Source organism: Akkermansia sp. JRP_AM1 (assembly GCF_049262625.1).
In the GTDB taxonomy this organism is placed as follows: domain Bacteria; phylum Verrucomicrobiota; class Verrucomicrobiia; order Verrucomicrobiales; family Akkermansiaceae; genus Akkermansia; species Akkermansia massiliensis.
The window spans coordinates 973,667-1,030,350 of record NZ_CP118234.1 but is presented as its reverse complement, the minus strand read 5'-3'; the positions used below and the strand labels follow the sequence as shown (position 1 = coordinate 1,030,350).

Here is a 56,684-nt window from a genome sequence, read left to right as displayed (position 1 = left end):
ACTGGTTTGAAATTCTAATTGAAAGATTCCCTAAATGAATAACGAAACGGAAAACACTGCTCCTGCTACGGAAGCCGCCGCTCCCGCTCAAGCGCAGCAACCCGCACAGGGCGGCCGCGACTTCCGCGGTCCCCGCGGACCCCGCCGTGACGGCCAGAATGGCCGCGGACCCCGTGGTCCCCGCCGTGACGGACGCCGTGGCCCCCAGGCTGAAGCTCCCGTGGAAGAAGGCCCCCAGCTCGCTGAAAAGGTTGTGTTCATCAACCGTTGCGCCAAGGTCGTCAAGGGCGGCCGCCGCTTCTCCTTCTCCGCCCTCGTCGTGAGCGGCGACATGGAAGGCCGCGTAGGCTTCGGCTTCGGCAAGGCCAATGAAGTGGCAGACGCCATCCGCAAGGCTACGGAAGCCGCCAAGCGCCAGCTTCGCCCGGTCTCCATCGCCAACGGCACGATTCCGCATGAAGTCTACTCCGAATTCGGCGGCGGCAAGGTGCTCCTGAAGCCCGCCTCCCCCGGTACCGGCCTCATTGCCGGCAACACCATCCGTGCCGTGCTGGAAGCAGCCGGCGTGCGTGACATCGTTGCCAAATCCCTCGGTTCCTCCAACCATGCCAACGTGGTGAAGGCTACCCTGCAGGCTCTCGCTTCCCTGCGCACGAGCGACCAGGTTCTTGCCGACCGCGGCAAGAAGAAGGAAAAGGCCATCTAATCTGACCAGGAGGCGGTCGCCCCGTGCCGCCGCCTCCACGAAATCCAACCATTGTAAATAACATGTTACAGCTTCATACGATTAAGCCCAATCCGGGAGCCAAGCACCGCAGGAAGCGCCTCGGCAACGGGGAAAGCTCCGGTCTCGGCAAGACCTGCGGCAAAGGCAACAAGGGCCAGAAGGCCCGTTCCGGCGGCTCCATCCGCCCGGGATTTGAAGGCGGCCAGATGCCCCTTCACCGCCGTCTGCCCAAGAAGGGGTTCAACAACACCCGCTTCCAGGACAAAATCCTCATCGTCAACCTCTCCCAGCTCGAACGCGTGTTTGAAGCCGGCGCTACGGTTGATGAAAACACCCTGCGTGCAGCCAAGCTCGTTCAAGGTCCCTGTGACGCCGTGAAACTTCTCGGCAACGGCACCCTGACCAAAAGCCTGAACGTAGTCGTGGACTTCGTGAGCGCCAGCGCCCGCGAAAAGGTGACTCAGGCCGGTGGCACCGTCACCGTGCTCAGCGAAGCCTAATCACATTTGGCGAACCGGGTCATGCAGCTTGACCCGGTTCGCATCATTGTGTTTACTGTTGCGGTCCCCATGGATGCCCCGGGTACAAGCCGCCGTGACATGCAAGCCAAGCTGCGCGACAACTTCTATATTACAGGACCATGATATCCGCATTTGCAAACTCCATGAAAGTACCGGAGCTCAGGCACCGGATTTTGTTCACACTGGCGATGATCGTCGTCGTCCGCCTGGGGGTACAGATACCCCTGCCGGGCATTGACGTCATGGAGCTGCAGAAAGTGATTGAAGCCTCCGCGAATGCCAGCGGCCCCGGCGCGGGCCTGGCTACCGTGCTGACCATCTTTTCCGGCGGCGGCCTGCAGCAGTGCGGCATTTTTGCGCTGGGCATCATGCCCTACATCTCCGCTTCCATCATGACCCAGCTCCTTTCCGCGGTGGTTCCCCAGTGGGCCAAGATGGTGCGGGAAGAGGGAGGCCGCCAGAAGATGACCAAATGGACGCGCGCCATTGCCATCGTCATCGCCATTGTGCAGGGCTGGTTCCTGGTCGGTACATTGGAACATCCGGACCGTTTGAAAGCCGTGGGCCTCAACATCCCTCCGGACTGCCAGCTCGTCATTGACCCAGGCATGCAGTTTGCCCTGATGACGGTGCTCATCATGGTGGCGGGCACCATGTTCCTGATGTGGATAGGCGACCAGATTACGGAGCGCGGCGTCGGCAACGGCGTCTCCCTCATTATTTCCGTCAACATTATCCATGCCCTTCCGGGCGCGGTGACCCTGGCCTGGAAAACGCTGGTGTACAAGGACGGCGCGGTTGTCCCGATGGGCGCCATGCTGCTCGTGGCCCTGATCGCCTTCCTGATTATCGTGGTGGCGCTCGTCGTCACGGTAACGCAGGCCCAGCGGCGCATACCCGTGCAATACGCCAAACGGGTCATGGGCAATAAAATGTTCAACGGCGCCACTCAGTACCTGCCGCTCAAGCTCAACTACTCCGGCGTGATGCCCGTCATCTTCGCCACGGCCATCCTGTCCCTTCCGCAGGTGCTCTTCTCCCAGATCGCCCACTACAACACCACGCTGCAGTGGATCGCCACCAAGATGAATGACTGGATGAACCCCGCTTCCTCCGGCTACTACATCATTTCCGGCCTCATGATCTTCTTCTTCTCCTACTTCTGGGTGGCTACCATGTTCCAGCCCTCCCAGATCGCGGAAGACCTGAAGCGCAACGGCGGCTACATCCCCGGCATCCGCCCCGGACCTCCCACCGCCCTTTTCCTGGACCAGACCATGCAGAGGCTGACCTTTGCCGGTTCCGCATTCCTGACCCTCATCTACTTCCTGCCTTCCCTGCTGAACATCGGGGGCAGCATCCCCTACCTGGTCACCCAATTCTTCGGGGGCACCAGCCTTCTGATTCTGGTCGGCGTGCTGCTTGACATGATGCGCCAGGTGGAAACCACTCTTCTCTCCCGCAACTACGATGGCTTCCTGAAAAAAGGCAAGCTCAAGGGCAAATACGGTCACATCCAGGGTACCGGAGCCGCCGCAGGCAGCCGCACGGTCACCGTCATGTGGGTCGTCATCGCCCTGCTGGTGCTGGCTGGTGCCATCGCCTACAATGCCATGCAGTAAGGAACGCCATTCCCTCTTCCGAAAGTAAAGACATGAAGGATCTCAAGCATTTCATCCTGGTTGGGCCTCCCGCATCCGGCAAAGGAACCCAGGGCCGGTTTCTGGCTGATACTTTCAACCTGAACTCCCTGAGCACCGGCTCCCTGCTGCGGCGGGAAGTGGAATCCTGCACGGAGCTGGGACGGAAAGCCCTGGGCTATATGGACAAGGCCATGCTGGTTCCGGACGAGATCGTCAACGACATGGTGCGCGGCTGGCTTTCGGAAATGGACAATGACGCATGGCTGCTGGACGGCTATCCCCGCACGGTTGCGCAGGCGGAAGCCCTGGACCATTTCCTGACCCAGCGCGGAACCTCCGTGGACGTGGTCGTCTGGATGGACGTAGCCCGGGAACTCATTGAACAGCGCATCATGCACCGCCGGGAATGCTCCACGTGCGGCCATGTGGTGCAGACATCGGAAGAGGAATGCTCCAAATGCGGAGGCAAAATGGTCTCCCGCAAGGATGACAACATGGAGGCCTTCGCCCGCCGCTGGAAAGACTTTGAAGCCATGACGCTGCCCGTAGCCAGGTACTACGAAGCCCGCGGCCTGGTGGTTAAAATGACGGTAACCGAGGAACGGGAACCTGCCGAGGTTTCCCGCGACCTGGCCCGCAAGCTGGAAGAATACCGGCAATAGAAAGACGAATTCCATGGCAGAACGAATCCACATCAAGTCTCCCGGCGAGGTTGCCAAAATGCAAAAGGCCGGAGCTGTAACGGCGGAAATCTTGATGGAGATCGGAGCCGAGGTCCAGGCGGGCCGCACCACGCGGGAAATAGACGACATCGCGCGTGAAATCTTCAAGAAGCACAAGGTAGGCAACTCCTTCTACCAGTACCGCGGGTTCCCCGGCCAGCTCTGCATTTCCATCAATGAGGAAGTGGTGCACGGCAGCGGCGGTCCGCGCCGCATCCAGAACGGGGACATCGTGAGCCTGGACGTGGGTGCCATTGTGGACGGCTGGCATGGAGACAACGCCATGACCGTGCCCGTGGGCATGGTGGACCCGGAAAAGCTGCGCCTGCTGGCCGTGACGGAGGAATCCCTGTTCCGTGCCATTGAACTGGTGAGGCCCGGCGCGCTGCTGGCGGACGTCTGCGCGGCTGTGGAGGGCTTTGTGCGTCCCCGCGGGTACACCGTGGTCAGGGACTTTGTAGGCCATGGCATAGGCCGCCATCTGCATGAAGAGCCCCAGGTTCCCAACTACCGCCCCCATTACAAGCTTCCGCGCCTGAAAAAGGGCATGGCGCTGGCTATCGAACCGATGGTGAACGCCGGCAGGCCTTCCGTCAAGATTCTGGATGACGGCTGGACGGTCGTCACGGCGGACGGCAAGCCATCCGCCCACTTTGAACACACGGTCATCGTGACGGACGGGGCTCCCCTGATTGTGACGGAGCGCCCCCGCATCGCGTTGCCGGAGCAGCTCGGCATCGCCCCTTTGTAACTCCAGCCCCGCAAGGGAATGACGCCGCCGGACGCCCAGATTCCCGCTCCCGTAATTCTGGAGAGGACGGCCACGCACCGGATGGTGTGGGTGGATGTGGCCCGTGTGATTGCCTGCATCCTGATTATTGCAAACCACATGGCCTTCTATTCGGCGGAGCTCTACCGGTGGATATGGGCGGAATTTCTGGCGGCGCGCACTCCCTTTTTCCTGCTGGCGGCGGGTTACTTTGTGGGGCGCGGTTCGTTCGGTCCGCTGGACGGGGGAGCTTTTTCCTGTGGAAGCGGAGCTGGTTTCTTCTCCGCCCGTACCTGGTGTGGGGGCTGGCGGCGGCCGTTCTGATCGGCTGGTCCCCCCTTCATGAATACTACGCCTCCTACCAGCCCATGTATGCATGGCTGAAGGGGGAGGCGGGCAGCGGCTTCTGGTCCGCCCTCGCGGCGTTCGGCCGCTGCCTGGGCATTGCCGGGCACCCGGTGGACGCCCCCATGTGGTTTCTGCGCGACATCATCATTTATACCGCTGTAGCGCCCCTCCTGTACCGCATGGGGAACTACATGCTCTGGGTGGGAATCATCATGCTCTCCCTGAACTACTTTGCGCTGGACCTGGCGGATCATGACTATCCTATCGCCAACAGCCTGGGCTTTTTCCTGGTGGGGATGTACGTATCCCGTTACTCCCTTCCGTTCCTGACGGAATCCGTGCGACGGTATGCGGTGCCGTTCCTGCTTGCCACGCTCGCGCTCACTTGGTGGCTGGTGGGCCACCGGGACCAGCACAACTCCATGCTTATTGCGCTGGGAATGCTGGGGCTGATGTCCCTGGCCATTCTGTTCACGGAATGGTTTCCGCGCGCGGCCAGATGGGTGGCGGGGCTGGCCCCGGCGTGCTTCTTCATCTTCGGCACGCACTACATCGTCATCATCCTGCTGCGTGAAAGCGGCTGGATTACGTGGAAGGGGGAGGCCTGGGACGTCCTGTGGCTCTGCCTGGTTCCGGTCATCTTCGCCGTGCTGGCGGGGCTCTTCTTCTGCATGAAAAGGTTTGCCCCGCGCCTGGTTCCCCTGCTGGGAGCCTACGGGAAATAGCCGCCCTGCAGGGCCGTTCCTCCGGACCGGAAAAGGAGCCGCGCTTATCTCTTGCCGTCAAAAGGCAAATTCCTTATTCTGCCCCTTGCTGGAACGGGCGGGGATGGCGCTTTTGTCACGCCGCCATTCTTGCTCCACGGCTGGGAAACAATACATGGTATGGCAATGATTCAAGGCGAGCAGGTTCAGGATTCGGAATTATCAACGCAGGCGGTGATCTACCTGGGGCCGAGCTCCATGAGCCTGATGGTGGCTGAGGTGGTTCAGGACAGGATTCGCCTGCTGGACTTCCTCCAGCAGCCCGTGCCCATGGCGCGGGACATCTTCCGTTTCCACCGCATTTCCCGGCATACCATGGACCGTTGCGTGCAAATCATCGGAGACTATCTGGAAATTCTCAAGGAATACGGAACCGGCAGCAGGCTTTCCGTCCGGCTCATGATCTCCAACATCATTTCCGAGGCGGACAATGTGGACGTGTTCGTCAACCGCATGCACGTGGCCCACGGCCTGCGGGGACGCCGGATTGACGACGGCAAGATGACGCGCCTCATTTACGTGAAGGTGCAGGAAACGCTGGCGCAATACCCGGGATTCAGCAAGAAAAAGGTGCTCGTGGTCCATACGGGGCCGGGCAATACCCGCGTGCTCCTGTTCCAAAAGGGGCGCATCGTGCGCTATTCCTGCTACCGGCTGGGGACGCACCGCACGGGCGAGGCCGTCGGAGAAATAGAATACGGGGACGATGTGGCGGAACTTTCCCTGCTACGGGAGCACATGCGCGGGCAGGTGGACCAGATTTGCCTGGATTACGGCGGCGTCAAGGGCCTCGCTGGGCTCATCGTCATCGGCCAGGAGATGCAGCAGCTCCGTGACCGCCTGGACCCCACGCCGGAAGGCAAGGTGGCGTGTTCCGCCTTGGTGGCGGAAGCGGAACGGATGTCCCGCACCACCCTGGAGCAGCGCATGAACGTTTACGGGGCGGACTTTGCCGGGGTGGATTCCCTTCTGCCCGCCGTGCTGATGACGGAGATGATTGCCCGCAGCCTGAACCTGAATGACGTGATCATCCCCGGAAGCGGCTATGACGAGGAATTCTCAAGCAGCCTGATCCGGGCGGAACAGCATCCGGGGGACCTGGAGGCGGAGGTGCTCCACTTCGCCGGGATTCTGGCGGACAGGTACAAGGCGGACAAGGGGCACCGCGAGCATGTGGCGCGCCTGTGCATGGAAATGTTTGACCAGCTCCAGGACCTGCACCGCCTTTCCGAGCACGACCGGCTGCTGCTGGAGGTGGCCTCCATCCTGCATGAGGTGGGGTCTTTCATCAGCCAGCAGGACCACCAGCTCCATTCCCAGTACATCATCCTGAACAGTGAAATCTTCGGCCTTTCCCGGGACGACGTGGAAACGATCGCCCTGTTGGCCCGCTACCATCGGCATGAGGTGCCCGCCAATTCCGACCCCATGTACGGGGAGCTGGAGCTGACGGACCGCATGCGCGTAGCCAAGATGGCTGCCATCCTGCGCGTGGCGGACGCCCTGGAACGCGGCCATGCCCAGCGCGTGAACGGCGTCCGGGCGCGCATCCGGGGCCGGATGCTGGAGCTGGAGCTCCAGGGCGTGCGTGAAACCGCCGTGGAAGACCTGGCGCTGCGGCTGAAGGGCGACCTGTTTGCGGACATCTTCGGTTATGACGTCGTGCTGGTGCCCCAGCGGTAGGCTGATTCAAGAAACTTCCATCCCTTATTTTCTCCATGTCTAACGAATACATCAACAGAGAGCTCTCCTGGCTGGAATTCAACCAGCGCGTGCTGGACCAGGCCGTGAGAACGGACCTTCCCCTGCTGGAACGCCTGAAGTTCCTGGCTATTACCGCCTCCAACCTGGACGAGTTCTTCATGGTGCGCGTGGGCGGCCTCCAGATGCTGCGGCATTCCGGCTCCCGCGTGAAGGACATTTCCGGGCTGACCCCAACCCGCCAGCTCAAGGACATCCGCACCCGCGTGGGCCGCATGATTGAGGACCAGTACCGCCTGTTTCATGAAGAAATCCTGCCGTGGATGGAAATCAACGGCATCAATCCGCTGGCCATGGAGGACCTCAGCACTTCCCAGAAGCTGACGCTGGAGCAATACTTCAACAACCAGATATTCCCGCTGCTGACGCCGCTGGACATGGATGCGCCGGAGGCTCCCGCGCTGCCGTCCCTCAAGCTGCTGATGGGCGTGGAACTGCGGGACAATGAAACCGGGGAGGTCCGCGCCAGCGTGGTGGCCCTGCCGGACGGCCTGCCGCGGCGCGTGCCCGTCCCTTCCGCGGAAACGGAACGCTACGTGATGCTGGAGGACCTGGTCCGGGAATGCATCGGCACCGTTTTCCCCGGTGAAACCGTTCTCTCCGCCGCGGTATTCCGCGTCACGCGCAATGGGGACATTGCCGTGCAGGAGGAGGACGCCCTGGACCTGGCGGATGAAATGGAGGAAGTGCTGGTGGCCCGCAAATTCTCCGAATGCGTGAGGCTGGAAATAGAATCCTCCGCTCCCGTCCCCCTGCATGACAGGATCATGCAGATCGTCGGCGCGGGGAAGGAGGAAACGTATGACCTCAAGGGCCCCCTGATGCTTTCCGACTTCATGGAAATGGCCTTTGCCCCCGGCAATGACCAATTGAAAGTGGAGCAATGGTCCCCGCAGCCGTCACCCTCCGTGGACCCTGCCGTCAGCATCTTTGAAAACATCGCCAACGGAGACATCCTGCTCAACCATCCCTATGAAAGCTTTGAACCCGTCCTGCGCCTGGTGGAGGAAGCCGCGGAAGACCCGGACGTCATCGCCATCAAGCAGGTCCTGTACCGGACCGCCAAAAACTCCCGCATCGTAGCCGCCTTGAAAAAGGCGGCGGAAAGCGGCAAGCAAGTGACGGCGCTGGTGGAACTGAAAGCCCGGTTTGACGAAGCCCGCAACCTGGAAAAGGCGGAGGAACTGCAGCGTTCCGGCGTGCAGGTGGTCTACGGCGTCAAGGGCCTGAAAACCCATGCCAAGATATGCCTGGTGGTGCGCCGGGAGCAGGGCATGCTGCGGCGTTACTGCCACTTCGGCACGGGGAACTACAATGAAACAACCGCCAAGATTTACACGGACATCTCCTACCTCACCTGTGACGACCAATTGGGGGCGGATGCCTCCCAGTTCTTCAACTCCGTAACGGGACGCACCAAGCTCATGCGCTTCCGCAAGCTGTACCCCTCGCCGGTGCTGATGAAGGCTCGCCTCATTGAACTCATTGAAGGGGAGGCGGAGCGCGCACGGCAGGGGGAACCGGCCCGCATCTCCGCCAAGATGAACAGCCTTCAGGATGTGGAAATCATTGACGCCCTGTACAGGGCCGCGGACGCCGGGGTGGACATTGAACTGAACGTGCGCGGCATCTGCTGCCTGAAAACGGGCCCCCGGCCCAACGGCAAGGTGATCCGCGTGGTCAGCATTGTGGACCGCTATCTGGAGCACGCGCGCATCTTCTTCTTCCACCACGGCGGCAACCACCAGCTCTTCATTGCCAGCGCGGACTGGATGACCCGCAATCTGGACAAGAGGGTGGAGCTCATGGTGCCCGTCACCAACGGGAAGCTGGCGCGCCGCCTCAAATCCATCCTGGACGCCTGTTTCAGGGACAACGTGCAGGCCTGCAATATTTTGCCTGACGGCACTTCCGAGCACGTCGTTCGGAAAAAGGGCCAGAAAGCCTTCCGTTTGCAGCAGTACCTGACCAAGGAGGCCCGCCGCTTGGCCAAGGACAAGGAACGGGAACGCCAGCAGATGCTGGAGCCCCACACGCCGCATTAACCCGGTCCGGAGCATTGGGCCGCATGCGTGGCATCCTCCGGCATACCTTCAACACGTAGCGGTCCGGAACATGTCTTTTCATGAGACATGTTTGCCCGCGTATGCTGTTTTTCCTGATCGCGCTGGCTGGGGGGTACGGCTCTGTATGGGCGGAAGGTTCGGCATGGCAGGCGTCCGGGCCTGCGGGCCCCGGAGCCTCCGTAAGGGCTCCTTCCCATCCGGCGGAGGATGGCTTGTACTCCCGTCTGAAGAAGATGCCCTATCTCTATGACAACAAGGACGCGGAGTTCCTGAACCAGTTCAAGCTGCTGCTGACGGGGCAGTACCAGGGGGCTCAGGTCTCCCCTTCCGGAGCCAACCGGTTCCGCAAGGGCTCTCATGGCAGGGAAAACGAATGGCGGAGGCTCCAGATAGGGTTTGAAGCCGTTTTCTTCAAAAACCGCCTGACGCTGCACAGTTTGACCAACATGGGGGAGCTGGACGGCATGTACAAGGTGGAGGATGGCCGCTGGAGAAGAACGAAGACGGACTGGAGCATCTTTGAACTCTACCTGAAATACAAGGTCAATCCCTCCTTCTTTGCGCGCGTCGGGAAAATCACCTCCAAGATGACGGCGGAATTCCGGGAGACGGCCAGTGAACTCAAGACCCTGGAACGGTCCGACCTGGTCAACCAGCTCGGGACCATCTCCAGTTGGGGCGTTGTGCTGGAAAACCCGCGGCAGGACGTGCCCGTGGGGTGGGAGGCTTCCGTCTTCCTGAACGACACCAGCGACAGCCTGGCGCATGAAATCAGGTTTAATACGGCGGACAATGCCTTTGCCAAGGCCTCCGTCCATCTGGACGCCCGCGGCTTTCTGCCGGGGGAGAAAAGCCGCGTCTGGCTGACGTATGCCCACAACTTCACCCATTACGCGGGGCGCTCCCTGCCGGAGGATTCCTATTACTCCGGGCTTGGCGCCCGGGATGTGGCGGCGGTGGACTGGGTCATGTCCCGGGGAAATTTTCCATGGTGACGGAACTCATGTCCGGCTTCCGCGTGGTGGGGACCTCTCTGGGAGAGAATGTTTACGGCCTGGCGGTATTGCCTTCCTACAGGTTTTCCCCGCATCTGGAAGGCGTGTTCCGCTACCAGCTCTCCCATGGGCGGGACGCCGTGAAAATGTACGCCCGCTATGTTCCCGCGGTGACCACCTATCCCAAATGGGTCAGCACGATGAACTCCTTTTACTTCGGCCTGAATTATTATTTTTTCCCGGAAGACCCGGACATGCTGAAATTGATGGCAGGGGGGAATATACGACGACCAGCGGAGCGCCGGAAGGCGCCAGGTGCTTCAGCGGATGGACCTGGTTTGCCGCCGTCAGGTTCCACTTTTGAACGGGGAAGGGCAGATTCCTTTCCTCCCGGGGGATTGGCCCTTTTGCGGGCAATCATGCGGGAGCCGTTTACAACAAATAGTTTGCCCTGGACTGTGCCTTGTGGTAGGAAGGGAGGGAGATGGGAAAGCCCGCCTTTTTCCATCTCTCCCCACCCCCCCTAGAATGATGAAATTTACATATTCTCTCTGCCTGTGCATTCTTGCCTGCTGCGTTTCTCTGGCCCAGACGGCTTCCTTGCGTTCCGTTGTTCTCCCTCCTCCTTCCATGAAAGTGGAATGCCGCGCGGATGAGAGCCCCGTTTCCATTTCCCGGGCGGAAATCAAGTCTCGCGTGATGGATTTCCTGGCGGAAACGGAAGTGACGCTGGTTTTTCACAACCCCAACACGCGTGTGATGGAAGGGGAATTGGTGTACCCTCTCCCGGCTGGAGCCATCGTACAGGGGTATGCGCTGGACATCAACGGCCGCATGGTGGATGGCGTGCCGGTACCCAGGCAAAAGGCGCGCGTGGCGTTTGAAGAAGAGGTGCGCAAACAGGTTGATCCCGGACTGGTGGAATGGTCCGGCGGCAACATGTTCAAGACGCGCGTATATCCCATTCCTGCGGGAGGAACCCGCACTGTGCGGCTGCGCTATTCCACGGTTCTTCCCGTGGATGCCGCAGGAGCGCCGTCCCTGCAGCTTCCGATGAATTTCAAGGAGAAACTGGATTCCCTCAAGCTGAGGGTGGAAGTGTTCGCCGGCCGGAAGCCCGTTGTCGTTTCCTCCCCGCTGGACAACGTGGAATTCAAGGATTGGTGCAGCGCCTTCCTGGCGGAAAAGGAATGGAAGGGTCTGTCCCTGACGGAAGACCTGTTCATCTCCCTGCCGCGTGCGCAGGGAAAAGATGCGGGGAGAGCGAAGGTATTTGTGGAGTCCTTTGACGGCAGGGACTATGCCGCCGTGATTATTCCCCGGCCTGAGCGGACGGACGGAAAGAGCGGCGTGGAAGCCGCGCCCACGATAGAGCTGCTTTGGGACGCTTCCGGTTCCATGAAAGGAGCGGATGTCCGGAAATTCCTGGATTTTCTGAAACGATATCTTGCTTGCGGCAGAACGCAGGGGCGGCAAACCCGCATCAACCTGACTGTTTTCCGGGACCGGATCATGCCTTCAAAAACGTTCGAGGTCGCTCCGGACAATCTGGACGAGCTGGCCCGCGAACTGCTGGCTCTGGACTATGACGGGGCCACGTGTGACTGGAGCGCTGTTCGGGAAAAGCTGAGCGCTTGTTCCGGGGCGTCGGACTGCCTGGTTGTCAGTGATGGATTTATCAATTTCAGCCCCGTGCCGGAAAAGCGGGGGACTAGCTCCGCTAAAACCTTCGCCCTGATGGTGACACCGCGCAAGGATGCGAATACGTTCATCCGGATGGGCATTCCTGTGATCGACCTGGCCAGTCAAACGGCGGAGCAGGCGATGGAGCGCCTCGTCAGGGGGGAAATTTCCATCCGTTACATTATTGACAGGGGGAATATGCCCTGGAGGACGTTTTCAAGGTATGAAATTCCTGGAATGCCATCGGATTCCGTCCTTTTGCTGGCGGAACTGGAGCCGGGTTCCTACCGCGGGACGGTGGAGGTTGCCGGAGTGGAAATTCCCGTGGCGGCTGATGCCTCCGGGGGACGCCCGGAACCATGCTGAGGGCCTTGTATGCCCAGGCAAGGCTCCAGGAACTTCTCTGCCGTCCACCCTCTGCCGTTAGGGATGAAGCTGTGGGGAACCTGGGAATGGAATATGGAATCGTGACGCCCGGTACCTCTCTGCTGGTGCTGGACTCCCTGGAGCAATACCTGAAATATGGTGTGCGTCCTCCCGCTTCCGCTTCAGAATTGCGGGCGGAATATGACAAGAGGATGCTGAAACGCGAACGGAAGGAGGACATGGCTGAAGAGACCGCAAGATTAAACCGCTTGAAAGCGTGCCTTGCTTCCTGGAAAGAAATGCAGAAATGGTACGCAAAGGAATTTTTCAATCCGGAAGAGATGGAAAGCGTCTTGAAAGATGACCGGTTGAAACAGGCCTTGATTCATACGTGCCGGGGCAATGACCGGGAGGCGCTGGAAATCTACCGGAAAGTATTGAAGGATGAGCGTAATAACCGGACGGCCTTGAAGGGCGTCACGGTCATGGAAAGGCGCCTCCGGGAAAAAGAAGCACAGGCTGAAAAAGCCTCTGGGGAAAACGCTGCCCGTGACAGGGAGCTGGCTGAGGCAAGAGCAAACTTGAACAGAGAACTGGACAGGGAGCCTGCGGACATAGCGGGAAGCCTCCGCCTGGCCTACGGCTTTTATGACCTTGGGGATTACGATAAGGCCCTTTCCCTGTTTAACAGGATATTGGAAAAGGCTCCGGAAAATGTTTCGGCAAGAAGGGGTGCGGAGACTGTGGCCCGCAGAAAAACTGCCTATTACTCCGCCGCTTATGATGAAAGAAGGAGCGCCATGCTGGCGGAAGTGGATTCTCTCTGGGAGCGTCCGGCCGGATCCTCTCCGGAGGATGAAAATTGGGGGAATCCGCTCCGGCGCCTGTTATAGTTCAAGGTAACAATATATCCGGAGATTCCGGTGCTGTCATCAGGGCGTCCGGAAGTTTTAGTGCAGAAGCCGGGAGTTCTCCGGACTCCGCCTCCCCGGATCTGCTGGAGAACGAGAATTCCGCTCCGGAAAATCAAGAGGTGGTAGGGTCCCTGTTCCTGGGAGGGGGAGAAACATTAAATGGACTAAAGGCGCGGGAACAGGATGCCGGTTCTTCCCCCGTCATGAACGTGAAGGCGTGGGACTCCAAGGCTCCGTATCTGGCGGCTCTGGATGCGGCTGACCGCCCTTTTGCGGTCTATATGAAACTCAAGGAAAAGTATGGGGACAGCCCCGGTTTTTACATGGACTGCTCTGACTGGTTTGCCGGGAAGGGGGACAAGGCGCTGGCTGTCCAGATTCTGTCCAACCTGGCGGAGCTGGAACTGGAAAACCGTTCCCTGCTGCGCATGCTGGGCTACAAGCTGCGTTACATGGGAGAACTCCGGCAAGCCAGGTTCATTTTTGAAACCGTAAAAACGCTGTTTCCGGAAGAACCCCAGTCCTACCGGGATCTGGCGCTGGTGCTGGATGAACTGGGGGAATCCCAAAAGGCGTTCGACATGTACCGGGAGGTGCTGGAACGCCCGATGCCCCGCCGCTTCACCGGCGTGGAGCAGATTGTGCTGGTGGAACTGAACCGGCTTGTTTCCCGGAGCAGGGCGGCGGGAGTGAAGCTGGATACCGGGGGGCTGAACCCTGCCTTTCTCCAGCCGGTGGAGGCTGATTTGCGCGTGGTCATCAACTGGGACACAGATGCGTCTGACATGGACCTTTGGGTCACGGACATCACCGGAGAAAAATGCTATTACTCCCATCGGCTGACCACTCATGGCGGCCATTTGTCCCGTGACGTGACGCAGGGCTACGGGCCGGAAGAATACCTGGTGCGCAAGGCTCTTCCCGGTCCCTATCTGGTCCAGACGCATTATTACGGCACCCGGTCGCAGAAAATGCTGGCTCCCGTTACCCTGTACGCGGAAGTGTACACGGATTACGGCCGTCCGCAGGAAAAGCGGAAAACGCTGGTATTCCGCCTGAATGGCCGGGACCAGGTGGTGGATGTGGGAAAAGTGGCGTACGTACAGGCGTGCCCGGCAGAAGGAGCTCGGGATTACCAGGTGAAGGCCGGGGAAACCCGGGCGTCCATCGCTGAAAGCCGGTTGAAGGACGGAAAGCGCGCCGGGGAAATTATCCGCCTGAATCCGGTTCTGAAAGACCGGGAACCTAAAACGGGGGAAATCATCAAACTGCCGGAGTGATTGGAGACTGCGGCTCTTCTCGAACGCCTGTTGCCGCCGGCGGGGCTATACGCCTTCAAAGACGCGCAGCAGGCGTTTCAGCAGGTTGATTCTGGCCTTGCGTTTCCGGAAGCCGTTCCCGAAGGAGAACGGCAGGTGCCATTGATTGTGGCGCAATTGCCGTCGCGTCCATTGCGTGAATTCCTCCAGCAATTGGGACAGATGGGGCCGAAGGGAGGCCGTTTCCATGGCCGGCTTCCACCAGACGGCCGCAGACACGATGTATTCCTCTGATTTTTCCGGGAACAGCCAGGGCTTTTTGGAGCCGATCATGTGGAAAAGCTTCCAGGAGCAGGTGGCGTGGATGTTGGAAACCCCGGCGAATTCCGTGCCTGCGCAGGACTCTTCCAGTCCGTTTTTCCCCAGTTCAAATTGGAAATGGTAGTTCCATTCAACAGGCAGCGGAAAAATCTGCCGGTGGAAGACGATATTCAGCGCGTCCTGGTCCGGATGTTCCAGGAGCTCATTGTGTTCTTCAATGACGTGGAGCAGGCGGACTTCCGCATCCTCCTCCCTCATTCGGTCCAGGTCCAGGACCAGCACGCCGGAGTTGAAATAGTGGAAGGGATCGTGCAGGCCCAAAGGTTGAAGTTTCCGGAGCTGGCGCCGCGGATACCCCGCTACCAGGCTGCTCAGCACCGCCGTATCCCGTACGGCGCCCACGGCCGCCCCGCAGAGGTCCGTATCGTAAAGCTCCGCTACGTCCGCATACAGGACCGTATCCGCATCCAGATAGACAATCCGGGAATGCCGGGGGAACAGGCTGGGTGCCAGCAGGCGCGCGTAGGCCAGGGCGGAAAAGCGTTTCACGTCCCTCCGGCGCAGCATCTGTTCCAGCTTGCCGGGAATGGTCATGAACTGAAGGGCTGCGTTCGGATAACCGGAAACGGCCTTGTCCAGTTCCTGCATGTTTTCTTCTTCCAGCCCGTCATGGACCACCCACAGCCTGTAGTTCCGTTCCGGGTTGGAATGGCGTGCCAGGGAATGCAGGGTGACGGCCAGGCACACGGTCCAGGCGGAGGTGACGGCAAACATGACGTCTATGGCAGGAGGCGCAGCGGCAGCATGGAAGGCTGTGGGCGGTGCGGCGGAAAGGGAGGAGGGCATGATGTTAAAGGATGGGATGGAATCAGGGCCATGAGCCGTCAAACACGGCCAGTTGGCGTTGAAGGGTTTTGATTTTCTCCCGGCGTTTCCGGAAATTCCGGCCCGGAGAGACGGGGAGGCTCCATTGGTGGTGGCGCAGCCGGGAACGGAAGGCGCGCGTGAATTGCCGGTACAGGGCGCGCAGCTCCCTGCGGAAAGCCGGAGTTTGCCGGGCAAGGGGCCACCAGAGGGCGAGATACAGGCGGTGGTAGATTTTTTCCATATCCGGCGGCAGCCACGGCTTGTAATCACCCACCAGGTGGAAAAGCTTCCAGGAACGGCTTTCAAACAGGGCCGGAGCTTCTTCAAACTCGGTGCCGGAGATGAGGTCCGCCATTCCCGCATGGTGCAGCTCAAACTGGAAGTGGTAATTCCAGCGGAGGGGCAGCGGAGCAATGCGGCCGTGAAAGACAATGTTGATAATGTCCTGGTCCACGTACGGAAAGGAATCCGGATGGGCCTCAAGCAGCCTCAGCAGCCTGTCTTCCGTTTCCTGCTCCCTCATCTGGACCAGGTCCATGACCATGACCCCGGTATTGCAGTACAGGCGCGGATTCGTTACCCCCATGCCGCTGATGTATTCCAGATGGTCGGGAAGGCGGCCCGTACTGATGCTTTGCAGGACGGCGTAGTCCCGGACGGCGCCTATCGGCGCGCCGTGCAGGTCCGCATCGTAAAGTTCGGCCACGTCTCCATTCAGCAGCACGTCCACGTCCAGGTAAACCACCCTGTCGTGCCGGGGAACAGGGCGGCGGCCAGCAGGCGTCCATATGTGAGGGGGGAGAACCGTCCGCAATCCCTGTGCTGCAGAATGCGAAGCAGCCTCTCCGGAAGCCTGCAAAACCCCAGCGAGACGCGGGGATAGCTGGAAACGGCTTTTCCCAGTTCCTTCATCTGCTCTTCCTCCAATCCATGATGAACGATATGGAGTTCATAATTCCGCCGCGGATCGGAATGCACGCAAAGGGAGCGTATCGCCACGGCCAGCGGGATGAGCCAGGAGGAAGTGACGGCGAACATGACGGAAACGGGAGGTTCCGCCATGCCGGATAAGGGAGAGATAGTCGGCATAAAAGGAATTCAACAGGTCATGAAGAAGAATGGGAAAAGCTGAAAGCGTTTCCGGTGCCTGCCGGGAATTCCGGTATAAAGGTAGTTGGGAGAAAGGTCTTGTTTTTCATGGCGGAGATGAATACCGGAAGAGCTGTTGAAACAGGGAAAACGGGCATCCCTGTTCCGGCGTTCCGTTATTCTCTGCATGGGACATTCCCGGCGGTGAAAACGCTCATATTTTGTTTGGGCATCATACGAATTTCAAATCCGGGGTCAAGGGCCGATTTTCATACCAAGGAGCTTACGTTGCGTGGCCCTTCCTCGAGGGGAAACCGTTTTCCCCGGAAAAAGCCTTCCGGAATTACGCAACGGAAACCTGGACCGCGGCAAGCCTCTCAGCCGTTGAAATGCATGCATTCCGTCAGGACGCACTGGCTTTCAGGAAAGAGAGTTCGCTGCCTCCCGGTTTGGCTTCCGGAAGCCGCAAGCGTTTACGGCGCTCCAAACGGTACGGGAATCATTCCATATTAATCCATGACGGATTTGAAATCCGTTTACATAGGGTTTTCTTGGTATGAGCGCGGCTGTTTCCATCATCGTCCCCTGTTATAATGTAGCTCCTTATCTGGATAAATGCATGGAAAGCCTAACTCTCCAGACGCTGGGGGACCTTGAGATCATTAGCGTGAATGACGGTTCCGGGGACGATACCCCAGCCATCCTGCGCGCATGGGCTGAAAGGGATGGCCGCATCCGGGTGGTGGACCGGGAAAACGGCGGCCTTTCTGCGGCGCGCAATACCGGCATGGCCCTGGCTGGCGGGGAATATATCGGCTTTGTGGACCCGGATGATTACGTGGAACACTCCATGTATGGCCGCCTGCTGGAAAAAGCCCGCAGGAGTGATGCGGATGTGACGGCCTGCGGCTATACCGGTTTTTCCGACCGTGACGGTTCCATACTGGAAAAATGGAGCCTGTCACCGGAAGAAGGAGTGGAAGAGAATGTACAGGCATGCGTTTTTCAGGAAAATGCCGTATGGAGAAGGATGGCCGCCGTGGCATGGAACAAGCTTTACAAGAGGGAATTCCTGGAAAGGAACGGCCTCCGCTTTGAGCCCCGCTTCCGGCAGGGGGAGGACGATGCCTTCTGGCTGATGGTGCTGGCCCACGCTACCCGGCTGGCTGTGATTCCGGATCAATTATACTGGTACCGCCGCCAGAGGAAGGGCGCCATCTCCCTGGCATGGGAGGAGAAGGGGTGCCCGTTGCCCCTCGTTGCGGACCGTCTTCTCCATGCCACCGCTTACTGGAAAAAATGCGGCTGGCTGGAATCCGGCCTGGAGCGCGGCTGGGTTCTGCATGCCCTCTGGTACTACCTGCTTGTCCATCTGGTGCCTGCGCACAAGCCGCTCCCACGTCTGACTGCGGGGGAATGGGCGCAGCTGCACGGCCAGTTCCGGGAATGGTTCTCCCTGGTAGAAGGCACGGAGCGGTTGCAGGGTCTTGACAAATGGGAAACAGCTTTTTGCCGCCTGCTGGAACGACCTGCGGAACGTCCCGGCTTGCTGTCCCGCATCTTGTGGAAACGCCTTTCCCTCCGCAAAGGGCGCCGCGGTCGCTATTACGCTCTCCGTCTGCTTCTGGCTTCCTGCGGAGGTAAAACCCATAGCTGATGCACCATGTCCGTTTCCATTATTGTTCCGTGTTACAATGTGGCCCCGTATGTGGAGGCCTGCCTGGACAGCCTGGTGAACCAGAGCTTGCGGAATATTGAAATCATCTGCGTGAATGACGGTTCTACGGACGTGACCCCGGCTCTTTTGGACGCATGGGCGGAAAAGGAGGACCGCATCCGCGTCATTCACCGTGAAAACGGAGGGCAGGCGTTGGCGCGGAACCTCGGAATGGATATGGCCGGAGGTGAATACGTGGGTTTTGTGGATCCGGACGACTATGTGGAACCTTCCATGTTTGCCCGCCTGGTGGAGGAAGCCCGCAGGCATGGCGCTGATGTGACAGCCTGCGGCTACACCAGCTTTTCCGACGGAGACGGCTCCGTGCTGGAGGAACTGAGCTGGTCTCCGGCTCCGGGCGTGGACAAGGGGGTGCAGTCAGACGTGATGCGAACGAACTCCGTCTGGGAGCGGATGGACGTGGTGACATGCAACAAGCTGTACCGGAGAGATTTTCTGGACCGGCACGGTCTCCGTTTTGAAACTTCTTTCAGATCCATGGAGGACGACGTCCTCTGGCTGATGGTGCTGGCCCATGCCACGTGCCTGGCTGTGATACCGGACCGCTTGTATTGGTACCGCCGCCAGAGGCACGGCTCCGTCTCCCAGATGCTGGAAGCGCAGGAACGTCCCCTCCTGCTGGTGGCGGAACGGCTGCTGCATGCTACGGAGTATTGGAAAAAATGCGGCTGGCTGGAATCCGGCCTGGAGCGCGGCTGGGTACTCCGGGCTCTGAGGCATTATCTTCTGGTCCGGCTGCTGAATCCGGGGCAGCCCCTGCCGCAGTTGAGTGAGGAGGAATGGGGGCGCCTGCGCGGCAAATGCCGGGAATGGTTTGCCCTGGCGGGGGAAGCGGAAGCGTTCCGGACTCTCGGCAAATGGGACTTTGAGCTATGCCGGATGCTGGCTTCTCCGCCGGAACATCCCGGCTTCCTGTCCCGTGCGTGGTGGAAGCTTCTCTCCCGCTGCCGCGGACGGCGGGGACGTTACTACAGGCTTAAAGGGAAGCTTTCCTCTTGCGGCGGTGGGAAATAGCTTCCCGGCGGACTGGTTCTTAACATTCTGCGCATCGTTGGGGCTTGCGGGAACGCCTGTGTTGAAGTAAGGTAGCCGTTGCGGGAAAAGGCGCGGGCATCATGAATCATGGTTTCCGCTGGTTTTTCCCATGAAAAACTGAATGATACTCCCGATTTCTCTATGGATGGTACTGTTTCCATTATTTTACCCTGCTACAACGTTGCTCCTTATCTGGATGAATGCCTGGAAAGCCTGGTCCGGCAGACCTGGGAAGACCTGGAAATCATCTGTGTCAACGACGGCTCCACGGACGATACGCCGGCCGTACTGCGCGGATGGGCTGAAAAGGACGCCCGCATCCGGGTGATTCACCAGGAAAACGGGGGCGCCTTTTCCGCGCGCAATGCGGGGCTGGATGCGGCGGCGGGTGAATACATCGGCTTTGTGGATCCGGATGATTACGTGGATACCTCCATGTATGCCCGGCTGGTGGAAACCGCGCAGCGGCATGGTGCGGAGGTGGCGGCTTGCGGATATACCTCCTTTTCCGAAGAAGACGGCACGGTGATGGAAGACGCCGGGCACGCGCCGGAACCCGGATTTGAACCTGATGCCAAAAAATCCTGTTTCAGCGGTGAGTCCGTATGGCTCCGGATGGACGTGGTGGTATGGAACAAGGTGTACAGGCGTTCCTTTTTTGAAGAAAACGGCCTGCGCATGAAACCAGGGTTCCGCGGCGGGGAAGATGACATTTTCTGGCTGACGGCGCTTCCCCACGCGTCACGGCTCGCAGTCATTCCGGATCAACTGTACTTTTACCGCAGGAAAAGGGCCGGATCCCTTTCCGACGTCTGGGACCGGGACGGATGGTTTTACTCCATGAACATGGACCGTCTGGAATATGTGACGGCCTACTGGGAAAAAATCGGCTGGCTGGAATCTGCCGTCAGGCAGGGCTGGCTGGCCCATATCATGAAGCGTTATCTGCTGGCTCACGTCACCTCCGCAGAGGAAATCTTCCGGCGGCTGGATGAAGAGGAACGCAGGGGACTGGCGGCGCGTTACCGCAAATGGTTGAAAGGCGTGGAAATCGGTCCCGGCTTTGCAGGACTGAACAAGTGGGACCGCGCGTTCTGCCGCCTGCTGGGTGCGGAACCGGTAAAGCTCGGTCCCTGCGCGCGTCTTCACAGTACCCTGATGTCGGCATGCAGCGGAAGAAAAGGGCGGTACCACCGTCTTAAGCTCCTGTTATCCGGATTATCATGAAGACCGCCGTTTCCGTCATTGTCCCCTGTTACAACGTAGCGCCCTACGTGGACGAATGCATGTCCGGCCTGGCGGAGCAGACGCTGGGTCCCATGGAAATCATCTGCGTGGATGACGGCTCCACGGACGGGACGCTGGAGCTTCTGTACAGGTGGCGGGAAAAAGACAATCGCCTCCGGGTTATCAGCCAGTCCAACGCCGGAGTGTCCGCGGCCCGGAATGCCGGGCTGGATGCCGCGGAGGGAAAATACGTGGGCTTTGTGGACCCGGATGACCGGGTGGACCGGAGGATGTTCTCGCGCCTGCTTGGCGCCGCTGAAAAGAATGATGCGGACGTCGTGGTGTGCGGTTGCCGGGAATTCGTGGAAAAAGACGGTGTGGTCGTCCATGAGGGCGGCTGGTCCCCGGATGATGAATTTTATCCGGAGGAACGGGTGGAGCAATTCCGCCGCGGTTCCGCCTGGTGCCGGTGCGTGGGTCCCGTATACAACAAACTGGTCCGCAGAAGCCTGGTGGAAGAACATTCCCTCCGTTTTGTGGTGGGCTTGAAGGAAGGGGAGGACCTGGCCTTCCTGCTGATGCTGCTGCCCTTCGCACCCCGGCTCCGGACCCTGTCGGACCGTTTTTACCATTACCGCAGGGAACGTCCCGGCTCCGCCACGTATGGACGGGACTTGCTGCTGGGCGACTTCCGCATGGACCTGCTGGGCATGGACCGGGTGGCCCGTTTCTGGCAGCGGCACGGCCTGCTGGATTCCCCCGCCGTCTTCGGGCTGGTGGACTACTACATGGAATTCATCCGCAGGCACTTCATCATGAAAGAAGGGGCCTTCTTCAAGGCGTCGCCGGAAGACCGGGAAACCCTCCTGTCCGGGTGGAAAAAATGGCTGGAACTGGTGGGCGGGGAGAAAGCCCTCTCCCGGCTGGACCGGTGGGACCAGGCGTTCTGCCGCCTTCTGCTGGACTATCCCCTCCAGGGCAATTTCTTTTCTTCCCTGCGTGCCCGCCTGATGTCATCCCGCAAAGGACGCCGGGGGGCTTATTATACCCTGAAAAGGCACTTGGCGAGGTGAGAGGGAAAACCCTTCTTCCCTCGGTTTTTTGGTGTGGTATGAGACCGTGAAGGAGCCGGAATGCTTTCCGGAATCCTACAGGCCCGTGTAGCACATCTGCTCCTTGAGCTGGGCTACCTGGAGGTCTTCTCCCAGGTATTCCCCGATGCAGTAGCCGAAGAGCGTGGCGGCTCCGGGACCGTTGGCGGTGAGCATATTGCCGTCCAGCACCACGTTTTCATCCTTCACGATGTGGGCTCCCGCCTCATTGAGTTCCCGGTAGACGTCCTGGGCCGGGTAGGCCGTAACGTTCTTGTCCTTGACCAGACCGGCTTTCGCCAGAACGATAGGGGCGGCGCAGATGGCGGCCACCAGCTTGCCCGCGGCATGCATCTTCTTGACCAGGTGGATGACTTCCGGCGTGTCGCGGAGCACCCAGGCGCCTGCGCCGCCGGGCAGGATCAGGGCGTCCAGCTTGTCCGCATGGAGCTTGTCCAGCATGGTGTCCGTGGTGACGGTCACGTCATGGGTGCTGACCACCTTGTCAGACTGCACGCCGGCCAGCTGCACGTCAAAGTTCAGGCGGCGCAGGATGTCCAGCGGAGCCATGAGTTCGATTTCTTCAAATCCGGGGGCGGCGAGGATGGCGGCTTTTTTCATGGTTAATGAGACAAGGGGAGGGAATGGAACGTTCAAGGAAAAGGGGGCAGGATGCCGGCAGCCCTACAGGAGAAGCAGGACCGGATTTTCCAGCAGCGTCTTGAATTCGGCGGCAATTTTGGACGCCTTGCATTCCGGCAGGATGTTGGCGTTCACGTACAGGGTGACGGGCAGGATGAGCTTGGACACGGGGCGTCCCGCTTCTATGCCCGTTTTCGGCGTGGTGCCGCCGATGCTGATGATGCTGTGGGGCATTTCCGGGAGCACGGTGCGCTGGGCTTCCACGTTCACGCCGCTGTCGCAGAGCAGGATGTTGGGCGTGATGCTGCCCGCGGGGGCGGCCCTGCCGCGGGGGCGGCCAGCCGTTCCATGGCGATGTTGTAAATCGTCTTGCCGGAGGCGTTTTCAATAAAGACGTATTTTTCCCCCTTGTCCAGCACCATGAGCAGTTCTGCGGCGGAGTCTCCCGCCAGCCATTCCGGCTCGCTGATGCACGCTTTCACCGCGGCGCGCACCACGTAGTCAAAGAGGCTGTAGCGGCCGCCGATGAGTTTTTCGCACTGGACGGCGATGGGCGTGCTGATGGCGGCCAGGTAGGCCATGTTCGCCTCCAGGGAGTACAGGTAGAAATTATCCACGCGCGTGGCGTGGCGCGTGTCCCGGGGCGCCAGCGGGGTCTGCACCCGGCGGGCGGGGCCGTCTGCGGGGCGTATGGAGGCGCGCACGTCCGCGGCCATGATCTTGCCGCGTGGTCCGGTGCCGCGCAGGGTTCCGGCGTTCAGCCCGGCTTCCGCGGCCAGCCTGGCGGCCAGCGGGCTGCATTTGACGGGCGGGCACGGAGGGCAGTCGCAGGAGGCGGCGCCGAATTCCGACTGAAGCAGCGCAATGGGAGCGCCCACCGCGGCGGAACCGCCTTCCGGCACCAGGATTTCCATCAGGGTTCCGTCCTCGCATGCCTGGAGTTCCACGTGGGCCTTGTCCGTCTCGATGTCGGCCAGATGGTCGCCGACTTCTACGAAGTCTCCTATCTTTTTGACCCATCTCAGGACGATTCCTTCGTGCATGGAGTCGGACAGGCGGGGCATTTCAATGGTAATAGCCATGGAGGTGAATGTTGAACGTTGGAATACGGTAAGAGGGGGATGGCGCGCCGGAAGGGTTTCCGTCCCGTCCGGCGCGCGGGTGCGCGGTTACGCGCTGTATTTTTCCACGCCGTCGATGAACACCTTGCAGGTGTTGAAGTCATCGTCCAGCAGAACCATGTCTGCCGTGAAGCCGGGGGCGATTTTGCCCAGGCCTTCCAGGCCCAGGGACTGCGCCTGGTTCCAGGAGGTGGATTTCACCAGGTCGCTGAGGGGCTTGCCGGTCAGGCGGTGCACGTTTTTCAGGCCGTGGGCGTATTTGAGGGTGCTGCCGGCCAGCGCGCCGGATTCCTGCAGGCGCGCCACGCCGTCCTTCACGATGATGGGTAGGCCGCCCAGGTCTCCGGGGCCGTCCGGCATCCAGGAGCAGGCCAGGGAATCCGTAATCATCATCATCTGGTCCGTTTCCTTGTTCTTGAACACGGTCTTGAGCATGTCCGCGCAGAGGTGGATGGTGTCGCAGATGATTTCAATCTTGATTTCCCTGTCCAGCAGGCCGGAGCCCACCAGGCCGATTTCACGGTGGTGCAGGGGGGACATCTGGTTGCAGTAGTGGGTCAGGTGCACCAGGCCCGCGGATTTCGCCTTGTTGAAGTCCGCATGGGTGGCCGCGCTGTGCCCGGCGGAGCAACGGATGCCGCTGGCCGTGGCTTTTTCAATGAATTCCACGGCTCCGGGCATTTCCGGCGCCAGGGAGACCAGCAGAACCTTGGCGATGGAGTTCAGGTTGGCTACTTCATCATAGTCCGGCTGGCGGACAAAGGCGGGATTCTGCGCGCCGCAGCACTTGGGATTGATGAACGGCCCTTCCAGATGGATGCCGGGCGTCTTGGCGAATTCCTGGTTCTTCATGTATTCCGCCACAGAGGCGCACACGTCTTCCAGCACCTTGGGAGACAGGGTGAGGGTGGTCGGCAGCCAGGAGGTGACGCCTTCCTTCATCTTGCATTCCGCAATGGTGCGGAGGCTTTCCAGCTTGGCGTCGCAGGTGTCGCAGCCGCCGGCGCCGTGGCTGTGGATGTCAATGAAACCGGGAAGGAGCATGCGGCCTTCCGCATCCACCACCTTGTCTGCGGCGGGGAGTTCGCTCCCGGCGGGATAGACGGCGGTGATGGTCTTGCCTTCGATTTCCACGGCAGCCCCGGGCAGGTCAATGCCGGGGGAGATGATGCGTGCGTTTTTAATGAGTGTTTTCATAAAAATGAATGGTTGGTGGATGGATTTTTAGAGTCGCTTGATGATGAATACGGGGTTGTTTCATGCCGTTTTTCCGGAAATGACGAGCCACGACCATTTGCGGCAGCGGGGACAGCGGGCAAAGTTCCTTTTCCTGCCTGCCGATTTGTAAAGGATGCCGTATTTCCCGAAGGGTTCCTCCAGGCCGCAGCGGTTGCAGCGGATGGTCCATCCGGGCGCTTTTTTTCCCATTTGGCGACGTTCTCCGGCGTGGCCTCCACTTTCTGCGGAGTGAAGACCTGGTTGATGAACCGCCTGAGAATATTCATGCCGTTGATTGCTCCCGGTTTATTTGGCGGCGTCCAGCGCCTTGTTCCACTGGGCCACGCGGGCGGCTTCCGCCTTCAGCACGGCGGCCGCGGCGTTCTTGTCCAGAATGCGGATGTCCTTGATCTTGTCTCCCCGGACGATGGAGTTGACGATGGCCTGGCCTTTCAGCACCTTCCCGAAAACCGTATGGCGGCCGTCCAGATGAGGCGTGGCAACGTGGGTGATGAAGAATTGGGAGCCGTTGGTGCCGGGTCCCGCGTTCGCCATGGAAAGCACGCCGGGGCCATCATGCTTGAGGTCCGGGGAAAACTCGTCTTCAAAGCTGTAGCCGGGGCCTCCCATGCCCGTGCCGGTGGGGTCGCCGCCCTGGATCATGAAGTCCGGAATCACGCGGTGGAAGGAGATTCCCTTGTAGTAGCCCCTGTTGATGAGGTTCAGGAAATTGGCTACGGTGACGGGCGCCTTGGAGGGGTAAAGGGCCAGTTCAATGTCCCCCTTGGTGGTGGAGATGACGATATTGACGTCCTTGAGGCCAGCAGTGGATGCCGCAGAGGCGGTGAAGCCCGCCAGGGCGCACAGGGAACACAACAGAAGGGTAAGATACTTTTTCATAGCTTCTTGTTTTCCCCTATGTTGCCTGAATAAAAGCGGGTTTGCAAGTAAATCGCGCGCCCTGACGGGAGAATGGCGCAGGGTGCGCGGAAGGAGGGAAAGGTTTTTCTTTAAAAGGAGGATTTTTAAAGATTACTGCCTGATTGCCAGTACATTTTATCTTGCGCCCGGCGCCACGCGGGAAAAACGGAAGATCACCCACGCCATGCCGAGGCTCAGGATTCCCATGACGACGAATTGCCAGGAGGGGGGAATCACCAGCATCATGGCGTATTGGAATCCGACGGCCATCAGTCCCAGCACGCAGTCCACCAGGTTGCCGGCGGCAATCATGTCCCCGCGCTTGTCGTTGTCCGCCCGGTCCTGGAAGAAGGCGTTCAGCGGCACCAGGAACAGTGCGGCGGAGATGCCCGCCGCCATCAGCAGAGCATAAAAGACCGTGGAAGTCATGGAGACCGTAGAGAGGGCCACGCAGCTCAGCGCCATCAGCGCGCCTCCCGCCACGGAGACGTTCATCCGGATGTGGCGGCGGCAGATCAGGGAGGCCAGGATGCCCCCCAGCACGGTTCCTCCGCTCATCCAGGCCATCAGCACGGCTCCCACGGAGCTGAAATCGTCGCTGCCGCCGGAGATTTCCTTGGCCATCTGGATGGTCATCAGCATGATCGTGCCGCCGAAGAACCAGAAGTAGCCGATGCCCATCTCGCTGACGCGCAGGTTGCGGTTTTTCCACAGCTTGCCCAGTTGGTGGAAGTGTTCGTAAAACAGGGACCAGGAGAAGGGCCGGAAACCCTCCGGAGCGTACCGGGGCAGGTAGAAGCTGGAAATCGCCACGGGAACGGCCATCAGCAGGAACACCAGGCAGGGGAAGGAGGCGGCATACCAGCCGTCGTTGAGGCCGGAGGGTTTCAGCCAGGCGTCAAACCACTGGAAGAAGCCTTCCCCCAGCCAGTGGTGCCAGACGGTATCCGTGGAAGGCTCCAGCAGGTAGCGGAACCAGACGAAAACGCCGATCTGGCCGATGAGCAGGCTGAGGATGGAAGCCATTTCCACAATGCCGCTGGCGAACCCCATGCGGGAGGTGCCCACGATGTCCTTGACGATGCCCTTCTTGGACGGGCTGAAGATGGTGGCCTGCACGGCAAAGACGCAGAACCACAGGATGGCCCCGTCCAGGTTATGGGTACGCAGGCTCCAGTACATGCCCGCCAGCACGCAGATCTGGAGCAGCGCCATGGACTGGATGATGCGCGCCTTGCAGAAACGGTCCGAGAGCCAGCCGACGAACGGGGAAAACAGGATGAAGGGCAGCACGATGATGGCCCCAAGCGGGTATTCCAGGTCTCCCTGCGTGCCGTACAGCCAGACGCCCAGGGGAATGAGCAGGAATTGCGCCCCCTTTTCATTAAAGGAATTCTGCGCCTGGATCAGCACGAGTCGCCAGAAGGCTCCCCATGGAACCTTGCCGGCGTTTCCGGGCGTATGGGGGCTGGGGTTCATGAAATTACAGGTTGGGCTCCTCCGCTTTTTCCAGTCCGGAGCCGCGGAACAGGCACAGCACGCCGATGACGGCCACGAGCAGGACGCTGCAGACCAGGGAAGCTTCATAACTGAACCCGCACATTTCCGGGCTGGAGAACAGGTACTGGAGCACCACCAGGCTCAGGAAGGCGGCGGGAACGGCGGCCGTCCAGCAGCAGCGGTTTTTGCTGCGCAGGTAAATGGAGACGGCCCAGAGGGTGGCGGCGGCCAGGAGCTGGTTGGCCCAGCCGAAGTACTGCCAGATGATGGCGTAGTCCATGCTGCTTACGGCAATGGCTGCGGCAAAGAGGGGGATGGCGATCATCAGGCGGCGGCTCAGTTGCTCCTGGTTCAGCTTGAAGCAATCCGCAATCATCAGGCGCGTGACCCGCAGGGCGCCGTCCCCCGTGCTGATGGGGAGGATGACCACGCCGACCATGACCAGGATGGAGCCGACGTGGCCCATCCAGGATTCGGAAATCATCTGGATGGCCAGCGCCGGGGCCTTTCCGTTGGCGGTAGCCGCTCCCAGGGCTTCCGGGGTGCCGTAGAAGGTCAGCGCGGCGGCCGCCCATATGAAGGCGATGATTCCTTCCGTAATCATGGCTCCGCCGAAGACGGGCAGTCCTTCCTGCTCCGTTTTCAGGCAGCGCGCCATCAGCGGGGACTGCGTGGCGTGGAAGCCGCTCACCGCTCCGCAGGCGATGGTGATGAACATCACGGGGAAGAGCGGGAAATCCGCCGGGTGGCGGTTATGGAAGAAGTCCAGGTCCGGGAGCACTTCCATAGAAGGAATGTGCATCCAGTACGGCATGAATTCCGCAAAGGGAGCCAGGAGCATCACGCCCAGAATGCCCACGACCATGATGATCAGGGCGACGGAGAAAAGGGGATACACCTTTCCCATGATGGCTTGGATGGGAAGGATGGTCGCCAGAAAGTAGTAGCCGAAGATGATCCACACCCATGCAGAAACGCTCCAGCCAGTCATGGGGGCCAGGATGGCGGCGGGGCCCACGGCGAAGACGACGCCCACCAGCACGCTGAACACGATGCAGACGGCGCGGCTGATCCACTGGGCCTGGCTGCCCAGGTAGCGGCCCAGGATTTCCGGCAGGTTTTCCCCCTTGTGGCGCAGGGAAATCATGCCGGAAAAGTAATCGTGCACCATTCCGCCGAAGATGCAGCCGATGACGATCCACAGGAGCGCGGCCGGCCCGTACAGCACGCCCATGACGGCGCCGAAGATAGGGCCCAGCCCCGCAATGTTCAGCAACTGAATCAGGAACACGCGCCAGCGCGGCATCACCACGTAATCCACGCCGTCCGTGCAGGCCACGGCGGGAGTCTGCCGCGAGGCGTCCGGCCGGAAAATCTTTTCCAGCACCCGCCCGTAGGTGAAATAACCGGCCGCCAGGATCAATATCCCCAGAATGAAGTAGCAGTAACCGTTCATGTTGGAAAAAGGTCCAGCCATCTCATGGACAGGCTGTCCGTTCGGGGAACTTAACTGTTCTCCTCTCTTCTGGCAAGCCGTTAGTGAAAGAGAAAAAAATACGGAACGGATTGCCAATCCGAAAAAGAAATCCGATGTGCCATTTTTATGCATAAAAATCTGGCATTAGGAATTTTACAACGATTTAAAATTCCCAAAAAAGAAACTCTCATCAGAAAACGCCCCTGGGCGTTTATCTTCCTAAACATCTTGTTTTTATCATTTATTGTTGACTTCGGATTGGCAATCCGCTAAGGGATAAAGGTTGCTTTCATCCAACCTCTCCTAGTTATGAAGAAATCATTGATAATCATTGCCTCCCTGACTTTTGGAACAGCAGTTTCCCAGGCTGCGGTGTTGTGTTCCACTACTTTTAACCGGACCGGCACTTCCCTGGATACCGTCACGGTGAACACGACATCCGATGTAGGGCTCACTTCCTCCACCTCGATCAGTTCTGACGATTTCAGCAAGAGCACCTCGGGCAATGACCTCCTGGCCTCAGGTTCCATTCCGGCCTCCGTGTTTTCTCCCAATGCCAATGTGGGAGGCGCCGGAAACAATACATGGAGCGTTTCCTTCACATTCACCAATACCGGTTCCCACGACATGCTGATATCTTCCATTGACTTGTCCATGGTCGGGTTCACGGGTGCGGGGGCTGCCCAGAATGGCGGTGGCGGTATAGCCAATAATGGTTATGTGGGCGGATATGAAGGCAATTTCAACAAACCTGTCGATATGACTCTCTCCATTGACGGGCAGCCGGACCAGACGCTGACCTATAACGGTTCCACCGCCGCCAATGGTTCCACCGGCGCATGGACCGGCATTCATACGGGAAGCCACACGTACGATGATTTTCTGCTGAAAGCCGGGGAATCCCTGACCATCACCATCACGGCTTCCAATAACAGCGCTTATAACAAGGGCTGCTTTGCCGGGCTTTCGGGAATTCAGATTAACGGTGATTTGGTGGTTCCCGAACCTGCCACGGCCTCCCTGGGTCTTCTGGGGCTGGCTGCGCTGATGATGCGCCGCCGCAGACTTTAAGTCCATGCTCCTGAAACATTTGATCAAGCCGTCCGTTTTTTGAAATTGGCGGCTTTTTTATTTTCAGTTAGCAGAATCTAACACTTTTTAATATTTAATATCAGTAATCAACATGATTCCTCAGGCAGTTTGTTCTTTAGCCTGATGCCTCTTGAATCACTTTTCCGCCAGCTTGCCATGTTCCTGTACCGTTTCTTATCTGTTCTTGTTCCTTCTTTATTATTTCTCGCGCCAGCCAGGTGAATATGTCTGGAAAGGGGCGGCGTCTCCCTGGTCGAACTTGTCAAACTGGGCTCTGAACGGAAGCGCGCCGGCGGCTGCTCCCGGCGCGTCGGCCTCCGCCTACACGCATTGGATGGTCACGAACGGGACAGACTCGGCTGGCATGACCAATATAGGCGGGTTGGGGTCCGGAGGACGGTATTTGAAAGGAATCCGGGTGGCGGGAGTTAACAATCAGCCGGGAGGAAAGGTCCAGCTCTTCGTGTTGAATACTTCTTCCGGCGTATATCTGCGCGTGGAGACGGGCGGCATTACCGTGGAAAACACGAGCACGGGCGGTTATAATGCGGATTTCGGGATTGCGCAGCTGCGCGTAGCCGCCGACCAGGAGTGGAATGTGGCAGAAGGCCGCTGTTTTTATGTGGGGCAGGACGATGGAGCTCCCTCCGGAGGATTGTATTCCCTGACTTCTGAAAATGATGCTCCGCGGCGCGTGACGGTGACGGGAGGGGGAGCCGTGCGCATTGGAGAAGGAATGCTGCTGAATAATATTTCCGGCCTCATCGGTTTTGTAATGAATGCCGGGAAGGGAATGCCCACGCTGGACCTGGCGGACCGGGGCATGAGCAATACGATTACGGTGGAAGACGCCGGGCGGCTGGAGGGCATGTCCCTGTACCAGGGCTCCCTGGTGACGCAGGAGAAGGCCTCCGTGACTTTTTCCGGAACCTCTGCCAAGGCGTCCGGCCAATGGAACATCGGCGCGAACACGGAATTTGCGCTGGAAAATTCCACGCTGGACCTGGCGGAAACTGGAGTGGACGGGAATGTGACGCTTTCCGGCTCATCCGGCATTACCGGTGACAAGGGGACGCTGAAACAGACGATTCTGGATGACGCCCGGGTGACTTATACGGACCGGCACGTCAAGGCGGGGGAAATCCGGAACGTGGGCAGGAATGTAACGATTACGCTGAACAACTCCTCCATCCATTTTGACGGGGAGATTCCGGCGGTGGACCTGGTGGTGCAGGGGAGCTGCACGCTGGGCGGCAGCGGCACGTTTCCGGGGACGATCACTTATGCGCCCGGAGGCGCTCTTTCCGTGGAGGGGGACATTTCCCTGCCCAGCTCTTCCCTGACGCTGGGGCGCGTCCATGTATCCGTGCTGGACGGCGTGCCGCAAAAGTCAGCCGTACAGCCGGAGAGCCCCTCCCTGCAGGCGCGGGAATACGTTGTCCTGTTTGATTCCTCTTTTGAAGATCTCATTGCCGCGTGGCCGGGCAGGCATACGCTGGGCGTGCAGTTCAAGCCGGAAACGACCGCCTCCATCACCGTGAAGGAACTGCCGAAAGGGGCGGTTTCATGGAATTATGATGAGGCGGCCAAATTGCTGACGCTTCAGACGGATGTGGCGGAAAAGCCGGCCATGCCGGGGCATGTTTCCGGGGCCAGGCCCAATATCATCTTCGTGCTGGTGGATGACATGGGCTGGGGCGACCTGGAAGAAAACTGGAACCATCAGGACAAGAACGGAAGAACGGTGACGCGGCGCAACAGCTTCAAGACGCCGCAGCTGAATTCCATGGCGACGGAAGGGATGCAATTGCGGCGCCATTACAGCGCCGCGCCCGTTTGCGCTCCGGCCCGCGCCTCCCTGCTGCTGGGGGTGCACCAGGGCCATTCCCGCGTTATCCGCAACAACAGCTTTGATTATCCCATAGAAAACTCCCACACGCTGGCCACGGTGCTGAAAGGCGCCGGGTACCATACGGCGGCTGTCGGCAAATGGGGCATCGGCGGCTACGGGCAGGGGCCGTCCGGCTTGTATGCCCGCCCCAACGAACGCGGATTCGATTACTTTTACGGGATTATGGAGCACCTGACGGGGCACTACCACTACATCACGGAATCCAAGAACATTTACGAATACAATGACGGCGCCTCTTCCCCCGCCTTCGCCAATGTGACGAACAAGGTTCCGGATACGGCTTATGACACGGACCTGTTCGGCGCGCGCGCCAAGCAGTGGATCGTGGACCACCATGCCAAATCGGCCACCCAGCCCTTCTTCCTGTACCTGGCCTTCCCCGCTCCGCACGGTTCCCTGGCGGTGCCCGCGTGCGCCTATCCCCCCAAACCGGGCCTCAAGGGAGGCTTGCAGTGGGTGGCCGGGAATGAGGACGGGTATGAAGCCTCCAACACGGCTACGGCGCAGCGGGCGGCAGCGGCCGGGGTGGAAGGAACCTTCTCCAAGGATACCTACATCCATCCGGACAATGAGGGAATCAATGACGCCTCCCCCAACCAGACGGAGAAACGCCACGCCACCATGATCAGGCGCGTGGATGATGTGATGGGGGATTTGATTCAAACGCTCAAGGATTTGGGAATTGATGACAACACGATGATCGTCTTTACCTCCGACAACGGACCTCATAATGAAAGCGGTTCGGACGGGCAGCACCAGCGGGGGGCGCAGAATCCCGCCTTCTTCCAAAGCTACGGCATGATGGACGGCATCAAGCGCGACTGCTGGGAGGGCGGCATGCGCGTGCCCACCCTGGTGCGCTGGCCCGGCGTGATTCCTGCCAACGGCATCAGCCTGAATGCCTGCCAGTTCCATGACTGGATGGCTACCTTTGCGGATGCGGCGGGCGTGGCGGTTCCTGCGCGTTGCGACGGCGTTTCCCTGCTGCCGACGCTGGCCGGCGTTCCGGAACGCCAGAAGGAGAGCCTGATTTATTCCGAATATAACTATGGCGGCAATGGCGCCTCCTATCAGGACTTCCTGTCGCACCACAAAAGCTCTCCCCGCGGTTTGCAGCAGGTCGTGTTTGTGGATGGCCTTAAAGGCGTGCGTTTCAACATTTCCGGGACGGATCAGGACTTCCAGATTTATGATACTGAAAAAGACCCGCAGGAAGCTTCCAATCTCGCCTCCTCCCGTCCGGACTTGCAGGCGAAGATGAAGGCCCGGGCCTTGTCTGTGCGGCGCTCCCTGCCTTCCACGAATGGAACTCTGAATGCCGGTGACGTGCCCGCTGCAACGGCTCCGGCCAATCTCCGGCAAGGTCTGAAGATGCGCTACTGGAACCGTGGTTTTGACTGGGTGCCCGACTTCCGCCAGATGGAAGAGGCTCCCTCTGTCACAGGCGCTGTGTCTTCTCTCAGCGTGAATGCCGGTTCCGCCGCTCAAAAGGGGGTGGAACTCACGGGCTACCTTACCGTTCCCGTTACAGGGGAGTACAAATTCTACCTTCAGACGGATTCCAACGCGGGATCCAAAGCCTTCGTACACCTGCACGGCATGCAGCTCATTGATGCCGACTACGCCTATACGCCGGGCACGGAAGCCAACTCCAATGCCCGGCAGGGTTCGGAAGTCACGCCCAATGCGGTACAGGCCGTCCGGCTTGCGGCGGGGGTGCATCCCATCCGCATCGGTTATGTGGGCCACGCCTCCGGCTCTGCCCTCACCATGCAATGGGAGGGGCCGGGAATAAGCAAGCAGGAGATTCCCGCCAGCGCCTTCAGCTATGAATACGTAAACCCCGTCAATATTGACAAAACGGAGGAAACCGTAGGGTTTGCCGCTGCCTCCACCACGCTGACCGTGCAGACGCAGCTTCCATGGACGGCCTCCTGTGACCAGGCCTGCGTCACGATCCGGCCGGCTTCAGGCTCCGGAACTGCCACGCTGGACATTCAAATGGAAGCCAACGCCCAGCAAACGGAACGGGTGGCCGTGGTTACCGTCCAGTGCGGCGGCGAGGAAAGAACGTTCACGCTGACCCAGTCCGCGGCTCCGGCCCCGGCAGGGTACGATAAGTGGAAAAAGGACAACTTCGGGGACGGAACGCCGGAGGACCAGATGGCTCCGGATGCCTGTCCCGCCGGAGACGGGGTCACCAACCTGATGAAGTATGCAACGGGCCTGGACCCCAACAAACCGTGCGGAAGCGTGACGGGGCTGGCGATCCGGGAGGAAGGGGGCAAAAAATACCTCGTGCTTTCCTGGCCGGTAAATCCGGAAGCGGCGGATGTGGCGTTCAGTGTGGAAAGTTCGTCCGACTTGAAGGAATGGTCCGATGAAGGAATAGTCACTCCGGCCGGTGTCCGCGGGGAATTCCGTGATACGGCGGCTCTGGAGGAAAGCGCCCCGGCACGCCGGTTCCTGAGGTTGAAGGTGACGAGGTAAGGAAGAAATAAATTCCACCCCGTTTCCCGGTAACGGTTCCTCTGGGAACAAGGGCCTCCCGGCCCTTGTATCTGTTACAGAATTTCCCCTGAAGAAATCATCCTGCCAATTCCACTTCGCCGTTTTGCCTGTCCGTAAACACGGCACGGCGATTGCCTCCGTGCTTTTAGCCGGAAAAAGAAATCCTTGTCTTGCAAAAAGACAAGGAGGATTTTTTACTGTTCAGCAGGGTTTTATTCCTCGCCGTTTTCCGGATCGGCCGGAGGGGCTTTGGGAAGGTTTTTATCAATGTCTTCCAGGAGGTTGACCAGGTCAACGCCGCGCTGGGCGGAGTCGTCCAGCCGGAACGACAGGCGCGGCGTGTTGCGCAGCACCACGCGCTTGGCTACGGCGGACTGGATGAGGCCATGCCTGGAGTTCAGTTTTTCCAGCACCTGGGCGGGGGACATTTTTCCTACGACGCCTACCCATACTTTTCCTTCTTTCAAGTCGTCCGTCACTTCCACTTCAATAACGGTGACAATCGTTCCGGGGAATTCAAAGTCCCGCTGGATGGTGGTGCCTATTTCACGGCGGAGGAGTTCATTTACCTTGTCAGTGCGTCTGCTCATATGAAGGGATAGAGTGATGGATGGACCGATTGGTTCAATCGGAGAAGGAAGAATGGGGAGAAAGGACAGGGATGGAGCTTCTTTGAACGCCCGGAGAGGCGTGAAAGGGGCGTCCATCCCTGTTATATGGTTCCTGCTTGGGGTTACAGCGTTTGCTGGATTTTTTCCAGCGTGTAGCATTCGATGATGTCGCCTGCCTCGTATTCGTTGAAGTCGCCCAGGCGGATGCCGCATTCCAGGCCGGCCTTGACTTCTTCCACTTCATCCTGGAAGCGGCGCAGGGTGGACATTTTACCGTCAAAGACGGGAGTCTTGTCGCGGATAACGCGCGCTTCACAGCTGCGGAGGATTTTTCCGTCCTCCACCATGCAGCCCGCCGCGCGGCCCTTGTTGAGTTTGAAGACCTGGAGCACTTTGGCGTGGCCGATGATGGTTTCACGCGTTTCCGGTTCCAGAAGACCCAGCATGGCATCCCTCACCTGGTCGATGAGTTCGTAAACGATGGAGTAAAGCTTCACCTGCACGCCTTCCCGCTTGAGCAGTTTCACGGCGTTGGCTTCCACCTTGACGTTGAAGCCCAGGATGACGGCGTCCGAGGAGGAGGCCAGCAGCACGTCCGATTCCGAGATGGGGCCGGCGGAGGCGTTCAGGAAGACGCATTCCACCTTGTCCGACTGGATGTCCATAATGGCCTTCTTGATGGCTTCCACGGAGCCCTGCACGTCCCCCTTGAGAAGGATCTTGAGCTGGGCTTTCTGGGTGCCGTCGCCCATCATGGCGAGCAGTTCTTCCATGCGGGCCTTGCGGGGCTGGGCCAGGCGCTGCTTGCGCAGTTCCTCCTGGCGTTCTTCGCCCAGCTTCTTGGCGGCGCGTTCGTTTTCCATTTCCACCAGTTCGTCGCCCACGTTCGGGGTTTCGGAAAAGCCGGTAATTTCCACGGGCATGCCGGGCCCCACCTTTTTGACGCGTTCGCCGTGGTCGTTGACCAGGGCGCGCACCTTGCCGGCGTACGGGCCGCAGATGAAGGGCATGCCTACGCGGATGGTGCCGCTTTCCACGATGGCCGTGGCGGAGCTGCCCGTGCCGGGTTCCACGCGGGCCTCAATGATGGAGGCGCGGCAGTTGGCCTTGGGGTTGGCCTGGAGTTCGAGCACTTCCGATTGGAGGACGAGAAGGCCGAGAAGGTCGTCGATGCCGTCGCCGGTCAGGGCGGAGACTTCCACGCATTCCACGTCGCCGCCGAAGTCCGTGGGAACCAGTCCTTCCTCCATCAGGCCGCTCTTGGTCTTGACGGGGTCTGCGGCCGGAAGGTCGCATTTGTTGATGGCCACGATGATGGTTTTGCCGGCCGCCTTGGAGTGGGCGATGGCTTCCCTCGTCTGGGGCATGATGCCGTCATTGGCGGCCACTACCAGTACCACGATGTCCGTCACGTCCGCGCCGCGGGCGCGCATTTCCGTGAAGATGGCGTGTCCCGGGGTATCCAGGAAGGTGAGGGTGCTGCCGTTGTATTCCACCGTATAGGCGCCGATGTGCTGGGTGATGCCCCCGGCTTCCCCCTTGGCTACGCGCGCCTTGCGGATGTAGTCCAGCAGGGAGGTTTTGCCGTGGTCCACATGGCCCATGACGGTGATGATGGGCGTGCGCAGGATGAGGGTGGCCTTGGGTTCTTCCACCACCGGCACGGGTTCCGGTTCCTTGACCGGTTCCTGCTGGGCCTTGACGCCGCCGCCCTTTTCCCGTTTTTCACGGGCGAAGGTGTAGCCGTGCAGGTCGCAGATGGCGCTGACGGCGTCCGCGTCCAGCGGCGTATTCGGGTTGGCGAAGATGCCCATGCCCATCAGGTCCTTGATGATCTGGAAGGGCTTGGCTTGCAGCATGCCTGCCAGCTCGGAGACGGAGACGGGCGGCTTGAGGTTGATGATTTTATCGTCTGCGGAGTCCGTTTCCTGGGGGGCAGGCGCGGCAGATTCTGCGGCGGGTGCGGCCTGGGCAGGGGCGGTAGCCGGCTCGGAGGGAGCGGAGGCGGGCGCTTTTTCTTGGGGCCGGAAAGCAAGTCGAGAGCTTCTTCTTGACCGGGGCAGGACGGGATGGCGCCGGTGCGGGTTCCGGCTGGGGTGCGCGTTTCTTTTTGGGAGATCCGCCGATCAGATCCAACACTTCCTTTTTGGGTTCGTTCTCTTCTTGTTTATTAGGCATCTTAATTTAAGTTTGTTAGATATTGAGCGCCGCGCTCAACGGTTATTGGGAGATAAGGTCCCGGGCCTTGTCCAGAATCTGGGCGGCTTCCTCTGCGGGAATGCCCATGCTTTCCGCGATGTCGGAAGCTTCAAATCCGGTGAGGGCCACCAGGTCCGTCCCACCCATGGTCACTAGGCCCATGGCGGTTTCTTCTGGGATTTCCAGTTGTTCGCTGAGGGTCTTTGCGGCGGCCTGGCATTGGCGCATCACTTCCTCGGCCGCGGCCTGGTTCTGGCGTTTTTCCGCTTCCTGGACGTCAAAGACGCGCACCTGGACGTCCCAGCCCATCAGGCGGGAGGTGAGGCGGGCGTTCTGGCCCCTGCGGCCGATGGCCTTGGAGAGGTCCTTGTCGTCCTGGACGATGACGAAGATTTTTTTGGCTTCCTCGTCCACGGTGATTTCCCGCGGTTCCACGGGGCTGAGGGCCTCCCGGACGAAGATGACGGGGTCCTCCGTCCATTCCAGGATGTCCACTTTTTCGTTGTTGAGCTCCCGGACAATGTTTTTGACGCGGGCTCCGCGCATGCCTACGCATGCGCCCACCGGGTCCACCTTGTCGTCATGGCTGATGACGGCCACCTTGGTGCGGTAGCCCGCTTCACGGGCGATGCCGTGGATTTCTACGGTCTGGTCGCCTATTTCCACCACTTCCGATTCAAAGAGGCGGCGCACCAGATTCGGATGGCTGCGGGAGAGGATGACTTCCGGTCCGCGGGCTTCCGTGCGCACTTCCACCACGTAGAAGCGCATGCGGTCGCCGACGCTGTAGTCTTCATTCGGCACGCGTTCGCGGGAGGTCATGACGCCCTCGAATTTGCCGAGGTCCACAAAGATGTCCCCCTTTTCAAAGCGGCGGATGGTGCCCGTCACCAGATCGCCGGCGCGGTCCTTGAACTCGTCGTAAAGCATTTCCTTTTCCGCATCCAGCAGCTTCTGGAGCATGGTCTGGCGGGCAGTCTGTACCGCGATGCGGCCAAAGCCCTTCGGCGTGATGTTGGTGGGCAGCAGGTCGTGCAGGACGGCGTTCCGGTCCAGCTTGACGGCCAGGGAGAGGGGGATTTGGTTGAACTTGTCGGAGTATTCTTCATCCGGCACCACTTCCAGATCCGCAAAGATGCGCACCTTCCCCTTGTCCACGTTGATTTCAGCCCTCAGGTAGTTGATGCTGCCGGAGCCGGGAACCATCTTGCGGTAGGCGGAGAGAAAAGCGGATTCCAGAGCGAGCAGAATTTTTTCACGGGAGAGCCCTTTTTCCCTCTCGTAGTAGTCAATTAAAGCTTTGATATCGTTTGTCATGAGTGTGGAGGAGTGTGATGGATAGACAAAAAAGAGCGGGTCGACAGACCCACTCTCGAGTGTCTCTCGGGGTGTTTGCCTATCTAAGTAAGCATGAGGGGGCGGTCCTGGCAAGAAAAAACGCTTGTTCTATGCGGCATGCAAAAGACTGGGGATGATTCCGGAAGAAGGGTTTTCAGCGGTCCCCTGGAAGGGTGCGGGGCGGGGGTGTTTGAGGGCTTGACGGAGCCGGCAAAAACGGGAAGTATGCGTGCATGAAACTCGTCTCATGGAATGTGAACGGATTGCGGGCGATCCTCGGCAAGGGAATGGGGGACGCCGTGGAGGCGCTGGAGCCGGACGTCCTCTGCCTTCAGGAGATCAAGGCGCGTCCAGAACAGGTGAATGACCTGTGGATTTCCTCCTGGCCGCACCAGCTCTGGAATCCGGCGGAGAAGGCCGGTTATTCCGGCGTGCTGATCCTCAGCCGTGTGCAGCCCCTTTCCACGTCCACCGGAATCGGCTGGCCGGAGCATGACCGGGAGGGGCGCGTGTGCACGATGGAGTTTGAACAGTTTTACCTGGTCAACTGCTATACCCCCAATTCCCAGAACGAGCTGGTGCGCCTCCCGTACCGAGAACAGTGGGATGCTGCGTTCCGCAAGTATGTGGCGGCCTTGGCGGAAACCAAGCCGGTCGTCTTCTGCGGGGATTTGAATGTAGCCCATGAGGAGATCGACATCGCCCGCCCCAGGGAGAACCGTTTTTCCGCCGGGTTCAGCGACCAGGAGCGCGCCGGGTTCACGCTGCTGCTTGAGGCCGGGTTCACGGATACCTTCCGCGCCCTGCATCCGGAGGAACCGGGCTGGTACAGCTGGTGGTCCTACCGCGCAGGCGCCCGCGCCCGGAACGTCGGATGGCGCATTGACTACTTCTGCGTTTCCAATCCGCTGGCTCCCAGGGTGAAGGGCGCCGCCATCCATCCGGACGTGACGGGGTCCGACCATTGCCCCGTCAGCCTGGAAATTGACTGCTGAACGCGGTCTTCCATACGGTTTTCAACTGCAAAAATTCATGATGATGGAACAAGAATTGCCTCTGCTGGTGGTTGCCACGCGCAACGCCCACAAGACCGGGGAAATCCGCGCCATGCTGGCCGGAGAATGGGAAGTGAAGGACCTTTCCGACTACCCCCAGGCTCCGCCCGTGGATGAAACGGGAGTCACGTTTACGGAGAACGCCACGCTCAAGGCGCTTTCCGCCTCCAGGTGCATTCCCGGCGTCCTGCTGGCGGATGATTCCGGGCTGGAGGTGGATGTGCTGGGCGGCCGTCCCGGCGTCTGGTCCTCCTCCTTCGGCGGGGAGGAAGGGAACCACGCGCGGAACAACCTCCGCATGATGGAGGAACTGCGGCGCGCCGGAGTCAAGCCGGGGGACAAGCCCTCCGCACGGTTCCGCTGCGTGATGGTGCTTGCCAGGAATGGCAGCGTGCTGGCGGAGTTTTCCGGTTCCGTGGAAGGCCACATGCTGACGGAACCGGCCGGGGAAGGGGGGTTCGGCTATGATCCGCTGTTTGTCCCGGAAGGCCATGAACTGAGTTTTGCCCAGCTTCCCATGGAGGTGAAGAATTCCATGTCGCACCGCGCCCGGGCTCTGGCGCAGGTGGTGGAATGGATGAAGGAATGCCGGGACTGATGGTTTTTCCGGGCATTTGATGGTGAACTGGCCTTGTTCCCGTATTTTTACGGGGAAGGTCAGTCCAGCCTGAACGCGCAGATCTGGAAGGGGGCCGGAGTTCCGGTATTCAGGAGCTGGTATTTGCCGGTGCGCCAGGAATGGTGCGGCAGGCGGGAAAGGAAATCCTCCACGGCTTCCGCTTCCGCATCCCCGCCTTCGTGGCCGGGATAGCACATGACGCTGAGAAGGCCGTTCGGGGCGATGAGGGCGGCGGCCTGTTCCAGCGCCGCCAGGGTGCAGCCCGTTCTGGTGATCGTTTTTTTATCCCCGCCCGGCAGGTAGCCCAGGTTGAAGACGACGGCCTTCACGGGACCGGTGACCAGTTCCGCCAGGCGGTCATGGCTGGCCAGATGGAGGTGGACGGCGGAGGTGAGCAGCCCTTCTTTCTCCAGACGCTCCCTGGTGGCGCGAATGGCTTCCTCCTGCACGTCAAAGGCGTGCACCTGGCCGGAAGGGCCGGCCAGACGGGCCAGGAAAACCGTGTCGTGTCCGTTGCCTGCCGTAGCGTCCACGACCGTATCCCCGGGCAGGACGACGCGGCTGATCCAGTCATGCGTGCAGGTCATGGGACGGCTGAGCAGGGAACATTTCATGACCGGGTTTTATAGGAGCCGCCCCTGTATGACAATTCGTTTGTAAAAATTCCCGTGCAGGAATGATGACAGGTTGTTTTTCAGCAAGGCGTATGTTAGGAAGAGGCATAAAACCTTGTACATGCCTTTGCATGCGGGGATAAACCACTGACTTTGCAACGAAGATGACTGACAGACGCACTTTTCTAAAAGGGACTGCCGCCGTAGGGGCGCTGGCAGCCATATCGGACATGGATTCCCTGTTCGCCCAGGAGGCCGGAGCTTCGGCAGCTTCCGGCATTCCGGACTTGGTGGCCGTCCGCAACGGAACCCGTGCGGAAATGGTCAGGAAGGCCGTGGATACGCTGGGAGGCATGAAGGCATTCGTCAAGCCGGGCCAGACCGTCGTGATCAAGCCCAACATCGGCTGGAACAAGGCTCCGGAATTCGGCTCCAACACCCATCCTGAAACCGTCGCCACGCTGGTGGAGCTGTGCAAGCAGGCGGGGGCGAAGGAAGTCAGGGTATTCGACCACTGCTGCCACAACGGCGCCTATGAAGGCAGCGGCGTGAAAGAGGCCGTGGAAAAAGCCGGGGGCGTGATGGTGGACGGCGGCAATGAAGGGCAGTACGTGCAGACGGAAAACCCGAAGGCCAAAAAATTCACCTCCGCCAAGGTGCACAAGGCCGTGCTGGAAGCGGACGTTTATATCACCTGCCCCCCGCTCAAGCACCACAGCGGTTCCGAGATGACCGCCTGCATGAAGAACGTGATGGGCACCGTCTGGGACCGTGGAGCCATGCATAAGAACGACCTGCACCAGTGCATCGCGGACGCCGTGTATTTCCGCAAGCCGGACCTGTGCGTGCTGGACGCCTACATGCCCATGGTGCGCAACGGCCCCGTGGGGAAGGACACGAATGACCTGGTGGAGCGCAAAACCCTTCTGGCTTCCCGTGACATCGTAGCCATTGACGCCGCAGGCGCGGCCCTGCTGAACAAGGCCGGAAAAATCCGCCACGTGCAGCTTGGGGAAGAAATGGGGCTGGGCACCGCCGACCTTTCCAAGCTCAATATCCGCCGCATCAGCATGGCCTGACGCGGCGCCCCCTCCTGCGGATGACGCGAAGGGGGCCAACTTTCCGCCTCCGGCGGGTTTAAAATAAATATGTCAGTCATCAAAGCCTTTTTCGTCAGTCCGCTGAAGTGGCTCCGCGTGACGGTGGCCGTCATCTTCTTCCTCGGGATTGCGTACGCTTTCCTGCACCATATCCCCGCGTGGAACGTGCCGAACATGACGGGCGGCGGAGAGGGCATGGAAGACTCCTTTTTCCTGGCTCAGTGGCAATTCATTCCATCCGTGCTCGGGACTCTGGACGGGGTGGCCGTTTCCGCCGTGATTCTGGCGGTTCTGCTGCTGCTTACGCTGCTGTTCGGGAGGGTGTACTGCTCCTTCCTCTGTCCGCTGGGGATTCTCCAGGACATCGTTTTCAGAATCCGCCGCTGGATTGCGCCGAAGCGCTTCTTGAAGTTTGCGCGCCCCGTGCCGTGGGTGCGGTATGTGGTTCTGGTTTTGCTGGCCGCCTGCTGCGTGACGGGACTGGCCGGACTTTCCCTGAACTGGCTGGACCCGTACAGCATTTTCGGGCGCATCATGTATGTGCTGGCGTGGCCTGCCGCCATCTGGAGCAATAACCTGCTGGCGGCTGACAGTTCTTCCGCGGACCTGGTCCGGATGAATTATTTTCCCGTGGCTCTCCCGGCTCTGCTGGCTTCTGCCGGCATGCTCGGCCTGGTGGTCGCCATGAGCGCCTGGAAAGGGCGGTTGTACTGCAATACGGTATGCCCCGTCGGTACTCTGCTGGGGCTGCTTTCCCGCGTTTCCCTCTTCCGGCTGGGCTTTGATCCCGCCTCCTGCAAGAAATGCGGCAAATGCGTCAAATCATGCAAGGCCCAGTGCCTGAACCTCAAGGAATACAAAATAGACGCCTCCCGCTGCGTAGCATGCTATGACTGCGTGCGTTCGTGCAGCGAGGGGGGATACGCTACCGCTGGTTTGCCAAAACCCGCCGCCTGATTCCCGCCAGGAAGAAAAAACCGCTCCGGCGCCCGCTCCCGCTTCTTCTGCCGCGGTTCCCTTCATTGCCGGGAGCTCCCGCCGCCAGTTCCTGGGGGCTACGGCGGCCGGCCTGGCTACGGCGGCTCTTTCCGGATGCCGGGGCGACGCCGCCCAGAGGCTGGACCCCACCCAGTGCGTTCTTCCTCCCGGAGCCGGTTCCCTGGAACGTTTTCTGGATGTTTGCACCGGCTGCCAGATGTGCATTGCCAACTGCCCTACCCATGTGCTCCAGCCCGCCTATTTGCAGCTTGGGCTGAAAGGGTTCATGAAGCCCCGGATGGATTTTTCCACCAAGTATTGTCTGTACGACTGCCACCGCTGCGCGGAAGTCTGCCCCACAGGAGCCATTCGCAGGCTGCCCATTACTGCGGAGAGGGATACCGCGGAAATTACGAAGGATACCACGCGCATCGCCGTAGCCCGGTTTTACGTCTGCCGCTGCCTGGTTGCCCGGGAGGACATGGACTGCGGCGCCTGTACGGAGCATTGCCCCACCAAGGCCCTTTATACGGTGCCCTACATCGGGCGGGACGGCCAGGAACACCGCCTGCCCAGGCTGGACCCCTCCCTGTGCATCGGCTGCGGCGCGTGCGAACATGCCTGCCCCGTCACCACGGAACGGCCTGAGGAACGCGCGCGCCTGAATACCTGCAACCTGTGCGAGGAAAAGTGCGAGTTCAAAAAGCGCCGGGAAATGCCGCCCCGCGCGCTCGTCGTCCGCGCCGTGAATCCCCAGCAGAAAGCCGTGAAGAAGTTTGAGGAAAAGGCCGTGGACCCGGTGGGCGATGCGGACTTCCCGTTCTGAATAGGGTCCGTGAAGGCCGGGATGCCTGTTTTGTCCACGCAATGGGCGGCCCCATTCCCCTGTGTTGCCTGATGCTCGCGCTGCCGGGAACAAGGGCCTCCGGGCCCTTGAAAAACCCTTTCATCATGAAAAACTCCGACCATTCTTTTACTTGCATGTGCAGGTAAATCATTGATGGTCAAATTGCGGTAAAAAAGTTAAGTCTATGTGGGAATGGATGGAAAGTGAAATTCTTGAATTCGTGATGGACAGGCTGGCGGATGCCTTCAGCCTATCGCCCCTCTATCCGGAGGAATGGAGCCTGATGCGGTTCATCAATGCTTTTCTATTGGTGTGCGCCGTGGCGTTTCTGCTGGCTGCGGGGGCGCTGGGATGGTCTCCCTTCCTAATTGCGGCGGCTCTTCTGCTGATAGGCTCCATCACCCGGCTGGCTGTGTGGAAGCTGATGGAATGAGGGCTTCCGGCGCCCTCACGCCTTCTTTTCCAGAAACACCGTGGTCATCCCTCCGGCCTCTTTCCGGTACAGTTCCGTATAGCCCAGTTTGAGGTACAGATACAGGGTTTCAGGAGTATCTGCCGAAGTGAACAGAAGGTAGGCGGCTGCCTGTCCGCGGAAGTGTTCTTCCAGGGCAAGCATGAGTTGCTGGCCGATTCCCCTGTTCCGGCGGGCCGGGTCCACAACCAGCTTGCCGACATGGCAGACGTTTTTGCCGTCCAGACAGCCCCTGACGGAGCCGACGATGCGGCTGTTTTCCGTATACTTGAAGAAGACGCTGTTCCGCGCCTCTTCCCGCAAATGTTCCAGGGTTTGTTCCAGAGGCGGGATGCTGGCGAGTCCAAGCCGCTCCGCCACTTCTCCGAAGGCGAGTAATTGAAGCTTCAGGATTGCCGGAAAATCTTCCCGGGACGCTTGCCGGATCATGCCTCCATCATGGTTCCGTAGCAGGACGGAAGCCATGAAAAAAAGCGGAATGTCATTTTTCCGGAGGGTCCGGGACGATGCCTCCCAGCCCGATGCGCATGTTCAGGGGGTGGCGTATGACGGTTGGGCGGCCGATGTATTTTACACAGCAGCTTAAAGTAGCGGGAGAGTGCGGAAAGGAATAGGTGATGAGCTGCGCGGTTTCATCCTCCGGGTCCTTGTTGGACATGATCTGCATGCCCCCTTCCACATGGAAGCCGCTGAAATGCGGATTTCCATGGTGACCCTTCAACTTGAAGGTGGCCCGGAATTCCTTTGCTGAGGGCTTGATGCTGAGGAGGGTGGCCTGAACCTGGAAGGGAGGATAATCTCCGGATGCCCCCGGAACGTCGATTGCCCATTGTTTGCCCGGTTCTGCGGAAATCGTCCGGGCCGGAGTTGTCCGGACCTCTCCGGCCGGCACGCGGAGCTCCCCGGTCAGCAGCCATCCCTTGTCGCCGGGAGGCAGTGAACGGGGAAGAGGGAAAAAAAGCATATTGTAGGTGGAAGTGCCCCATGTGGGGGGATGAACCCGGCAGTGAACGGCTGTTTTTCCGCCGGGGGTGGAAAGGTTGATGTAACTGGCGCCCTGCTGTTCCATATCATTAAGCAGGGCGTGGTTTTTATCCGTATGAATGTAAATGCCGAGGAAGACGGGTTCATGGCCTTCTTTATGGAAAACCCAATTGTATAATTTTACCTGAAGAGCCGGTGACGGTTGTGCGGAGAGGCCGGATTCATGGTTGTTCACCGCTTCCCGGGGAGTGGAAGGCGGAGAGAGGGAAGGGTTCACGGCCAGGTCAATGGGAACATCCAGTGAATGTTTGCGGGGAAGGTAAACGACGCCGAGATTCAATTCACGGGGAAGGGAAGGGGATGGTTTTCCCGCTCCTTCTTCCATTTCATGCAGGCAGGAAATGCTGGTTTTACCATCTTTATGTTCTGTGATTTCCGGCGTATGGGCGCGCCGCAGGCCCGGTATGGGGAGTCCGGAGGAATCCAGAATGGCAAAGCCTTGAATGGAAGCGGAAGAGGGGAATTCCGCCTCGCAGGAGAGGGTGGTCCGCTCTTCGTTGGTTTTCAGCTGAATGGAAGCAGTGTTGCTGGCGGAATCGGCCCGGGCGATGTCGCTGTCCTCCCGGACGTTCGGTTCCGGAAGGTCCAGATAAAAAGTCTGGGGTTCTTCCGCCGGTTTGACCGTTTGCTTCAGCATCAGCCGCTGCGGTTCCGGGCAGAACTGGACGGTCCAGGTCCCGCGGATGCGCAGCCATTCCGATTGAGGGGCCGGAAGCTCCCTGAATCCGCAGGAGAATTGCAGGGTTTTGTAGGGTGAACCGGGAGAGGATGATGAGTGGGACCCGGTGACATGGGAAGGATTGAGCTTGCCGGGCGTTCCCCATGGCTGATAGGGATTGCAGGGTATTTCTTTTCCGGTGGAATCCTGCATGGCCAGGCGCGTGAGCTGCCCTTCCCTGGAAGAAGGAATGACGAAGGTTCCTTTGCCTTGCAGCATGATGGAGATTCCGAGATGGACATGGCCGGGTTCGTCCATATAGGAAATGCGCCAATCATCCAGGACGGCGGTAAAACGGGGTTGGTCCGCGGATGGAGGCCGGGCGGCGGCCGCCAGGGGGGCCAGCAAGGCGGCTAAAGCAAGAATGCGGGGGAAAACCATTTGATTTTAATTGGGGAAATGCCTTAAAGGGAAAGTTTTTGAATAACATATTCTTCGTTTACGGCAAGATAAAACACTGATGCCCGATTTTCCTTGATGATGCGGAAGTTGATACGCTAGAGTAAAAGAACCATGTTGCAGGCGGACGGCATTACATATGAAATAGAAACACCGGATGGTCCTTTGAAATTATTGGACAATGTTAGTTTTAATGTGCCTCGCGGGCATTTTATGGCTGTTGTTGGCCCTTCCGGTTGTGGAAAGACCACCTTGTTAAAGGCGATTGCGGGCATGATTGCGGAAACGGACGGACGTTTTTTCTGGAACGGCCATGATTTGGCGGAAGAGGACTTCGAGCCGTCGGAAATCGGGTTCGTTCCCCAGTTCAGCATTGCCTATGACCAGTTGAGCGTGGATGAGAACGTGGAGAGCGCCGCCAGGCTCCGCTGCCGGTTCGATTCCGTGGACGATTTGGACGACAGCATTGACAATGCCCTGGAGGTAACGGGGATGGAGGGGATTGCGGACCGGGATGTGAAGATTCTTTCCGGCGGCCAGAAGCGCCGCCTGGCGCTGGCCATGGAGCTGGTGTCCAATCCGCGCCTGCTGATTTGCGATGAGGTGACGTCCGGCCTGGACCCGAGGTCCGAGCACGATATTGTGGACCTCCTGCATGAAATCTCCCGTTCGGAAGGCCGCATCGTCATTTCCGTCACGCACAGCCTTTCCCACCTGGACATGTATGATTCCATCCTGGTCATGCACCAGGGCTGCGTGGCCTATCACGGTTCTCCGAAGACGATGCTGCATTACTTCGGCGTTTCCTCGCTGGAAGAGATTTATCCGAAGCTCCAGGACCGTGAAGGCCCCTCCTGGTGCCGTTCGTGGGGCAAGCACCGGGATTCCTATTATTCCCGCCTGGAACAGGAAAGGGAGAAGAAGATTCTTTCCGGAGAATTGCCGGACCCTGATGCCGTCCGCAGCAACGTGGAGGCGGAGAAGGCTCCCGAGGAACCCGGAACGGAAAAGGGGGACGCCGTGCGGAGCGATTCCGGGGAAACTGCGCCTGCGGAAGGGAACGGGAATTCCCCGGAGGCCGCGGCGGAAGCCATTCCGGAGGTTCCGGGATTCTTCACGCAGTTCTTCTGCCTGCTGGGACGGCGCTGGCGCATCTTTTTCCGCGACCGTTCCCAGTTGGTTCTTCAACTGGTGATGGTGCTGCTGTTCCCGGTGCTGGTAGCCATGTTCACGGACAAGGGGACCGGGCAGATCGTGGGCCTTTCCGCCACGCAGGACGTCCAGACCATCCAGAAGGACATGGAAGCCCAGCAGTTGAACATGAAGACGGGTTCCGCCGTCTCCGGCATCATCATGTTCGAGGTGATTCTGCTGGGCCTGATGGGTTCCAACAACGCCGCCCGGGAGGTGGCCGGAGAACGGGCCATCATGGAAAAGGAGAAATACGCGGGAATGAGGCCCTCCGCGTACCTGGGGAGCAAGCTGGCCTACTTGAGCGTTCTGGTGCTGGTGCAGTCCGTCTGGATGTTCGCCTTTGTGGACTTCTTCTGGGACCGCGGCGGGGGCCTGACGCACCTGCTGTTCCTGATTCTGGCGGATGCCGCCATGACCTTTGTATGCCTGGGCATTTCCTCCCTGGCCCGGAGTGCGGACCAGGCCTCCCTCCTGAGCATTTACCTGGTGGGCTTCCAGCTTCCCCTTTCCGGAGCGGTGCTGGCCCTTCCGGAACAGGTGGAGGGCTTCATACGGCCCTTCATTTCCGCATACTGGGCGTGGTCCGGCAGCATCTCCGCCCTGAAATCTGACGTGTACAACGCCGTCAAGAATGTGCTGGATACGGACCTGACGCCCGCGCTGACCTGTTACATTGTTCTGGGCGTGCATGTTGCATGCGGCATTGCGGCTTCCTACGCGGGAATCCGCCGCTCGCGCTGGGAGCTGTAATTTAATGCGTGCACTTGCACGGAGTTCGTTATATACTTTTTCCATCAAAAGTTATGGCGAGACGACGTGCAGCAAAAAAGAAGAGTTCCTCATCATCCACGCCGATGCTGATGGCCGGCGCGGCTGTTCTTGTGCTGGCCGTCATCGTGGGGTTTGTCGTGTTCCGTGCCAGGGAGAAGCCGCAGGCGGGGTCGGATATTCCGCTGGATATCCTGGCGGCGAACGCCTCCCAGCTTTCCAATAACAACTATGCGCTGGACGGAACGGTGATCGACCGTTTTCCGCGCGGCGAGTCCGAGCTGATTTCCTTTTTGTACAGGGACGCTTCCGGTCGTGAGTACATTATTCCCGTCTGTGTTTCTGCGGAAGCCAGGAACGGACTGAACATCAACCGGGACCAGCAATACAGAATAGAGTTCCGGGTGGAAGACGTCAATCCGAAGGTGCGCGGCGTATGCGTAGCCACATCCATTCAGCCTAAATGAACAACCTTCCCCGCCCCATGAAAAGCTGCTTTCTCCTGACCCTGGCCTGCGCGGTTCCCGCATTGGGGCAGATGATGTACAATCCCCCCGCTTCCGGCGGCGGTGCGCCTGCCGCGCCCCCTTCCTCCCCGCCTGCCGCGCAGCCGAATGCCTACCAGCCTTCCCGGCAGGGAGATGCCAAGTCCCTGTACGGCAATGAAATTCCTTTCCTGAATCCCCAGGACGGCACCGTGACCATCAACGGAACAACGCTGAACATGGGCAGTTTCCGGGAAATTGAGGCGCGCTTCAATAAGTACCTGAGCCAGCCGGAGGAAAGCACGGAGGATGCGAAGGAGTACCAGAAGATTTTTGAAAAGCTTCATGAGACGCTTTCCATGCGCAAGGAAAAGCTGATGGCGGACAACGTGGTGCGGCAGGTGGTGGACCTGCTGACCGCCGCTTCCAGCAATCCGCTGGACGGTGGCGTTTCCGATGCCCTCTGCCAGGCTATCTACACCGCATGGCAGGCCAAGAGCAATGGAAAGAACAAGGGGAAGATGCTTGAAGCGATGGAGAGGGAAATACGCAGCAATGCCCAGAAAATGAGCCTCATGGAGAGCGGCGTGACCACCAGCTCCGGCTCTCCCTCCAACCAGAAGGGCGGGAAAAAGGGCACTTCTGCCAATAATCCGGCCAAGAACAACCCACGCTACAAGTACCTGGAAAAGCGCATGGTGGAAATGGAGGCCCGCAAGCTGAAGCTGGAGAGTGAACAGGTGCTGACGGTGACGGAAGCGAAGATCGTTTTCCAGTCCACGCTGGTTCAGTTGTTCGCGCAGCGGCGCTTCGACCATGTTTCCATAGGCTGCGGCATTTACAGCCGCCTGTTCAATGACGGGGATACCAAGCTGCGGCTGGACAAGAATTTGGACGCCGCCAAGATGTTCAGCGGAACGCTGGGCACCCCGCCCACCGTCGCCATTCTGGACAACCTTTCCCGGGAGCTGGCCCGTGATTCCGACCGCCACATGAAGGCCGTGAACAACCTGGTTGATTCCCATCATTACGTGGATGCCCTGGAACGGTTGAATGAGGCGCTGCTGATCGGGGAGTTCATGCCCGCCGTGAACACGTTCCCGTATGAAAAGAAGCAGAAGCTGTACGCCTTCAAGCGGGACGTGGAAAAGCTGTTTGAGCTGATGAACGGCAAGGATTACGAGGAAGCCCTCACCCTGGTGGAAAACCTCAAGAAGACCTCCCGGGATTTCAGCACGGGCCGTGCGGAATCCGCCATCAGCGCTGCCGTGTTCGCCAGTGACGCCTATATCGCCCAGGGCCAGGAAGCCCTCGCCAGAGGTGACCGGGCCAAGCTGGAGGAATGCCTGAAGAGCGCCATTGAAATCTGGCCCAAGAACCCCCGCCTTCTTCCGCTGCGGAACGCCATGATGGCCGCCGGTCAGCAGTCCCACGCGCTGGAGGACTTCAAGCGCTTCCACAAGAATAAGAATTACCGCCGCATCTTTGACAACCAGCATGAATTCGCCGTTCTGGTGAAGGATGATCCGGAACTCCAGAAGCAGTTTGTGGAGGACCTTGGCAAGATGGCCGTTATTGAACGGGCTCTGGGCGCGGCGCGCCAGCGCGAAGCCATGCAGGACGTGTACGGCGCCTGGGAGGAACTCCAGCAGCTCCGTTCCAAGGACCAGGAGCTGTTCATCAATGACCAGGAATTGAACGCCCAGTATCTGGACCTGACGACGAAGGCGAGTACCCTGGTGAACCTGCTGAATGATGCGGAAAAGTGCAGGAACGCGGGAGAAGTGGGTTCCGCCCTGGGCAAGTACATGGAGGCCAAGAAGCTGTACCTGTATTCCCGCTTTGCCAAGGAAGGCATCGAATCCCTGTTGAACGAGGTTCTTCCGCTGAACTAGGGAAGTTTTCCGTTCAGCGGTGCGGCTGCGGAGACGGAGTATTTGCTTTTTTTCCGGAGCGGCGCCGTTATGCTACGGCCCATGAAGGCAGTATACCTGTGTTTGTGCATGCTGGCGGCGTTCTGTTTTTCGGCCGCGGCTCTTCCCGCGGATTGCAGCCAGGTGATTGTGGGTTCCGCGGACGGCTGGAACAGCTCCCATGTGCAATTGAGCCTTCTGGAGAAGGGGCCGCGCGGCTGGGTGATGGTGAAAGGTCCGTTTCCGGCGCGTCTGGGAAAGGCCGGTCTGGTGTGGGGCAGGGGCGTCAGCATGCCTCCCTCCGGCGGTCCGGTGAAGAAGGAGGGGGACTTGCGCTCTCCCGCCGGCATCTTTGAGCTGGGGGGCGTGTATGGCACCGTTCCCGTTCCGCAGAAGAAGCGTTCCATGCCGTACCGCCGCATCACGCCGCGGGACATGTGGGTGGATGATCCCGCTTCTCCGCTGTACAACCAGCACTTCGTGCTGAAGCATGACCCCGTCACGCCGTGGGAGTTCAAGCAGCAGATGAAGCTGAACGATTACGCCCACAGCCTGAAACTGTTCATCCGGCATAATGCCGCATCCGGACGGGAAAAACCCGTGCCGGGGGCCGGTTCCTCCATCTTCTTCCATATCTGGCGCAGGGATGGGGGAGCTCCCACGGCGGGGTGCACCGCCATGAGCGAGGAAAATTTGAGAGCCATGATCGCATGGCTGGACCCCTCCCGGCATCCCCTTTACATCCTGTTGCCCGCCAAGGAATACCTGCGCCTGCGCGGAGCCTGGGGATTGCCGTGACGGTCATGGTCCTTTTCTCATTCCGTCGCCGGGAAGGGGGACACGGGGCTTCAAGTTTTTCCAGTCCGTGGCGGCATAGGCGCAAGCGTGTGGGCTGCATGGTTTTGCACGTTTTTGACCGGGGCGAGGCCGAAGGTTTTCCGGAAAGAGAAGGCGGAGGGCGAAAGAGGATTTTGTGAAAGAGGGATAAAACGCGTCGTCCTGTAAACGCAAGAAGCCGGCCTTTTTCCAAAGGCCGGCTTCTGCATGATAAAACGGTTATTGTTCCTGGGCCTGGGGAGCGGAAGCTTCCGGCTGGAGCAGGGGAGTGGAGGTTTCCTTCACTTCCTCCATGGAAACTTGTTCTTCCTGGGGCTCGCGGGTTTCGCGGGGCTGCCGGGACTGTTCCTGGCGTTCATTGGCGCCGCTGACCAGCAGGTTCCTGCCCATGAAGGGCTGGTTGTGGAGGATGTCCACGGAACGGACGGCATCTTCCATCTTCTTCATTTCCACAAAGGCATAGCCCTTGGACTTGTGGGTGCGGGGGTTGTAAATGATTTCCACGGAGCTGACTTCCCCGATGCCCTTGAATACGTCTTCAAGGTCGCTTTCCGTCGCTTCATAGGAAAGGTTGCCCACGTAAAGCCTGCGGTTGGAGACGGGCTGCTTGGGAGCGGAAACGCGCTCCTGCCTGTTGCGGGCCACGCGGGTATTGGTTTTGGCGGCGGCTTTATCCCTGGCGGCGGGTTTGTTGTTCTTGGCCGGGCGGATGCCGAAGAGGCCCAGGAAACGCTGCCACAAGGAGAGTTTGGCAGGTGCTTCTTTTTTATACTTGGGACGGTAGCCGCTGGAATCCCGGCGGTCATTGCCATAGGAGCGTCCGCCCTTGTTATAGCGGCGACGGGCTCCCTGGCCCTGTCTTCCCTGTGTGTTGTGCTGTGACATACTTATATTCTAAGTTGATGATTATGTTGGTGTCATGCCGGATTTATCGCTGTACGCAGTAAGTTCCATCCGGAAAATCGCCGGGACGTTCCGCTACCATGAGAAAAGCCAGGAGTAAGGATGCCCCGTGCCCCAATCAACGGTCCATGCGTGGTCTGATAGGGGGGCGATCAGGCTAGGTGCGGTACCAGTCCGGTCGATTGACGCGTATACCAATGCACAGGGAGCCGGATTCTTGCAAGCCGGTATACCGTCATTTTGGGCTTTCCGCCCGTCCGGAGACAGGAAGACCGTCCGGAAGGGCGCATTATTCCGGGCGGAAAGCGGCAGGGTGAGCATGCAACTTGACAAAAAGACCGGGACAGCGCACTTTAAGTGCCGACTAACTTACACTCTCTCGATGCTGATTCAAAATGCAGACCGTACTACCTACGGGATCAATAAAATTGTCGTTTCCATCCTCGCATTCGTCATCTTCTTCGTTGTCGGGTTCGTTTCGTGGCAATGGATGGGGGTGGCTCCGGAACCGTGGCGGCTGCGCACGCTGGTGCTGACGCCGCTGACGATGTCCCTGCTGCTGTATGTCTGCTGTGACCAGCTGGGCGTTTACTACCGGTGCATGACGCTGGGCGGAAGCATCCGGCGGTTTGTCATGGCGTACGCCTGTTTTGTGGTGTTGAGCATAGTGACGTGGAAGTACTTTGTTCCCTTTTCCGCGAACATTATTGTCCAGACCCTGGCCTATCTGCTCACGTTCCTGGGCGCCCTCTGGCTGCGCATCAGCCGGTTCCGGGCGGAAAAGAGGCTGGTGGAGGAGGCCCCCACGCTGGTGGTGGGCATTCCGGACCATGTGAAGGAGTTCCGCAAGATGCTGGAAAGCGACCATGTGGACTTCAAGGATGAACTGCTGGTGATGGCTCCGGAAGAGGTGGACCGCGCGGAAGTCAGGAATTTGCTGATCAAGGGCTGCATCAGCAAGGTGGTGTTTCTTCCGGAGGAGGTGGACTCCGCCGTGGCGCGGTGCCTGGTGGAGCTGTGCGGCAAGATGGGAGTGGATTTTTACGCGAGCATGGTAGTGAGCATGCCCGACGTGCATAAAACCTATTTTGGCGTGCTGGGAGGAACCAGAATGCTGGTGTACAAGTCCACCCCCATTCCCTACACCACCTCCTGGCAGTTGAAAAAGATACTGGACTGGGTGGGCGCGCTCCTGCTTCTGGTGGGCACGTTCCCCCTGTGGGTGCTGGCGGCCGTAGGCATCAAGCTGTCTGACCGCGGTCCCGTCTTCTACCGCCAGAAGCGTTCCGGCCTGTATGGCCGGGAATTCGGCATGTGGAAATTCCGCACCATGTACCGGGATGCGGACAAGAGGCTGGATGAGGTGAAGGCCAGTTACGGCAACGACATGAACGGCCCCATCTTCAAGCTGGAGCATGACCCTCGCATCTTCCCCTTCGGCCGCTTCCTGCGCAAATTCAGCATAGACGAACTTCCCCAGCTCATCAACGTGCTGAAAGGGGAAATGAGCCTGGTGGGGCCGCGGCCGCTCCCTGTTTATGAGACGGAGGCCTTTACCAGTGACGCCCACCGCCGCAGGCTGAGCGTTTTGCCCGGGGTGACGGGGTACTGGCAGATAGCCGGGCGCAGCAACATCCGGGAATTTGAAAAACTGGTGGAGCTGGACATGGAGTACATTGACAACTGGTCCCTGTGGCTGGATGTCAAACTGCTCCTGAAAACTGTCCCGGCGGTACTGTTCGCCCGCGGGGCGAAGTGACGCTCCGCCTTTCCCCGCATCCCTGAAATGCAGGCCGGAGGCCGTCGTTTGCAACGGGATTTGGAGGGGCTGGCGCCTCGTGGCCGGCCGGTGCAGGCCCGTTTTTGAAAGGAATGCGGGCGGCTGGCAACGGGTGCTTGGAATATTTGGTTGAAAATGAAGAAAATTGTTGCGGGGCGGAGACTTTAACCTTGAGGTGCGGAAAGGGATGGGGCAGAATCAGCCCACTATGGATTTAGTTCAGCGAGAAATCTCTAAAGAAACGGTGACTCCGTATTTCATCGAGTATTTCGGTCAGGAGCCGACTCACGTGGCTGCGGCGCCGGGGCGTGTGAACCTCATCGGTGAGCACACGGATTATAATAATGGCTTTGTGATGCCCATGGCTCTTGATAACCACTGTGTTGTGGCTGTGGCTCCCTCCCCCGTGGGCAAGCACCGCTTCTGCGGCTCCCTGGGCGACCAGATCCATGAAATTGCGGTGGAGGACGCCCTGGTTCCCGGCGATCCGTTCTGGTCCAACTACGTCCGCGGCGTTCTGGCCAACCTGCACAGGCGCGGCGTAGAAATCGGTCCGGTGGACATGCTGATTGACAGCAACGTGCCCCGCGGCGGCGGCCTTTCCTCCAGCGCCGCTCTTGAAGTTTCCGTCTGCACGGCGCTTGCCGCTTTCGCCGGGGTTGAAATTGATCCCAAGGAAGTGGCCTTGATCGGCCAGGCCGTGGAACATGAATTCGTGAACGTTCCCTGCGGCATCATGGACCAGTTTATTTCCGCCAACGGAAAGAAGGGCATGGCCCTCAAGCTGGACTGCGCCACGCTGGAATATGAACTGGTGCCGATGAACAACGAGTCCGTCTCCGTGCTGGTGCTGGACAGCGCCGTGAAACACTCCCTGGCGGACGGAGCCTACGGCCAGCGCCGCAAGCAGTGCGAGGAAGCCTCCGCCATCATGGGCGTGCCCTCCCTGCGGGAAGCCACGCTGGAGCTGCTGGAATCCTTCAAGGAACAGCTTGGCGACGTGCGCTACCGCCGCGCCCGCCACGTCATTGGTGAAAACGCCCGCGTAAACGCCTTTGCGAACGCCCTTGCCCGCGGCGACTGGGATGAAGCCGGCGTAGCCATGCGCGGCAGCCACGCCTCCCTGCGTGACGATTATGAAGTTTCCTGCGCGGAAGTGGATACCCTGGTTTCCCTCTGCGACCGCATTCCTTCCGCATCCTCCATTTACGGCGCGCGCATGACGGGCGGCGGCTTCGGCGGGTGCATCGTGGCCCTGGTGAAGACGGAAGACGTGGACAAGGTGGCCCGCGAGCTTCTGGACGGCTACTGCCAGGAAACGGGCATTGAAACCACTTACCTTGTGACCTGTGCCGGAGAAGGCGCCCGTGTCCTGTACCAAGCTTAATCCATACTGATTATGAGAACACTAGCAACCATATTCGGGGCTCTGGCCCTGATGACGTGGGGCGTTTCCGCCCAGGAGGGCTCCGTGCCCGCACCGGCGGCTGATGCGCAGCCCGCCCTGGCCGCTCCGGCCGTGACCCCCGCTGCGGAAGCACAGCCGGCTGCGGAACTTCAGCCGGCGGCCTCCGCCGCCGTTGCCTCCCAGGCAGCTCCGGAAGCCTCCGCTGAACCCAAGACAGCCCCCCTTTCCATAACGGAAGTCATCCTGTTCTGTGTGGTTGTGGTGGGCGTAATCGCCCTGGGCATCTGGAAAAGCCGTGATCCTGAGGAAACGGAGGAAGAAAAGAAGACCAAAGGCGCTTCAGACTACTTCCTGGCCGGCCGCGGCCTGACCTGGTGGCTGGTGGGTTTCTCCCTGATCGCCGCCAACATTTCCACGGAACAGTTTGTGGGGATGTCCGGCAAGGCCGCCAACTGGGTTGGCATGGCGATCGCCGGGTATGAATGGCTGGCCGCCATCACGCTGGTAGTCGTGGCCTTCTGCTTCCTTCCCAAGCTGCTGAAGGGCGGTGTATACACCATTCCCGAATTCCTGGAATACCGCTATAATACGCTGGCGCGTTCCCTGATGGCCATTGCTACGCTGCTGATTCTGGTGGGCGTGCCGACTGCGGGCGTGATTTACGCCGGCGCCAAGGTTATCTCCGTGTTCTTTACGGGGTACACTGCCATGGGCATTGACTTCGGCAACATCACCGTGGGCTGCATCATCATTGCCTTCTGTGCTACGGTATACGTGTTCGTGGGCGGTTTGAAAGCCTGCGCCTGGACGGACCTGTTCTGGGGCGCCGCCCTGATTGTAGGCGGCGGCGTGGTGGCATATTTTGCCCTGATGGCGCTGAGCGGTGCGGACCCGAACCATCTGGTGCAGTCTGCCGCCGCCAATTCCGGCGCAACGGTCGCTTCCCTGGGAAATCCCTCGGACAGCCTCTGGCACGGGGTGACGCGCTTCTTTGAACTCAACTCCGGCGATGCGGCCAGCGGCGTGAATACCGTGGGCGGCAAGCTCCACATGATCCGCCCTGCTGACGATGCGGAAATCCCGTGGACGGCCCTTTGCCTGG

General features: G+C 59.7%; 52 protein-coding genes (2 of these 52 running past the window's edge). 34 read left to right on the top strand and 18 right to left on the bottom strand.

The window, feature by feature from the left end:
* The 15 genes from rplR to PVA48_RS04775 form a co-directional block, all read left to right on the top strand.
* Window positions 1-18, top strand: the 3' portion of a protein-coding gene (rplR, locus tag PVA48_RS04845; protein WP_102728585.1) for a 50S ribosomal protein L18. 345 nt of this gene lie to the left of the window's left edge; only the last 18 of its 363 coding nucleotides appear in the window; its start codon lies beyond the left edge, outside the window; the stop codon is at window positions 16-18.
* A gap of 16 nt (window positions 19-34) precedes the next feature.
* Complete coding sequence (rpsE, locus tag PVA48_RS04840) at window positions 35-706, top strand: 30S ribosomal protein S5 (RefSeq protein ID WP_102721104.1); 672 nt, start codon at window positions 35-37, stop codon at window positions 704-706.
* 62 nt (window positions 707-768) lie between these two features.
* Entirely contained in the window at window positions 769-1,227 is a 459-nt protein-coding gene (rplO, locus tag PVA48_RS04835; protein ID WP_022396878.1) for a 50S ribosomal protein L15, read from the top strand.
* Window positions 1,228-1,391: 164 nt separating this feature from the next.
* Complete coding sequence (secY, locus tag PVA48_RS04830) at window positions 1,392-2,870, top strand: preprotein translocase subunit SecY (RefSeq protein ID WP_022396880.1); 1,479 nt, start codon at window positions 1,392-1,394, stop codon at window positions 2,868-2,870.
* Window positions 2,871-2,902: 32 nt separating this feature from the next.
* The gene (locus tag PVA48_RS04825) at window positions 2,903-3,553 is read left to right on the top strand and encodes an adenylate kinase family protein (protein WP_022396881.1); all 651 of its coding nucleotides are present in this window, start codon (window positions 2,903-2,905) and stop codon (window positions 3,551-3,553) included.
* Window positions 3,554-3,566: 13 nt separating this feature from the next.
* The gene (gene map, locus PVA48_RS04820) at window positions 3,567-4,364 is read left to right on the top strand and encodes a type I methionyl aminopeptidase (protein ID WP_022396882.1); all 798 of its coding nucleotides are present in this window, start codon (window positions 3,567-3,569) and stop codon (window positions 4,362-4,364) included.
* Between the two features lie 18 nt (window positions 4,365-4,382).
* Window positions 4,383-4,706 (top strand): hypothetical protein, encoded by a 324-nt coding sequence (locus PVA48_RS04815; RefSeq protein WP_423232326.1) that lies wholly within the window; start codon window positions 4,383-4,385, stop codon window positions 4,704-4,706.
* Complete coding sequence (locus PVA48_RS04810; RefSeq protein ID WP_423232325.1) at window positions 4,679-5,455, top strand: acyltransferase family protein; 777 nt, start codon at window positions 4,679-4,681, stop codon at window positions 5,453-5,455. Before PVA48_RS04815 ends, PVA48_RS04810 begins: the two co-directional genes overlap by 28 nt.
* 159 nt (window positions 5,456-5,614) lie before the next feature.
* Window positions 5,615-7,177, top strand: coding sequence for an HD domain-containing protein (locus PVA48_RS04805; RefSeq protein ID WP_102721107.1), 1,563 nt, complete (start codon window positions 5,615-5,617; stop codon window positions 7,175-7,177).
* A gap of 35 nt (window positions 7,178-7,212) precedes the next feature.
* Window positions 7,213-9,300, top strand: coding sequence for a polyphosphate kinase 1 (gene ppk1 / locus PVA48_RS04800; RefSeq protein ID WP_046434442.1), 2,088 nt, complete (start codon window positions 7,213-7,215; stop codon window positions 9,298-9,300).
* A 101-nt stretch (window positions 9,301-9,401) separates the two neighbouring features.
* The gene (locus tag PVA48_RS04795) at window positions 9,402-10,316 is read left to right on the top strand and encodes a hypothetical protein (RefSeq protein ID WP_423232324.1); all 915 of its coding nucleotides are present in this window, start codon (window positions 9,402-9,404) and stop codon (window positions 10,314-10,316) included.
* Window positions 10,310-10,843: a hypothetical protein gene (locus tag PVA48_RS04790; protein WP_423232323.1), complete on the top strand. Its 534-nt coding sequence runs from the start codon at window positions 10,310-10,312 to the stop codon at window positions 10,841-10,843. Before PVA48_RS04795 ends, PVA48_RS04790 begins: the two co-directional genes overlap by 7 nt.
* 1 nt (window position 10,844) lies before the next feature.
* Window positions 10,845-12,365: a VIT and vWA domain-containing protein gene (locus PVA48_RS04785; protein ID WP_423232322.1), complete on the top strand. Its 1,521-nt coding sequence runs from the start codon at window positions 10,845-10,847 to the stop codon at window positions 12,363-12,365.
* The gene (locus PVA48_RS04780) at window positions 12,359-13,258 is read left to right on the top strand and encodes a tetratricopeptide repeat protein (RefSeq protein ID WP_423232321.1); all 900 of its coding nucleotides are present in this window, start codon (window positions 12,359-12,361) and stop codon (window positions 13,256-13,258) included. Before PVA48_RS04785 ends, PVA48_RS04780 begins: the two co-directional genes overlap by 7 nt.
* Before the next feature lie 140 nt (window positions 13,259-13,398).
* A complete protein-coding gene (locus PVA48_RS04775) occupies window positions 13,399-14,559 on the top strand; it encodes a DUF2135 domain-containing protein (RefSeq protein WP_423232320.1) in 1,161 nt (386 codons plus the stop codon).
* A 45-nt stretch (window positions 14,560-14,604) separates the two neighbouring features.
* On the opposite strand, the gene PVA48_RS04770 is transcribed toward PVA48_RS04775, so the two are convergent.
* From PVA48_RS04770 to PVA48_RS04760, 3 genes are read right to left on the bottom strand one after another with little or no spacing between them, the layout of a single operon-like run.
* Window positions 14,605-15,705, bottom strand: a complete 1,101-nt coding sequence (locus PVA48_RS04770; RefSeq protein WP_164917404.1) for a glycosyltransferase family 8 protein — start codon at window positions 15,703-15,705, stop codon at window positions 14,605-14,607.
* A gap of 22 nt (window positions 15,706-15,727) precedes the next feature.
* Complete coding sequence (locus PVA48_RS04765) at window positions 15,728-16,471, bottom strand: glycosyltransferase family 8 protein (RefSeq protein WP_423232319.1); 744 nt, start codon at window positions 16,469-16,471, stop codon at window positions 15,728-15,730.
* Entirely contained in the window at window positions 16,441-16,815 is a 375-nt protein-coding gene (locus PVA48_RS04760) for a hypothetical protein (RefSeq protein WP_423232318.1), read from the bottom strand. Before PVA48_RS04760 ends, PVA48_RS04765 begins: the two co-directional genes overlap by 31 nt.
* 556 nt (window positions 16,816-17,371) lie before the next feature.
* Here PVA48_RS04760 and PVA48_RS04755 point away from each other — a divergent pair.
* From PVA48_RS04755 to PVA48_RS04740, 4 genes are all read left to right on the top strand, one after another.
* A complete protein-coding gene (locus PVA48_RS04755) occupies window positions 17,372-18,472 on the top strand; it encodes a glycosyltransferase (protein WP_102728590.1) in 1,101 nt (366 codons plus the stop codon).
* A gap of 6 nt (window positions 18,473-18,478) precedes the next feature.
* Complete coding sequence (locus tag PVA48_RS04750; RefSeq protein WP_102728591.1) at window positions 18,479-19,567, top strand: glycosyltransferase family 2 protein; 1,089 nt, start codon at window positions 18,479-18,481, stop codon at window positions 19,565-19,567.
* Window positions 19,568-19,729: 162 nt separating this feature from the next.
* Window positions 19,730-20,815: a glycosyltransferase gene (locus PVA48_RS04745; RefSeq protein ID WP_164917403.1), complete on the top strand. Its 1,086-nt coding sequence runs from the start codon at window positions 19,730-19,732 to the stop codon at window positions 20,813-20,815.
* Window positions 20,812-21,888: a glycosyltransferase gene (locus tag PVA48_RS04740; RefSeq protein WP_046437702.1), complete on the top strand. Its 1,077-nt coding sequence runs from the start codon at window positions 20,812-20,814 to the stop codon at window positions 21,886-21,888. The genes PVA48_RS04745 and PVA48_RS04740 overlap by 4 nt, the downstream gene beginning before the upstream one ends.
* Window positions 21,889-21,963: 75 nt before the next feature.
* Here PVA48_RS04740 and PVA48_RS04735 read toward each other — a convergent pair whose 3' ends face one another.
* From PVA48_RS04735 to PVA48_RS04700, 8 genes are all read right to left on the bottom strand, one after another.
* Complete coding sequence (locus PVA48_RS04735) at window positions 21,964-22,527, bottom strand: DJ-1 family glyoxalase III (protein WP_046437700.1); 564 nt, start codon at window positions 22,525-22,527, stop codon at window positions 21,964-21,966.
* Window positions 22,528-22,590: 63 nt separating this feature from the next.
* Window positions 22,591-22,818, bottom strand: coding sequence for a hypothetical protein (locus PVA48_RS04730; protein WP_423232317.1), 228 nt, complete (start codon window positions 22,816-22,818; stop codon window positions 22,591-22,593).
* Entirely contained in the window at window positions 22,815-23,630 is an 816-nt protein-coding gene (locus PVA48_RS04725; RefSeq protein WP_423232316.1) for a biotin/lipoyl-containing protein, read from the bottom strand. Before PVA48_RS04725 ends, PVA48_RS04730 begins: the two co-directional genes overlap by 4 nt.
* Window positions 23,631-23,717: 87 nt before the next feature.
* Window positions 23,718-24,866: an N-acetylglucosamine-6-phosphate deacetylase gene (nagA, locus tag PVA48_RS04720; protein WP_102728594.1), complete on the bottom strand. Its 1,149-nt coding sequence runs from the start codon at window positions 24,864-24,866 to the stop codon at window positions 23,718-23,720.
* Entirely contained in the window at window positions 24,863-25,174 is a 312-nt protein-coding gene (locus PVA48_RS04715; RefSeq protein WP_423232315.1) for a hypothetical protein, read from the bottom strand. The genes nagA and PVA48_RS04715 overlap by 4 nt, the downstream gene beginning before the upstream one ends.
* Window positions 25,175-25,193: 19 nt before the next feature.
* On the bottom strand, window positions 25,194-25,787 hold the full coding sequence (locus tag PVA48_RS04710; RefSeq protein WP_180972172.1) for a peptidylprolyl isomerase: 594 nt from the start codon (window positions 25,785-25,787) through the stop codon (window positions 25,194-25,196).
* A 156-nt stretch (window positions 25,788-25,943) separates the two neighbouring features.
* Window positions 25,944-27,287, bottom strand: a complete 1,344-nt coding sequence (locus tag PVA48_RS04705) for an MFS transporter (protein ID WP_180975213.1) — start codon at window positions 27,285-27,287, stop codon at window positions 25,944-25,946.
* Window positions 27,288-27,291: 4 nt separating this feature from the next.
* Window positions 27,292-28,764, bottom strand: coding sequence for a carbon starvation CstA family protein (locus PVA48_RS04700; protein ID WP_022396920.1), 1,473 nt, complete (start codon window positions 28,762-28,764; stop codon window positions 27,292-27,294).
* Between the two features lie 330 nt (window positions 28,765-29,094).
* Between PVA48_RS04700 and PVA48_RS04695 the strand changes: the two genes are divergently transcribed.
* Both PVA48_RS04695 and PVA48_RS04690 read left to right on the top strand, forming a co-directional pair.
* Window positions 29,095-29,856, top strand: coding sequence for a PEP-CTERM sorting domain-containing protein (locus PVA48_RS04695; protein WP_022396919.1), 762 nt, complete (start codon window positions 29,095-29,097; stop codon window positions 29,854-29,856).
* A 385-nt stretch (window positions 29,857-30,241) separates the two neighbouring features.
* Entirely contained in the window at window positions 30,242-34,279 is a 4,038-nt protein-coding gene (locus tag PVA48_RS04690) for a sulfatase-like hydrolase/transferase (protein ID WP_180975214.1), read from the top strand.
* A gap of 233 nt (window positions 34,280-34,512) precedes the next feature.
* Here PVA48_RS04690 and rbfA read toward each other — a convergent pair whose 3' ends face one another.
* The 3 genes from rbfA to nusA form a co-directional block, all read right to left on the bottom strand.
* The gene (gene rbfA / locus PVA48_RS04685; protein WP_102721122.1) at window positions 34,513-34,890 is read right to left on the bottom strand and encodes a 30S ribosome-binding factor RbfA; all 378 of its coding nucleotides are present in this window, start codon (window positions 34,888-34,890) and stop codon (window positions 34,513-34,515) included.
* A gap of 143 nt (window positions 34,891-35,033) precedes the next feature.
* Window positions 35,034-36,770 carry a translation initiation factor IF-2 gene (gene infB / locus PVA48_RS04680; protein ID WP_423232314.1) on the bottom strand — a complete coding sequence of 579 codons (1,737 nt, stop codon included), beginning with the start codon at window positions 36,768-36,770 and terminating at the stop codon, window positions 35,034-35,036.
* A gap of 361 nt (window positions 36,771-37,131) precedes the next feature.
* A complete protein-coding gene (gene nusA, locus PVA48_RS04675; RefSeq protein WP_022396916.1) occupies window positions 37,132-38,427 on the bottom strand; it encodes a transcription termination factor NusA in 1,296 nt (431 codons plus the stop codon).
* A 254-nt stretch (window positions 38,428-38,681) separates the two neighbouring features.
* Between nusA and PVA48_RS04670 the strand changes: the two genes are divergently transcribed.
* Window positions 38,682-39,443: an exodeoxyribonuclease III gene (locus tag PVA48_RS04670; protein WP_022396915.1), complete on the top strand. Its 762-nt coding sequence runs from the start codon at window positions 38,682-38,684 to the stop codon at window positions 39,441-39,443.
* 37 nt (window positions 39,444-39,480) lie between these two features.
* Entirely contained in the window at window positions 39,481-40,101 is a 621-nt protein-coding gene (locus PVA48_RS04665; protein WP_102728598.1) for a non-canonical purine NTP pyrophosphatase, read from the top strand.
* Between the two features lie 59 nt (window positions 40,102-40,160).
* Here PVA48_RS04665 and PVA48_RS04660 read toward each other — a convergent pair whose 3' ends face one another.
* Window positions 40,161-40,736: a class I SAM-dependent methyltransferase gene (locus PVA48_RS04660; RefSeq protein ID WP_102728599.1), complete on the bottom strand. Its 576-nt coding sequence runs from the start codon at window positions 40,734-40,736 to the stop codon at window positions 40,161-40,163.
* 164 nt (window positions 40,737-40,900) lie between these two features.
* Here PVA48_RS04660 and PVA48_RS04655 point away from each other — a divergent pair, with 164 nt between their 5' ends.
* The 4 genes from PVA48_RS04655 to PVA48_RS04640 all read left to right on the top strand — a co-directional run bounded on the left by PVA48_RS04655 (window position 40,901) and on the right by PVA48_RS04640 (window position 44,094).
* Window positions 40,901-41,815: a DUF362 domain-containing protein gene (locus PVA48_RS04655; protein WP_022396912.1), complete on the top strand. Its 915-nt coding sequence runs from the start codon at window positions 40,901-40,903 to the stop codon at window positions 41,813-41,815.
* A 69-nt stretch (window positions 41,816-41,884) separates the two neighbouring features.
* Window positions 41,885-42,793: a 4Fe-4S binding protein gene (locus PVA48_RS04650; RefSeq protein WP_423232313.1), complete on the top strand. Its 909-nt coding sequence runs from the start codon at window positions 41,885-41,887 to the stop codon at window positions 42,791-42,793.
* Window positions 42,726-43,640, top strand: a complete 915-nt coding sequence (locus PVA48_RS04645; protein ID WP_423232312.1) for a 4Fe-4S dicluster domain-containing protein — start codon at window positions 42,726-42,728, stop codon at window positions 43,638-43,640. The genes PVA48_RS04650 and PVA48_RS04645 overlap by 68 nt, the downstream gene beginning before the upstream one ends.
* A 217-nt stretch (window positions 43,641-43,857) precedes the next feature.
* On the top strand, window positions 43,858-44,094 hold the full coding sequence (locus tag PVA48_RS04640) for a hypothetical protein (protein WP_146021142.1): 237 nt from the start codon (window positions 43,858-43,860) through the stop codon (window positions 44,092-44,094).
* 15 nt (window positions 44,095-44,109) lie between these two features.
* Here the strand turns inward: PVA48_RS04640 and PVA48_RS04635 are convergent, their stop codons facing one another.
* On the bottom strand, window positions 44,110-44,562 hold the full coding sequence (locus PVA48_RS04635; RefSeq protein WP_180971116.1) for a GNAT family N-acetyltransferase: 453 nt from the start codon (window positions 44,560-44,562) through the stop codon (window positions 44,110-44,112).
* Between the two features lie 52 nt (window positions 44,563-44,614).
* Window positions 44,615-46,243 (bottom strand): hypothetical protein, encoded by a 1,629-nt coding sequence (locus PVA48_RS04630; protein WP_215451295.1) that lies wholly within the window; start codon window positions 46,241-46,243, stop codon window positions 44,615-44,617.
* Window positions 46,244-46,408: 165 nt separating this feature from the next.
* On the opposite strand from PVA48_RS04630, the gene PVA48_RS04625 reads away from it, so the two are divergent.
* The 4 genes from PVA48_RS04625 to PVA48_RS04610 all read left to right on the top strand — a co-directional run bounded on the left by PVA48_RS04625 (window position 46,409) and on the right by PVA48_RS04610 (window position 51,452).
* Window positions 46,409-48,238 (top strand): ATP-binding cassette domain-containing protein, encoded by a 1,830-nt coding sequence (locus tag PVA48_RS04625; RefSeq protein ID WP_022396907.1) that lies wholly within the window; start codon window positions 46,409-46,411, stop codon window positions 48,236-48,238.
* Window positions 48,239-48,291: 53 nt separating this feature from the next.
* Window positions 48,292-48,723 carry a hypothetical protein gene (locus PVA48_RS04620; protein ID WP_146018274.1) on the top strand — a complete coding sequence of 144 codons (432 nt, stop codon included), beginning with the start codon at window positions 48,292-48,294 and terminating at the stop codon, window positions 48,721-48,723.
* 17 nt (window positions 48,724-48,740) lie between these two features.
* Window positions 48,741-50,636, top strand: a complete 1,896-nt coding sequence (locus tag PVA48_RS04615; RefSeq protein ID WP_423232311.1) for a hypothetical protein — start codon at window positions 48,741-48,743, stop codon at window positions 50,634-50,636.
* A gap of 81 nt (window positions 50,637-50,717) precedes the next feature.
* Window positions 50,718-51,452, top strand: coding sequence for a L,D-transpeptidase family protein (locus tag PVA48_RS04610; protein WP_180973044.1), 735 nt, complete (start codon window positions 50,718-50,720; stop codon window positions 51,450-51,452).
* 258 nt (window positions 51,453-51,710) lie between these two features.
* Here the strand turns inward: PVA48_RS04610 and PVA48_RS04605 are convergent, their stop codons facing one another.
* A complete protein-coding gene (locus PVA48_RS04605; RefSeq protein ID WP_022396903.1) occupies window positions 51,711-52,376 on the bottom strand; it encodes an RNA-binding protein in 666 nt (221 codons plus the stop codon).
* Window positions 52,377-52,776: 400 nt separating this feature from the next.
* Between PVA48_RS04605 and PVA48_RS04600 the strand changes: the two genes are divergently transcribed.
* The 3 genes from PVA48_RS04600 to PVA48_RS04590 form a co-directional block, all read left to right on the top strand.
* The gene (locus PVA48_RS04600; protein ID WP_102728603.1) at window positions 52,777-54,153 is read left to right on the top strand and encodes a sugar transferase; all 1,377 of its coding nucleotides are present in this window, start codon (window positions 52,777-52,779) and stop codon (window positions 54,151-54,153) included.
* 265 nt (window positions 54,154-54,418) lie between these two features.
* Window positions 54,419-55,561 (top strand): galactokinase, encoded by a 1,143-nt coding sequence (gene galK, locus PVA48_RS04595; RefSeq protein WP_180975215.1) that lies wholly within the window; start codon window positions 54,419-54,421, stop codon window positions 55,559-55,561.
* A 12-nt stretch (window positions 55,562-55,573) separates the two neighbouring features.
* Window positions 55,574-56,684: the 5' end (the start) of a sodium:solute symporter family transporter gene (locus PVA48_RS04590; RefSeq protein WP_218957691.1), read on the top strand. Its footprint extends 1,184 nt past the window's final position; only the first 1,111 of its 2,295 coding nucleotides appear in the window; it begins with the start codon at window positions 55,574-55,576; its stop codon lies beyond the right edge, outside the window.

What these genes read in the sequence shown, in the direction of transcription:
- PVA48_RS04690 (WP_180975214.1), top strand. Translation starts at nt 30,242, where the DNA reads ATGACCAATATAGGCGGGTTGGGGTCCGGAGGACGGTATTTGAAAGGA.
- PVA48_RS04710 (WP_180972172.1), bottom strand. Translation starts at nt 25,787, where the DNA reads ATGAAAAAGTATCTTACCCTTCTGTTGTGTTCCCTGTGCGCCCTGGCG.
- PVA48_RS04660 (WP_102728599.1), bottom strand. Translation starts at nt 40,736, where the DNA reads ATGAAATGTTCCCTGCTCAGCCGTCCCATGACCTGCACGCATGACTGG.
- rbfA (WP_102721122.1), bottom strand. Translation starts at nt 34,890, where the DNA reads ATGAGCAGACGCACTGACAAGGTAAATGAACTCCTCCGCCGTGAAATA.
- PVA48_RS04615 (WP_423232311.1), top strand. Translation starts at nt 48,741, where the DNA reads ATGAAAAGCTGCTTTCTCCTGACCCTGGCCTGCGCGGTTCCCGCATTG.
- PVA48_RS04600 (WP_102728603.1), top strand. Translation starts at nt 52,777, where the DNA reads ATGCTGATTCAAAATGCAGACCGTACTACCTACGGGATCAATAAAATT.
- PVA48_RS04805 (WP_102721107.1), top strand. Translation starts at nt 5,615, where the DNA reads ATGGCAATGATTCAAGGCGAGCAGGTTCAGGATTCGGAATTATCAACG.
- rpsE (WP_102721104.1), top strand. Translation starts at nt 35, where the DNA reads ATGAATAACGAAACGGAAAACACTGCTCCTGCTACGGAAGCCGCCGCT.
- PVA48_RS04740 (WP_046437702.1), top strand. Translation starts at nt 20,812, where the DNA reads ATGAAGACCGCCGTTTCCGTCATTGTCCCCTGTTACAACGTAGCGCCC.
- rplO (WP_022396878.1), top strand. Translation starts at nt 769, where the DNA reads ATGTTACAGCTTCATACGATTAAGCCCAATCCGGGAGCCAAGCACCGC.
- secY (WP_022396880.1), top strand. Translation starts at nt 1,392, where the DNA reads ATGAAAGTACCGGAGCTCAGGCACCGGATTTTGTTCACACTGGCGATG.
- PVA48_RS04780 (WP_423232321.1), top strand. Translation starts at nt 12,359, where the DNA reads ATGCTGAGGGCCTTGTATGCCCAGGCAAGGCTCCAGGAACTTCTCTGC.
- PVA48_RS04640 (WP_146021142.1), top strand. Translation starts at nt 43,858, where the DNA reads ATGGAAAGTGAAATTCTTGAATTCGTGATGGACAGGCTGGCGGATGCC.
- nusA (WP_022396916.1), bottom strand. Translation starts at nt 38,427, where the DNA reads ATGACAAACGATATCAAAGCTTTAATTGACTACTACGAGAGGGAAAAA.
- PVA48_RS04795 (WP_423232324.1), top strand. Translation starts at nt 9,402, where the DNA reads ATGCTGTTTTTCCTGATCGCGCTGGCTGGGGGGTACGGCTCTGTATGG.
- ppk1 (WP_046434442.1), top strand. Translation starts at nt 7,213, where the DNA reads ATGTCTAACGAATACATCAACAGAGAGCTCTCCTGGCTGGAATTCAAC.
- PVA48_RS04750 (WP_102728591.1), top strand. Translation starts at nt 18,479, where the DNA reads ATGTCCGTTTCCATTATTGTTCCGTGTTACAATGTGGCCCCGTATGTG.
- PVA48_RS04665 (WP_102728598.1), top strand. Translation starts at nt 39,481, where the DNA reads ATGATGATGGAACAAGAATTGCCTCTGCTGGTGGTTGCCACGCGCAAC.
- PVA48_RS04760 (WP_423232318.1), bottom strand. Translation starts at nt 16,815, where the DNA reads ATGCCGACTATCTCTCCCTTATCCGGCATGGCGGAACCTCCCGTTTCC.
- map (WP_022396882.1), top strand. Translation starts at nt 3,567, where the DNA reads ATGGCAGAACGAATCCACATCAAGTCTCCCGGCGAGGTTGCCAAAATG.
- nagA (WP_102728594.1), bottom strand. Translation starts at nt 24,866, where the DNA reads ATGAAAACACTCATTAAAAACGCACGCATCATCTCCCCCGGCATTGAC.
- PVA48_RS04605 (WP_022396903.1), bottom strand. Translation starts at nt 52,376, where the DNA reads ATGTCACAGCACAACACACAGGGAAGACAGGGCCAGGGAGCCCGTCGC.
- PVA48_RS04620 (WP_146018274.1), top strand. Translation starts at nt 48,292, where the DNA reads ATGGCGAGACGACGTGCAGCAAAAAAGAAGAGTTCCTCATCATCCACG.
- PVA48_RS04625 (WP_022396907.1), top strand. Translation starts at nt 46,409, where the DNA reads ATGTTGCAGGCGGACGGCATTACATATGAAATAGAAACACCGGATGGT.
- PVA48_RS04755 (WP_102728590.1), top strand. Translation starts at nt 17,372, where the DNA reads ATGAGCGCGGCTGTTTCCATCATCGTCCCCTGTTATAATGTAGCTCCT.
- PVA48_RS04785 (WP_423232322.1), top strand. Translation starts at nt 10,845, where the DNA reads ATGATGAAATTTACATATTCTCTCTGCCTGTGCATTCTTGCCTGCTGC.
- PVA48_RS04700 (WP_022396920.1), bottom strand. Translation starts at nt 28,764, where the DNA reads ATGAACGGTTACTGCTACTTCATTCTGGGGATATTGATCCTGGCGGCC.
- PVA48_RS04705 (WP_180975213.1), bottom strand. Translation starts at nt 27,287, where the DNA reads ATGAACCCCAGCCCCCATACGCCCGGAAACGCCGGCAAGGTTCCATGG.
- PVA48_RS04670 (WP_022396915.1), top strand. Translation starts at nt 38,682, where the DNA reads ATGAAACTCGTCTCATGGAATGTGAACGGATTGCGGGCGATCCTCGGC.
- PVA48_RS04695 (WP_022396919.1), top strand. Translation starts at nt 29,095, where the DNA reads ATGAAGAAATCATTGATAATCATTGCCTCCCTGACTTTTGGAACAGCA.
- PVA48_RS04650 (WP_423232313.1), top strand. Translation starts at nt 41,885, where the DNA reads ATGTCAGTCATCAAAGCCTTTTTCGTCAGTCCGCTGAAGTGGCTCCGC.
- PVA48_RS04725 (WP_423232316.1), bottom strand. Translation starts at nt 23,630, where the DNA reads ATGGCTATTACCATTGAAATGCCCCGCCTGTCCGACTCCATGCACGAA.
- PVA48_RS04790 (WP_423232323.1), top strand. Translation starts at nt 10,310, where the DNA reads ATGGTGACGGAACTCATGTCCGGCTTCCGCGTGGTGGGGACCTCTCTG.
- PVA48_RS04715 (WP_423232315.1), bottom strand. Translation starts at nt 25,174, where the DNA reads ATGAATATTCTCAGGCGGTTCATCAACCAGGTCTTCACTCCGCAGAAA.
- PVA48_RS04825 (WP_022396881.1), top strand. Translation starts at nt 2,903, where the DNA reads ATGAAGGATCTCAAGCATTTCATCCTGGTTGGGCCTCCCGCATCCGGC.
- PVA48_RS04610 (WP_180973044.1), top strand. Translation starts at nt 50,718, where the DNA reads ATGAAGGCAGTATACCTGTGTTTGTGCATGCTGGCGGCGTTCTGTTTT.
- PVA48_RS04770 (WP_164917404.1), bottom strand. Translation starts at nt 15,705, where the DNA reads ATGCCCTCCTCCCTTTCCGCCGCACCGCCCACAGCCTTCCATGCTGCC.
- PVA48_RS04735 (WP_046437700.1), bottom strand. Translation starts at nt 22,527, where the DNA reads ATGAAAAAAGCCGCCATCCTCGCCGCCCCCGGATTTGAAGAAATCGAA.
- PVA48_RS04635 (WP_180971116.1), bottom strand. Translation starts at nt 44,562, where the DNA reads ATGATCCGGCAAGCGTCCCGGGAAGATTTTCCGGCAATCCTGAAGCTT.
- PVA48_RS04645 (WP_423232312.1), top strand. Translation starts at nt 42,726, where the DNA reads ATGACTGCGTGCGTTCGTGCAGCGAGGGGGGATACGCTACCGCTGGTT.
- PVA48_RS04815 (WP_423232326.1), top strand. Translation starts at nt 4,383, where the DNA reads ATGACGCCGCCGGACGCCCAGATTCCCGCTCCCGTAATTCTGGAGAGG.
- infB (WP_423232314.1), bottom strand. Translation starts at nt 36,770, where the DNA reads ATGCTGCAAGCCAAGCCCTTCCAGATCATCAAGGACCTGATGGGCATG.
- PVA48_RS04655 (WP_022396912.1), top strand. Translation starts at nt 40,901, where the DNA reads ATGACTGACAGACGCACTTTTCTAAAAGGGACTGCCGCCGTAGGGGCG.
- PVA48_RS04745 (WP_164917403.1), top strand. Translation starts at nt 19,730, where the DNA reads ATGGATGGTACTGTTTCCATTATTTTACCCTGCTACAACGTTGCTCCT.